The 56,993-nt window shown below is 65.1% G+C and carries 49 protein-coding genes and 1 pseudogene (1 of these 50 running past the window's edge); 30 read left to right on the top strand and 20 right to left on the bottom strand.

Features of this window, described 5'->3' with window-relative positions:
• The 4 genes in view from LG661_RS05190 to LG661_RS05175 are tightly spaced (at most 27 nt apart) and all read left to right on the top strand, a layout consistent with a single transcriptional unit that may run on beyond the window.
• Positions 1-715 carry the 3' portion of an ABC transporter permease gene (locus LG661_RS05190; RefSeq protein ID WP_407666662.1) on the top strand. 458 nt of this gene lie to the left of the window's left edge, so 715 of the gene's 1,173 nt are visible here — the last part of the coding sequence; the start codon falls outside the window, past its left edge; the stop codon is at positions 713-715.
• 4 nt (positions 716-719) lie between these two features.
• Complete coding sequence (locus LG661_RS05185; RefSeq protein WP_230530813.1) at positions 720-1,520, top strand: ABC transporter ATP-binding protein; 801 nt, start codon at positions 720-722, stop codon at positions 1,518-1,520.
• A gap of 8 nt (positions 1,521-1,528) precedes the next feature.
• Entirely contained in the window at positions 1,529-3,097 is a 1,569-nt protein-coding gene (locus LG661_RS05180) for an MlaD family protein (RefSeq protein WP_230530812.1), read from the top strand.
• Positions 3,098-3,124: 27 nt separating this feature from the next.
• A complete protein-coding gene (locus LG661_RS05175) occupies positions 3,125-3,778 on the top strand; it encodes an ABC-type transport auxiliary lipoprotein family protein (protein ID WP_230530811.1) in 654 nt (217 codons plus the stop codon).
• 81 nt (positions 3,779-3,859) lie between these two features.
• On the opposite strand, the gene LG661_RS05170 is transcribed toward LG661_RS05175, so the two are convergent.
• A complete protein-coding gene (locus tag LG661_RS05170; RefSeq protein WP_230530810.1) occupies positions 3,860-8,638 on the bottom strand; it encodes an apolipoprotein A-IV repeat region-like domain-containing protein in 4,779 nt (1,592 codons plus the stop codon).
• A gap of 319 nt (positions 8,639-8,957) precedes the next feature.
• Here LG661_RS05170 and LG661_RS05165 point away from each other — a divergent pair, with 319 nt between their 5' ends.
• Both LG661_RS05165 and LG661_RS05160 read left to right on the top strand, forming a co-directional pair.
• Positions 8,958-9,278, top strand: coding sequence for a 2Fe-2S iron-sulfur cluster-binding protein (locus tag LG661_RS05165; RefSeq protein ID WP_230530809.1), 321 nt, complete (start codon positions 8,958-8,960; stop codon positions 9,276-9,278).
• A gap of 14 nt (positions 9,279-9,292) precedes the next feature.
• Positions 9,293-9,718: a universal stress protein gene (locus LG661_RS05160; RefSeq protein ID WP_230530808.1), complete on the top strand. Its 426-nt coding sequence runs from the start codon at positions 9,293-9,295 to the stop codon at positions 9,716-9,718.
• A 17-nt stretch (positions 9,719-9,735) separates the two neighbouring features.
• Here the strand turns inward: LG661_RS05160 and LG661_RS05155 are convergent, their stop codons facing one another.
• From LG661_RS05155 to LG661_RS05140, 4 genes are all read right to left on the bottom strand, one after another.
• A complete protein-coding gene (locus LG661_RS05155; RefSeq protein WP_230530807.1) occupies positions 9,736-10,305 on the bottom strand; it encodes a hypothetical protein in 570 nt (189 codons plus the stop codon).
• A gap of 4 nt (positions 10,306-10,309) precedes the next feature.
• Positions 10,310-11,485: a vWA domain-containing protein gene (locus tag LG661_RS05150; RefSeq protein ID WP_230530806.1), complete on the bottom strand. Its 1,176-nt coding sequence runs from the start codon at positions 11,483-11,485 to the stop codon at positions 10,310-10,312.
• 53 nt (positions 11,486-11,538) lie between these two features.
• Positions 11,539-13,329, bottom strand: a complete 1,791-nt coding sequence (locus tag LG661_RS05145) for a cation:proton antiporter domain-containing protein (RefSeq protein ID WP_230530805.1) — start codon at positions 13,327-13,329, stop codon at positions 11,539-11,541.
• Between the two features lie 188 nt (positions 13,330-13,517).
• On the bottom strand, positions 13,518-14,804 hold the full coding sequence (locus LG661_RS05140) for a cystathionine gamma-synthase family protein (RefSeq protein WP_230530804.1): 1,287 nt from the start codon (positions 14,802-14,804) through the stop codon (positions 13,518-13,520).
• Between the two features lie 95 nt (positions 14,805-14,899).
• On the opposite strand from LG661_RS05140, the gene LG661_RS05135 reads away from it, so the two are divergent.
• The gene (locus LG661_RS05135) at positions 14,900-15,748 is read left to right on the top strand and encodes an AAA family ATPase (protein WP_230530803.1); all 849 of its coding nucleotides are present in this window, start codon (positions 14,900-14,902) and stop codon (positions 15,746-15,748) included.
• The gene (locus tag LG661_RS05130; protein ID WP_230530802.1) at positions 15,748-16,272 is read left to right on the top strand and encodes a SixA phosphatase family protein; all 525 of its coding nucleotides are present in this window, start codon (positions 15,748-15,750) and stop codon (positions 16,270-16,272) included. The genes LG661_RS05135 and LG661_RS05130 overlap by 1 nt, the downstream gene beginning before the upstream one ends.
• A 17-nt stretch (positions 16,273-16,289) precedes the next feature.
• Here LG661_RS05130 and LG661_RS05125 read toward each other — a convergent pair whose 3' ends face one another.
• Positions 16,290-17,015, bottom strand: a complete 726-nt coding sequence (locus LG661_RS05125; RefSeq protein ID WP_230530801.1) for a Crp/Fnr family transcriptional regulator — start codon at positions 17,013-17,015, stop codon at positions 16,290-16,292.
• A 17-nt stretch (positions 17,016-17,032) separates the two neighbouring features.
• Positions 17,033-17,329, bottom strand: coding sequence for a DUF6894 family protein (locus LG661_RS05120; RefSeq protein ID WP_230530800.1), 297 nt, complete (start codon positions 17,327-17,329; stop codon positions 17,033-17,035).
• A 154-nt stretch (positions 17,330-17,483) separates the two neighbouring features.
• Between LG661_RS05120 and LG661_RS05115 the strand changes: the two genes are divergently transcribed.
• The 5 genes from LG661_RS05115 (at position 17,484) to LG661_RS05095 (ending at position 23,481) form a co-directional block, all read left to right on the top strand.
• Entirely contained in the window at positions 17,484-18,518 is a 1,035-nt protein-coding gene (locus LG661_RS05115) for a hypothetical protein (RefSeq protein WP_230530799.1), read from the top strand.
• A 69-nt stretch (positions 18,519-18,587) separates the two neighbouring features.
• The gene (locus LG661_RS05110) at positions 18,588-20,036 is read left to right on the top strand and encodes a YcjX family GTP-binding protein (RefSeq protein WP_230530798.1); all 1,449 of its coding nucleotides are present in this window, start codon (positions 18,588-18,590) and stop codon (positions 20,034-20,036) included.
• Positions 20,033-21,025 carry a YcjF family protein gene (locus LG661_RS05105; RefSeq protein WP_230530797.1) on the top strand — a complete coding sequence of 331 codons (993 nt, stop codon included), beginning with the start codon at positions 20,033-20,035 and terminating at the stop codon, positions 21,023-21,025. Before LG661_RS05110 ends, LG661_RS05105 begins: the two co-directional genes overlap by 4 nt.
• Before the next feature lie 76 nt (positions 21,026-21,101).
• Complete coding sequence (locus tag LG661_RS05100; protein WP_230530796.1) at positions 21,102-22,475, top strand: MBOAT family O-acyltransferase; 1,374 nt, start codon at positions 21,102-21,104, stop codon at positions 22,473-22,475.
• A gap of 28 nt (positions 22,476-22,503) precedes the next feature.
• Positions 22,504-23,481, top strand: a complete 978-nt coding sequence (locus LG661_RS05095) for a hypothetical protein (RefSeq protein ID WP_230530795.1) — start codon at positions 22,504-22,506, stop codon at positions 23,479-23,481.
• A gap of 3 nt (positions 23,482-23,484) precedes the next feature.
• Here the strand turns inward: LG661_RS05095 and LG661_RS05090 are convergent, their stop codons facing one another.
• The gene (locus LG661_RS05090; RefSeq protein ID WP_230530794.1) at positions 23,485-24,096 is read right to left on the bottom strand and encodes a LysE/ArgO family amino acid transporter; all 612 of its coding nucleotides are present in this window, start codon (positions 24,094-24,096) and stop codon (positions 23,485-23,487) included.
• Between the two features lie 95 nt (positions 24,097-24,191).
• Here LG661_RS05090 and LG661_RS05085 point away from each other — a divergent pair, with 95 nt between their 5' ends.
• Positions 24,192-25,103: a LysR family transcriptional regulator ArgP gene (locus LG661_RS05085; protein ID WP_230530793.1), complete on the top strand. Its 912-nt coding sequence runs from the start codon at positions 24,192-24,194 to the stop codon at positions 25,101-25,103.
• A 212-nt stretch (positions 25,104-25,315) separates the two neighbouring features.
• Complete coding sequence (gene dksA / locus LG661_RS05080) at positions 25,316-25,735, top strand: RNA polymerase-binding protein DksA (RefSeq protein WP_230530792.1); 420 nt, start codon at positions 25,316-25,318, stop codon at positions 25,733-25,735.
• A gap of 93 nt (positions 25,736-25,828) precedes the next feature.
• Here the strand turns inward: dksA and LG661_RS05075 are convergent, their stop codons facing one another.
• Positions 25,829-27,091 (bottom strand): hypothetical protein, encoded by a 1,263-nt coding sequence (locus LG661_RS05075; RefSeq protein ID WP_230530791.1) that lies wholly within the window; start codon positions 27,089-27,091, stop codon positions 25,829-25,831.
• A 400-nt stretch (positions 27,092-27,491) separates the two neighbouring features.
• On the opposite strand from LG661_RS05075, the gene cckA reads away from it, so the two are divergent.
• From cckA to LG661_RS05055, 4 genes are all read left to right on the top strand, one after another.
• Positions 27,492-30,029 carry a cell cycle histidine kinase CckA gene (cckA, locus tag LG661_RS05070; RefSeq protein ID WP_230530790.1) on the top strand — a complete coding sequence of 846 codons (2,538 nt, stop codon included), beginning with the start codon at positions 27,492-27,494 and terminating at the stop codon, positions 30,027-30,029.
• Positions 30,030-30,201: 172 nt separating this feature from the next.
• Positions 30,202-31,296 (top strand): recombinase RecA, encoded by a 1,095-nt coding sequence (recA, locus tag LG661_RS05065; protein ID WP_322098839.1) that lies wholly within the window; start codon positions 30,202-30,204, stop codon positions 31,294-31,296.
• Positions 31,297-32,035: 739 nt separating this feature from the next.
• Complete coding sequence (alaS, locus tag LG661_RS05060) at positions 32,036-34,684, top strand: alanine--tRNA ligase (RefSeq protein ID WP_230530788.1); 2,649 nt, start codon at positions 32,036-32,038, stop codon at positions 34,682-34,684.
• Positions 34,685-34,923: 239 nt separating this feature from the next.
• Entirely contained in the window at positions 34,924-36,891 is a 1,968-nt protein-coding gene (locus tag LG661_RS05055) for a vWA domain-containing protein (protein WP_230530787.1), read from the top strand.
• Positions 36,892-36,894: 3 nt separating this feature from the next.
• Here the strand turns inward: LG661_RS05055 and LG661_RS05050 are convergent, their stop codons facing one another.
• The 3 genes from LG661_RS05050 to LG661_RS05040 form a co-directional block, all read right to left on the bottom strand.
• Entirely contained in the window at positions 36,895-37,362 is a 468-nt protein-coding gene (locus LG661_RS05050; protein ID WP_230530786.1) for a GFA family protein, read from the bottom strand.
• Positions 37,363-37,414: 52 nt separating this feature from the next.
• The gene (locus LG661_RS05045) at positions 37,415-37,606 is read right to left on the bottom strand and encodes a hypothetical protein (RefSeq protein ID WP_230530785.1); all 192 of its coding nucleotides are present in this window, start codon (positions 37,604-37,606) and stop codon (positions 37,415-37,417) included.
• 83 nt (positions 37,607-37,689) lie between these two features.
• The gene (locus LG661_RS05040) at positions 37,690-38,541 is read right to left on the bottom strand and encodes a hypothetical protein (protein WP_230530784.1); all 852 of its coding nucleotides are present in this window, start codon (positions 38,539-38,541) and stop codon (positions 37,690-37,692) included.
• Between the two features lie 198 nt (positions 38,542-38,739).
• On the opposite strand from LG661_RS05040, the gene LG661_RS05035 reads away from it, so the two are divergent.
• From LG661_RS05035 to LG661_RS05025, 3 genes are all read left to right on the top strand, one after another.
• Positions 38,740-38,859, top strand: a complete 120-nt coding sequence (locus LG661_RS05035) for a DUF1963 domain-containing protein (RefSeq protein WP_230530783.1) — start codon at positions 38,740-38,742, stop codon at positions 38,857-38,859.
• Positions 38,860-39,241: 382 nt separating this feature from the next.
• Positions 39,242-39,433, top strand: a complete 192-nt coding sequence (locus LG661_RS05030; RefSeq protein WP_230530782.1) for a hypothetical protein — start codon at positions 39,242-39,244, stop codon at positions 39,431-39,433.
• Positions 39,430-40,503 carry a calcium-binding protein gene (locus tag LG661_RS05025; protein WP_230530781.1) on the top strand — a complete coding sequence of 358 codons (1,074 nt, stop codon included), beginning with the start codon at positions 39,430-39,432 and terminating at the stop codon, positions 40,501-40,503. Before LG661_RS05030 ends, LG661_RS05025 begins: the two co-directional genes overlap by 4 nt.
• A gap of 89 nt (positions 40,504-40,592) precedes the next feature.
• Here LG661_RS05025 and LG661_RS05020 read toward each other — a convergent pair whose 3' ends face one another.
• Complete coding sequence (locus tag LG661_RS05020) at positions 40,593-41,732, bottom strand: phosphoethanolamine transferase (protein WP_230530780.1); 1,140 nt, start codon at positions 41,730-41,732, stop codon at positions 40,593-40,595.
• A gap of 959 nt (positions 41,733-42,691) precedes the next feature.
• Here LG661_RS05020 and LG661_RS05015 point away from each other — a divergent pair.
• Entirely contained in the window at positions 42,692-43,681 is a 990-nt protein-coding gene (locus LG661_RS05015; protein WP_230530779.1) for a diacylglycerol/lipid kinase family protein, read from the top strand.
• A gap of 89 nt (positions 43,682-43,770) precedes the next feature.
• Here the strand turns inward: LG661_RS05015 and LG661_RS05010 are convergent, their stop codons facing one another.
• Positions 43,771-44,985: an NADP-dependent isocitrate dehydrogenase gene (locus tag LG661_RS05010; protein ID WP_230530778.1), complete on the bottom strand. Its 1,215-nt coding sequence runs from the start codon at positions 44,983-44,985 to the stop codon at positions 43,771-43,773.
• Between the two features lie 106 nt (positions 44,986-45,091).
• On the bottom strand, positions 45,092-45,445 hold the full coding sequence (locus LG661_RS05005; protein WP_230530777.1) for a phospholipase A2 family protein: 354 nt from the start codon (positions 45,443-45,445) through the stop codon (positions 45,092-45,094).
• A gap of 267 nt (positions 45,446-45,712) precedes the next feature.
• Between LG661_RS05005 and LG661_RS05000 the strand changes: the two genes are divergently transcribed.
• The 6 genes from LG661_RS05000 to rpsD all read left to right on the top strand — a co-directional run bounded on the left by LG661_RS05000 (position 45,713) and on the right by rpsD (position 50,709).
• Positions 45,713-46,003 (top strand): hypothetical protein, encoded by a 291-nt coding sequence (locus LG661_RS05000; RefSeq protein ID WP_230530776.1) that lies wholly within the window; start codon positions 45,713-45,715, stop codon positions 46,001-46,003.
• A 255-nt stretch (positions 46,004-46,258) separates the two neighbouring features.
• On the top strand, positions 46,259-46,927 hold the full coding sequence (locus tag LG661_RS04995; RefSeq protein ID WP_230530775.1) for a calcium-binding protein: 669 nt from the start codon (positions 46,259-46,261) through the stop codon (positions 46,925-46,927).
• A 105-nt stretch (positions 46,928-47,032) separates the two neighbouring features.
• Entirely contained in the window at positions 47,033-47,767 is a 735-nt protein-coding gene (locus LG661_RS04990; RefSeq protein WP_230530774.1) for an RNA methyltransferase, read from the top strand.
• 67 nt (positions 47,768-47,834) lie between these two features.
• Entirely contained in the window at positions 47,835-49,037 is a 1,203-nt protein-coding gene (locus LG661_RS04985) for a dienelactone hydrolase family protein (protein ID WP_230530773.1), read from the top strand.
• A 9-nt stretch (positions 49,038-49,046) separates the two neighbouring features.
• A complete protein-coding gene (gene murI / locus LG661_RS04980) occupies positions 49,047-49,919 on the top strand; it encodes a glutamate racemase (RefSeq protein ID WP_230530772.1) in 873 nt (290 codons plus the stop codon).
• A gap of 172 nt (positions 49,920-50,091) precedes the next feature.
• Entirely contained in the window at positions 50,092-50,709 is a 618-nt protein-coding gene (gene rpsD / locus LG661_RS04975; RefSeq protein WP_230530771.1) for a 30S ribosomal protein S4, read from the top strand.
• Positions 50,710-50,769: 60 nt separating this feature from the next.
• Here the strand turns inward: rpsD and LG661_RS04970 are convergent, their stop codons facing one another.
• The 5 genes and pseudogenes from LG661_RS04970 to rpe form a co-directional block, all read right to left on the bottom strand.
• On the bottom strand, positions 50,770-51,429 hold the full coding sequence (locus LG661_RS04970) for a Spy/CpxP family protein refolding chaperone (protein ID WP_230530770.1): 660 nt from the start codon (positions 51,427-51,429) through the stop codon (positions 50,770-50,772).
• A 101-nt stretch (positions 51,430-51,530) separates the two neighbouring features.
• The gene (locus LG661_RS04965; protein WP_230530769.1) at positions 51,531-52,082 is read right to left on the bottom strand and encodes an RBBP9/YdeN family alpha/beta hydrolase; all 552 of its coding nucleotides are present in this window, start codon (positions 52,080-52,082) and stop codon (positions 51,531-51,533) included.
• 32 nt (positions 52,083-52,114) lie between these two features.
• Positions 52,115-53,368: pseudogene (locus LG661_RS04960) on the bottom strand (class I SAM-dependent methyltransferase).
• A gap of 92 nt (positions 53,369-53,460) precedes the next feature.
• On the bottom strand, positions 53,461-54,768 hold the full coding sequence (gene purB / locus LG661_RS04955) for an adenylosuccinate lyase (protein WP_230530768.1): 1,308 nt from the start codon (positions 54,766-54,768) through the stop codon (positions 53,461-53,463).
• 58 nt (positions 54,769-54,826) lie between these two features.
• Entirely contained in the window at positions 54,827-55,498 is a 672-nt protein-coding gene (rpe, locus tag LG661_RS04950) for a ribulose-phosphate 3-epimerase (RefSeq protein ID WP_230530767.1), read from the bottom strand.
• Between the two features lie 213 nt (positions 55,499-55,711).
• On the opposite strand from rpe, the gene LG661_RS04945 reads away from it, so the two are divergent.
• Positions 55,712-56,953, top strand: a complete 1,242-nt coding sequence (locus LG661_RS04945; RefSeq protein ID WP_230530766.1) for an NAD(P)/FAD-dependent oxidoreductase — start codon at positions 55,712-55,714, stop codon at positions 56,951-56,953.
• The last annotated feature ends 40 nt before the right edge of the window (positions 56,954-56,993 follow it).

The raw sequence follows: 56,993 nt of genomic DNA, 5'->3' as shown, positions 1-56,993 counted from the left end.
ACTCATCTCGGCGCTTGTGCGGGTCATCCTTCACCCTCGGCGGTTCCGGGGCACTGCGGTCGTCAACCAGCTGGAGCAGATCGCCTATCGGGGCGTGCCGATCATCGTTCTGATCTCGTTCCTGGTCGGCTGCATCATCGCCCAGCAGGGCATCTTTCAGCTCATCCAGTTCGGCGCCACGCCCTTCGTGGTCGACCTCATCGGCATCCTCGTCATGCGCGAACTGGGCGTGCTCCTGACGTCCATCATGGTCGCCGGCCGTTCGGGATCGGCCTTCACGGCCGAAATCGGCTCCATGAAGATGCGGGAGGAGATCGACGCCCTGCGGGTCATGGGGCTCGATCCCATCGAGGTTCTCATCGTTCCCCGCATCCTCGCCCTGATCCTCGCCCTGCCGCTCCTGACCTTCATATCCTCCATCGCGGCCCTGTGCGGGGGGGGAGTGACGGCTTGGTTCTACGGCGACATCAGCCCGGACGTCTTCCTCTCCCGCCTCAGGGGAGCGATCGCCATGAACACGTTCCTGGTCGGCCTCATCAAGGCCCCCTTCATGGCGCTCATCATCGGGATCATCGCGACCCTGGAGGGAATGGCCGTGCAGGGTTCCGCCGAGTCCCTCGGGCGCCACGTGACCTCCTCGGTGGTGAAAGCCATCTTCATGGTCATCGTGCTCGACGGTCTCTTCGCCATGTTCTTCGCGGCCATCAGGTACTGAAGCGATGCTCGACAGGCACCATCCTGCTTCCCCCAAGGACCGCGAGGTCATCATCCGCGTGCGCGGAATCGAGGTCGGATTCGGGGAGAGGACGATCCTCAAGGGCCTCGATCTCGACGTCTACCGGGGTGAGATCCTGGGATTCGTCGGCGCATCGGGCCAGGGCAAGTCCGTCCTGACCCGGGCTATTCTGGGGCTCGTCCCGAAAAGGGCAGGCACCATCGAGGTGCTTGGCCGCAACCTCGACGAGCTATCGCTGTCGGAGCGCCGCGATCTCGAGCGCCGTTGGGGGGTGCTCTTCCAGCAGGGAGCCCTCTTCTCGGCCTTGACCGTGAAGCAGAACGTCCAGGTGCCGATGCGGGAATATCTCGACCTGTCTGAGAAGCTTCTCGACGAGATGGCCATGCTCAAGATCGAGATGGTGGGTCTCAAGCCCGATGCTGCCGACAAGCTTCCTTCGGAGCTCTCCGGTGGCATGATCAAGCGCGCGGCCCTGGCCCGGGCATTGGCCCTCGATCCGGACATCCTGTTCCTGGACGAGCCGACCTCCGGCCTCGACCCCATCGGAGCCGGCGAGTTCGATGAATTGATTGCGACGTTACAACGGACTTTAGGGCTTACCGTATTCATGGTAACCCATGACCTGGATAGCCTTTATACGGTTTGCGATCGGATCGCGGCTCTGGGCGACGGAAAAATCCTGGCGGAAGGGCCGATCGAGGTGCTGCTGGCATCCGATCACCCCTGGCTCCGCTCCTATTTTCACGGGAAACGGGCACGCGCGGCCATGGCCGGCAGTGCATAAGGTTAGCGATGGAAACGCGGGCAAATTACGCTTTGATCGGGCTTTTCACCCTGGCGGTGATCGCCGCGGCCTTCGGGTTCGTCTACTGGTTCGCGGGAGGCGAAAGGGGGCAGGGGCGTGAAACGATCCGCATCGTGTTCTCAGGCTCGGTTGCGGGTTTGAACAAGGGCTCGAGCGTGGCCTTCAACGGCCTGCGCATCGGCGAGGTGACCGATATCAGCCTTCTGCCGGAGGATCCGCGACGTGTTGTCGCCATCGCTCAGGTCGACAGCTCCACCCCGATCCGCACCGACACCCGCGCCCGCCTGGAATACCAGGGACTGACCGGGGTTGCGAATGTCGCGCTGTCGGGCGGCGAACCCACTGCACCGCCGCTCGCGGCAGGGCCGGGCCAGCCCCTGCCGACGATCTTCGCCGACCGTTCCGACTTCCAGGATCTTCTTGAATCAGCGCGCAACATCGCCCGCCGGGCCGATGACGTGCTGGAGCGGGTCGGCCGGGTGATCTCGGACAATGAGGGCTCGATCAATCGCACCGTCCAGAATGTCGAACGCTTCTCCGCTGCCCTCGGCGAGAATGCGGACGGCATCGACCGCTTCCTCGCTCAAGTAGGGCAGGCAGCCGAGAAGGTCGGGCCGCTGGCCGAAAAGCTCGAGACCCTGGCGACCAATGTCGACCAAGTGGTCCGCGCGGTCGAGCCGCAGCGCGTCGCCCGAATCGTCGAGAATGTCGACAGTTTCAGCCAGGCTCTGGGCGAGAACCGGCAGGCCATCGACAATACCGTACGCAATGCGGAGAGCCTTGTGACGCGTCTCAACGAGACGGCGCCCAAGCTTGACGCCGCCATCGGCGATATCGCGAATGTCGCCAGCGCCATCGACCCGGCGAAGGTGGGGCAGACCGTCGACAAGGTTCAGGAAGTCGCCAATTCCGTCGACAGCCAGCGGGTCGCGCGCATCGTCGAGAACACGGAAGCCTTCACGCAGGTGCTGGCTCAGAACCGCGAGGCCATCGATGCGGCCCTTCGCGATGCGGCAAGCCTCATCGGCCGCCTCAACGAGACGGCGCCCAAGCTCGATGCCGCCATCGGAGAGATCGCAAACCTCACCAAGGCCGTCGATCCGACGAAGGTGGGCCGCACGGTCGACAACATCGACACCTTTGCCCAGACGCTCAGCAACCGCAGCCCCGATGTGGACAAGGCGATACAGGAGGCGCGCGCGCTCACCGAGAAGCTCAACAAATCGGCGGATCGCATCGACAACGTACTCGCGAGCGCAGAAGGCTTCCTTGGTTCCGCTTCGGGCGAATCGGGGGAGGGAGCCTTCAACACGATCCGCGAGGCCGCGACCTCCGTCCGCGAGCTTGCGGATAACCTGAACAAGCGGACCGAGGGCATTCTGACCGATGTGGGCCGCTTCACCAACTCGGGCCTGCGCGAGTATGAAGCCCTTGCGGGAGAAGCGAGAAAGACGCTCAACGACATCAGCCGGGCAGTCCGGAGCATCGAGCGCAATCCACAGCAGTTTATTTTTGGTGGCCGCCAGTCTATCCCCGAATACAATGGGCGCCGCTAAGCTTCAGACCGTATGTGTGAGTCATCCGTGTTCCCCCCAAAAACCGATAGGGCAAGGCCGCTCCTGCGCATCGCGCCGGTGCTGGTCCTTGCTGCCGTGACCGCTGCCTGTTCGTCGACGCCTGCGCCGACGACCTACGATCTGTCGGCGACCACGACACGGATCCGGGGGGCAGCCGGCGTCCAGATCGCCGTTGCGGAGCCCACGGCCGTTCAGCCCCTGACCTCCGAACAGATCATCGTGAAGGACGCCAGCGGCGCCATAGCGGCTCTCGGCGGGTCCCAATGGGCGGACGATCTGCCGTCGATGATCCAGGCCCGCCTGGTCACGACCTTCGAGAATTCATCCCAGTCCATCGGCGTGGTTCTCCCGAGCAGCGGGACCGATGTCGACGTGCGGCTCCTGTCCAACCTGCGCAGCTTTCAGATCATGACGCCCAGCAACGAGGCGGAGGTCGAGATTGCGGCGAAGATCGTGAGCGACCAGACCGGCCGGATCATCAACAGCCGGATCTTCCGTGCCCGCCTGCCGGTCGCCGCCATCGATGCCGCCAATGCGACGACAGCCCTCAACGAGGCTCTCCAGGTAGTGATGGCCGATATCGTGCGCTGGGTCGGGGGAAGCAATCTTCCGCGCCGGGACGACCCGGAAGCGCTGGCGATGTCACAGCCGCCGGCCTGAGCGACCATCCTCCTCGCAAAAAAGAAACGCGGCCGAGAAGGCCGCGTTTTCGGTTGTTCGGCTTGGCGGTGCTCAGCCGGTTCAGTCGAACCGGCCGCTCGCATGGGCCAGCATGGTGTAGACCTTGCCGGTTTCCGACGTGAGGTAGGTCTTCGTCAGCATTGAGTCCCTGTCGTCGCGGGAGACTTCGGCGAGCAGGCGCTCGAACTCTTCCACATACCGGTCCACGGTCTGACGGAACTCCTCGTCACGGCGGTACTTGCGACGGATCTCGTCGAAGGTCTGCTGTCCCTGCTGCGTGTAGAGGCGGCGTGTGAACACGTTCTGCTCGCCGCGACGGTAGCGATCCCACAGCTCGACGGCCGCATCGTGGTCGATCATCCGCGCGATATCGACGGAGATCGAATCGAGGGATTCGAGGCTGTTGACCCGGGAGCGGGAGGGAGCGCGGGCCGGCTCCTCATCCTCGCGGGAGGCGCGGTTGAGGAGATCGGACAGCCAGCCGCCTCGGGCGCCGGACTCGCTGCGGGCAGCGGCTTCTTCCCGGCGGGGAGCCGGACGCTCCGCTGCCGGCTGGGCCGGCCGGGCAGGGGCCTGAACCGGTGCGGGCCTGGGCTCAGCCTGGCGCGCAACGGGTTGGGGAGCAGGGGCCGGGTTGCTCGCGATCCGCTGCTCGACGGCGGCGGCAACGGCCGCCATGGTGGCCGCGACCGGGGTCTCGTTCACGGCAGCCTTGCGCGGCTGGGCGGCGGGAGCCGCATCGACCACGCGGTTGGAGCGAGAGACCAGGGCCGAGAGCTCGTTGAGAGCTTTGATCTGGTCGGCGACGACCCGGCGCATATTGGCGGTCGTCTCCTGCGTCTCCTGCGGCAGTTCCACAACGCCGCGGCGCAGCTCAGCCCGGGTCGCGTCCAGCTCGCGCTGGATCTGGGAGGTCATGCCGCGCAGGTCGCCCATGGTGTCGCGGAACTTGGCGGTGGCGTTGCTGAGCGCCTCGGTCATCTCGGCCGCCGCCTGCTCATAGGCGGTGCGTAGAGCGGCCGCGGTGCGCTCGCCTTCCTCGCCGGTCGAGGTGCGGATGCGCTCGAACTGCTCGCCGATGGCGCTCGTCGTCGCCTCCGCCGTGCTGGCCAGCACGGAGCCGATCTGGCGAGCCCTGTTCTCGGCGTTCTGGAGGGAGCCCTCCACGAGAGCGGAGAACGCCCGCGTGACGGATTCCAGCTCCTGCGAGCGCGCGTCGATGCGGCCCAGCAGTTCGTCGAGCGCGGCCTGGCGGGTCGTCAGGGCGTCGCTCATGCGGGCCTCGACGCGCTCCAGGGCGGTCGCAGCCTCTGTGAGGGTCTGCATCTGCTCGTGGGTGGTGGCGGTGAGCGCAAGGCCGCGCTCCTCGAGGGTCGAGGCCAGATCCGCGGCCTGCTGGATCGCGCCGGACGACACGCTGCGCAGGGCTTCCACCTGATCCGCGACCTGATCCGAAGCGCGACCCGTCTGGGAGGCGATCTCCGAGAGCAGGATCTCGATCTGCCGGACGCGGCCGGCAAGGCCGTCCTCGACCGCACCGAGATTGCTGCTGGCGCTCGCTGCGACCTGCTGGAGCATGCGGTTGGCGTCCTGCAGCCGGCCGAGCACGTCGGTGAGTTCGGTGCGCAGGCGCTCGTTGGTGCCGACCAAGGTCTCGACCGTCTGCTCCGCACCTTCGCTGAGAGCGGCGCGCATGGATTCGGTCGACTGGACATAGGAGGAGGTGAGCTCCATCGTCCGGTCCTGGAAGCTGCCGATGACGGCGTTGCTGCGCTCCTCCAGAGCCCGCAGGGTGGTCTCGCTGATGGCGGCGACCTCGCGGCCGATCTCCTCGCTGCGACCGTTCAGGCTCTCGACAAGGGAGGCGCCCTGCGTGTCGAAGATGGAGCGGATCTCGCCGATCCGGCTGCTCAGGGACACGACCACGGCCTGGCTCTTGTCGTCGATGGTCTCGACGATGCCGTTGAGCCGGTTCACGACCCGGTTCTCGAACAGGGACACGCGCTGGTCGAGCGTCGAGGCGAGCTCCTCCGTGCGGCTGCCGAGGGTCAGGTTCATCTCATCGACGCGCGAGCCCAGGGTCTGGCTAATCTCTTCGGCACGGCTGCCGAGGGTCTGGTTGATCTCGAAGGCGCGGGCGCCCAGGGACGTGGCGATCTCGTCGGCCCTGTCGCCGAGGATCTGGTTGATCGTGGAGGCGCGGGTCTCGAGAGCCTCGCCGATCTGCTCGGCCTTGGAGGAGAGCGTCTCGGCGATGGCGCTGGTCTTGGCCGTGATGGCCTGGCTGATCTCGTCCACGCGGGTCTGGAGCGCGTTCGCGACATCGCGGCCGCCTTCGGCCATGACGCGGGCCATCTCGCCCGTCCGGACCACGAGGGCCTCGTTGAGAGCGGACGAGCGGGCGCTGAGCACGCTGTCCACGCGCTCGACGATGGTGTCGAAGTTGACCGTGATCTCCGTGGTGCGGCGGCTGGCATGCTCTTCCAGAGCCGTGAGCTGGCCCTCGATGGCGCTGGTCGCCTCGCGGGCACGTTCAGCGAAGGCTTCCGCCATGGCGCTGCCCTGAACGGTAATCAGGCGGTCCATCTCTGCGAAGCGGCCGCTGATCGTTTCGGTCAGGCTGCCCACGTCGCGGGAGATGCGCTCGGCCAGTTCGCCGCCGCGGCCCATGACGTCCTCGAAGGCCGTCAGGCGAGAGCCGAGGGTCTCTTCCATTTCGCGGGTGCGGGTATCGACCGTCGTCGATAGGTCCGTTGCCGTGCGGTTGAGGACCTCGTTGACGCGTGCGCCCTGTGTGGTGATCGCGACGACGATATCCTTGCCGGTGGTGGCCAGGCGTCCCTGGACCTCGTCGGCGTGGCGGGTGAGGGTCTCGGAAAACTCCTGGCCGCGGGTCTCGAAGACGTTCTGGAATTCCTCGACACGGGAGCCCATGAGGAAGGAGATCCGCTCGCCGACCTGGGACAGGCTGGTCTCCAGGGCCTCGCCCTGGGTCGTAACGGATTCGCTGACCCGCTGGCTCGCCGTCTCGAGACGCTGGGCTAGGTCCTCGACCCGGGTGCCGATCGACTCGTCGGCGAGGCGCACGGCGCTCTCCAGCTGCTCGCGCACATCGCTGCCGCGCTGCATGATTTCGGTGATCACGGCTGCGGCCGTCGTGGCCAGCCGCTCGCGGAACTCGTTGCCGCGCACCACGATCTCGTCGACCACTTCGGTGCCGGTATTGGCAAGCTGCTCGCGCAGGTTTCCGCCGCGGCTCGCCAGCTCCTCGAGGAGGGTGTTGGCCGTGGACGCGAACTCCTCGCGCAGGGCGCCGCCATTGACCTTCAGCTCCTCGACGACCGAGGTGCCCGTCGTGGTCAGCTGCTCGCGGACGAGGGTGCCGCTGGCGAGGATCTCCTCACTCACGGTCGACCCGGCTGCCGCGATCTGCTCGCGCATCTCCGCCGTGCGGGCGGTGATGTCGTCGGCGATCACGCCGCCGGTGGCCGCGAGCTTCTCGGTAATCTCGCTGCCGCGCTGTGCGAAGCTCTCCTCCAGGGAGCGGGCCGTCTGCTCGAAGGCCTCCCGCACGTCGCTGCCCTGCTTGGCGAGGGCATCGATGACGCCGCGGCCGGTCTCGGCGAGGGTCCGTGTGACCTGGCTTGCGCCTTCCTGGAGATGGCGGGTCAGAACGTCGCCGGTCCGCTCGAAGGCGCCCGTGATGTCCTGCGCCTTGCTCTCGAGGGCGCCCGTGATGGTGGTGCCGACCTCGGCGATCCCGGTCTTGATCTCTTCGCTGGTGCCGGAGAGGCGCTCGACCAGCTCGACGCCGCGGCTGGCCATTTCCTCCACGACCCGCTCGCCGGCCCGGCCGAGGGCCTGGGTGATCTGGTCGCCGCGCTGTTCGAGCGAGTTCATCACCCGGTCGCCTGCGCTGCTGAAGGACGACACGACGCGCTCGCCGGCGACGTCGAGATCCTGGATCAGGGTTTGGTGCGCGCCGGTGATGGCGCCGCGCACACGCTCGGAATTGGTGACGATGGCCTCACGCTGCGTGACGAGCTCGTCGATCAGCGAGCGGATGCGGATCTCGTTGTCGGAATAGGCGCGCTCCAGGGTGGAGATCTCGCTGCGGACGAGGGTCTCCAGCTCACCGGCGCGGGCCAGGGCGCGCTCGACGCCGTCGCCCACGGCCGCCACCTCGCGACGCACCGCCTGGGATACGGAGAGCACCGCATCGGTCGAGAAGTTCTCGGGCTGGGCCAGGCGCACGGCGACTTCGCCGACGGCCCGGGCGACCATCTTCATCTCCTGCGAGCGGACGGTCAGCATCGCCACGATGAAGAAGAGGATGACCGGAGCGACCAGGACCATGGCTCCAAGCGCCAGCTGGGCCGTGGAGAAGGTGGCGAGCAGCTGCTCGGGAGTGGCGATGCCCTGGGCGTAGGCGAGGGCACCGACGCCGCCGAGCCAGAGCAGGGAGGCCAGGGCCGCGATGACATAGGGACGGCGGGACGGGCGAACCTGGAGCGCCTGCAGCATGACGCCGACATTCTGGCGGTCGTCGTTGGCGACGGCCGCCCGGTCGGGCGCAAGGAAGCCGGTGCGGGACATGTCGTCCAGCTGGTCGTCCTGAAGGTCGTCGCGCTCGGGCAGCGAGCCGGATCCGAGACCGAAGGGGCCCTTGGTGAAGTCATGGTCCTCGATGTCGGGAAGCCTGGGCTCTTCGGCGGACGACTGGCCGTCCGCCCGGTCCGGCGTCTGGATCACGAATGTCTCGTCAAGGTTGAGCGCCTGCTCGACGGCTGTCAGAGCCGCCTCCGCCGGGTCTCTCATCTTCTTTTTCTCGCTCGCCATGATCCGCCCTCGTGACGCCAACTACTAAGGGGTTGAAGCCGCTCGCTCCGCTAAAGACGACGTGGATGCGTGGCTGCAGCCCTGTGCGAAAGAACCGGATGCGGTTCTTCCGTACGGTAACCTGTCATTTACCAAGCGAGTTTAGCGGCCGGTCCGAAGTAAGGAAACCCGATCTGCCCCGCCTCTTACGAACGTCGTTAACGGCTCAGTAACCTGCACTACCGGGTAAATTGAGGCGAAAAAACGGCAGCGTCCGCCCCTGTCTCTCGTCTTTCGGCGTTCCCTGTCTTAAATATCCGCCGACAATGAAAGGCCTGCAATGATCAGCATCACATTCATCGATTCCGAGGGCACGGCCCGGACGGTCGAAGCCGAGGAGGGCGCCACCGTCATGGAGACCGCCATTCGCAACGGCGTTCCCGGGATAGAGGCCGAATGCGGCGGAGCCTGCTCGTGCGCGACCTGTCATGTCTATGTCGCGGAGGAATGGGAAGCCGCTACCGGACAGCCTCAGCCTATGGAGGAGGACATGCTCGATTTCGCCTTCGACGTCCGCCCGAACTCGCGCCTGTCATGCCAGATCCGCGTCCGTCCGGAGCTCGACGGGCTCGTCGTCCACACGCCCGCCCGCCAGGGCTGAGCCGGAGACCTTTCATGTTCAAGACGATCCTGGTTCCCGTCGATCTCGGTGAGGTCGAGGCGGCGCAGCCGGCTCTCGACAAGGCGGTCGCGCTCGCGAACGGATCCGACAGCACGCTGCGCCTGATCTATGTACGCTCCATCGTGCCGGTCACCTACATGGAGTTCATGCCGCCGACCTTCGATGCGGAGCAGCAGGCGGATGCGGAGAAGAAGCTGGCCGAGCTGGCGGCCAAGGTGGCGCTTCCGGCAGAGCGCGTCTCGGCGGTTGTCCGCCTCGGGTCCGTCTACAACGAGGTCCTGGACGAGGCGGAGAAGACCGGCGCGGACCTCATCGTCATCGGCTCCCACCGGCCGACCATGGCGACCTATCTGCTTGGCTCCAACGCCTCCACCATCGTGCGCCACGCCAGGTGCTCGGTGCTAGTGGTGAGGACTTAGGAGCTTTCGGCCAATGCTCAGGAAACCCTCGGCATGAGTTCTGCCGGGGGCAGGTCAGGCCGGAAAGGGCGCGGCTTGTTGAGCCGCACCATAGGCTCGATCTGCCAGATCCCGACCAGGGCGAACAGGGCTCCCATGAGGGCAACACCCGTCGATCCCATCTGAAGCGCCCGCCCGATCAGCACGGCCATGACCAGCAGCGAGGCGAAGGCGAGGGCGGTCGTCGAGGCCCAGAGCCACCAGGGCTTTCCGGCAACGAAGCGCGCCTCGGGATTCGCGCGGGCGATGGCATCGCAGAGCGCCTGCGCAAAGGCGCGGTACTCGCCCGTCATCTCCTGAGCCTCCACAAGGCTCTTCCAGTTGAGAGAGGTGAAGGTAAAGGACTTGCCGTCCTTCAGGGTCACCTTGGTCCGGAAGGCTTTCTGGGACAGCCGGCCCGGCTCGTAGGTCATACGTACGGTCTCGACCGCGCCAAGCGCGACCTCCTGGACCTTGCGGCCCGAATCGACGGTAAGCCTGTCGCCCTTGAGCGCGAAGCTGATCGGTCCGCCAACCGGGCGGGGGCTGTGGGTGTAGGTCGAGGTCATCGGATCAACGCACCAGTGCACGCATCGCCTGATCGATGCCTTCCAGGTTGAGCGGGTACATGCGGTCGGCGAAGAGCTGGCGCATGAGGGTGATGGATTGGGCGTAGCCCCAGTGCGATTGCGGCACCGGGTTCAGCCAGACCGCCTTCGGGAAATGGTCGAGGATGCGCTGCAGCCAGGCCCGGCCGGGCTCCTCGTTCCAATGCTCGACGGAGCCGCCGGGCGTCATGATCTCATAAGGACTCATGGAGGCGTCGCCCACGAAGACCACCCGGTAGTCCGACCCATAGGTGCGGATCACGTCCAGGGTGGGGATCTTCTCGTCGAAGCGTCGGCGGTTTTCCTTCCAGAGATTCTCATAGACGCAGTTGTGGAAGTAGAAGTGCTCGAAATGCTTGAATTCGAGCCTTGCGGCCGAAAAGAGCTCCTCCGCGGTCTCGATGTGCCAGTCCATGGAGCCGCCGACATCGAGGAAGAGCAGGACCTTCACCGCATTGCGGCGTTCCGGCCGCAGGCGCACATCGAGATAGCCCCTGTGGGCCGTCTCGTGGATCGTTCCGTCGAGGTCGAGTTCCTCCGGCGCTCCGGTGCGGGCGAAGCGGCGCAAACGGCGCAGCGCAATGCGCATGTTGCGCACGCCGAGCTCCACATTGTCGTCGAAGTCCCTGAACTCGCGCTTGTCCCACACCTTCACGGCGCGGAAGTTGCGGTTCTTGTCCTGGCCGATGCGGATGCCTTCGGGATTGTAGCCATAGGCCCCATAGGGCGATGTGCCGCCAGTCCCGATCCATTTGTTGCCGCCCTGATGGCGGCCCTTCTGCTCGTCGAGGCGCTTCTTCAAGGTTTCCCAGAGCTTGTCCCAGCCCATGGCCTCGATCTGGCGCTTCTCCTCGTCGGTCAGGTAGCGCTCGGTGAGCTTGCGGAGCCACTCTTCGGGGATCTCCGTCTCCCCGAGAGCTTGGCCCGTGCTCTCGAGACCCTTGAAGACATGGGAGAAAACCTGATCGAAACGGTCGAAATGCCGCTCATCCTTCACGAGGCAGGCGCGAGACAGATAGTAGAATTCCTCGACGCTCTTGTCCGCGAGATCCCGGTCGAGCGCCTCCAGCAGAGAGAGATACTCCCTGAGCGATACCGGCACCTTGGCCGCGCGCAACTCGGTGAAGAAGGTGAGAAACATCGCGCCAGTGTCAGGCAAGAGCGGGCGAGGTCAAGGGCGAATGCTCGCGGGGCTCACTTTCCGATGGTCCTCCGCGCCCGGAACTCGGCCGGTTCCGGCTTGCGGTTGTTCTTCTTCAGGATCTCCCTGAACTCGTCGCGGCGCTCGTGGATCGAGGCGATGACGAGGCCCATGGGCACGCCGATATCCGCCAGCACCGCCTCGCTGAGCTGAAGGGAGGCTTCGATCGTTTCCGGCACCGCATCGTCCACGCCGAGATCGTAGAGGAGGGCGGCGTGCCGTGCGTCCCGCGCCCGGGCGACGATGGTGATGTCGGGCCGCTCCTGGCGGGCGGCGGTGACGACCGCCTCGATGGCGCTGGGAACGTCCAGAGTGATGACGAGGGCGCGCGAATATTCGATGCCGCAGGCCCGCAGGAAGTCGGGATAGGACCCGTCGCCGAAGAAGACGGGCTTCCCGGCCTTGCGCTCCTCCGCGACCCTGGCCGGGTCCATGTCGATGGCGAGATAGGGCACCTTGTGACGTTCGAGCATGTCGCCGACGAGCCGGCCGACCCGGCCGTAACCGGCGATGATGACGCGGTTGACCTCGTCCGACGGCGGCGGGACGGAGGCCGCCGGATTGCTCGGGCGCGTTCTTTCGAGCTGCCGGCTCAGTCGGCGCGCAATGCGGGCGAGAACCGGAATGGCGATCATCGTGAGCGTGGTCACGAGCAGGAGGTCCCGGCCGATCCCATCGGGAACGAGTCCCGCAGCCATGGCGCTGCCGAGGATGACGAGGGCGAATTCCCCGCCGGGGCCGAGGAGCAGGCTCGTCTCCGCCGCTTCCGACGCATTGAGGCCGAAGGGGCGGGCGAGCCAGAAGATGATCACGCTCTTGATGGAGATGACGGCGGTCGCCACCGCGAGGATGGCCAGCGGGATCTCATAGAAGCGGAAAAAGTCGAGGCTCATGCCGACCGACACGAAGAAGACGCCGAGCAGGAGGCCCTTGAAGGGCTGGATCGTCGTGTCGATGGCGCGGCGGTACTCGGTTTCGGACAGAAGAATACCCGCGATGAAGGCGCCGAGCGCCATGGAGAGCCCGCTCGCGGCGGCGATCAGGCTCGTCGCGATGACGACGAGCAGGCAGGCCGCCATAAAGGCCTCGGGACTTCTCGTGGCCGAGACGAGCTGGAAGAAGGGGCGCAGGATCACCCTCCCGAGCACCACGATGAGCATCAGGGCAAGGCCTGCCTGCAGGAGCGCAAGGGCAAAGGAGCCCATGGTCGCTCCCGGCACCCTCCTATCGAGCGCGGCGACAGTGAAGAGGATCGGGGCGACCAGGAGATCCTGGAACAGGAGGGCAGAGAAGCTCGCGCGGCCGGCCGTGGTGTTGAGCCGCTTCTGTTCCGCCAGGACCGGCAGGACGATGGCGGTGGAGGACAGGGCGAAGGCTATGCCGATGATGGCGGCCCCCGTGACGGAGCCGGCAAGGCTCATGGCAAGAAGGCCGATGGCCAGCGCACAGGTGAGAACCTGGAGCGATCCGAAGCCGAAGACGAGGCGGCGGAGCGTTCTCAACCTCTGCCAGGACAGCTCGATGCCGATGGTGAAGAGCAGGAAGACCACGCCGAATTCGGCGAGCCTCGACGTTCCCTCCGGGTCGGTGAAGGTCAGCCAGTCGACCCAGGGATGCTCCTGCACCAGACGCCCGAGGCCGTAGGGCCCCAGCAGCGCGCCTGCGCCGAGAAACCCCAGGACCGGGCTGATCTTCAGCCGGTGGAACAGGGGGACGACGATGCCTGCCGTTGCCAGAAAGAGAATAGGTTCCTGATAAGCGTGCAGGTCTATCGAAGCGGCCATCTACTCTTTCATCCGGTTCGGGGCATCTTGGTTGCAGGGGGAGCCGGAGCGCAAGGGCAAACTCTACTCAGGGCGCGGCCGAGAGAGCCCAGGGGACATCCAGGCTGGGCACGCCCCGGGCGGGTATGGCGCTGACAGTTCACTGGCATGCCCTTCACTTCCGCATGCCAGCTTCTGCCATGCGGAGTTTACCCGAGGGTCGCGAGCGCCTGCGCGAGGTCGGCCACCAGGTCGTCCGGGTGCTCGATGCCGATGGAGACGCGGATCGTCGCATCGGACACGCCGAGGCGGTCGCGGGTCGCCTTCGGCACGCCCGAATGGGTGGTGGAAGCCGGATGCGAGATGAGCGACTCGGTGCCGCCCAGGCTCACTGCGAGCTTGAAGACCTGGAGCGCGTTGAGGACCTTGAAGGCCTCCGCCTCGCCGCCCTTCACGTCGAAGGAGAAGGTGGAGCCCGGAGCGTCGCTTTGGGCCTGATAGACCTCCTTCGCCCGGGAGCCTTCCGGCAGGTAGGCGAGGTGGTGGACCTTCACGACGCCCGGATGCTCGTGCAGGAACTGGGCCACGATCTCCGCATTGCGGTTGGCCGCCGACATGCGAAGCGCCAGCGTCTCGAGGGAGCGGCCGAGCATCCAGCAGGAATGCGGGTCGAGCTGGGTGCCGATGGCGGAACGCAGCAGGCGCACGGTCTTCATCAACTCCTTGGAGCCCAGAGCCGCGCCGGCGATCAGGTCGGAATGACCGCCGACATATTTCGTCAGCGAATAGACCGAGATGTCCGCACCGTGCTTCAGGGGCTTCTGGAAGAGGGGCCCGAGTAGGGTGTTGTCGCAAACGATAATGGGGCGGTGCCCCTGCGCGGCGGCGATTTCGTCGGCGACCCGGCGGATGAGGGCGACATCCACCAGGGTGTTGAGCGGGTTGGAGGGCGTCTCGATCATGATGATCGCCACGCGGCCCTTGCCTTGGGCCTCCTTGGCCGCGGCGCGGATGCTCGCCTCATCCACGCCGTCGCCGAAGCCGACGGCTGCGATGTTCATGTTGGCGAGGGTCTTGGCGATCAGCGTCTCCGTGCCGCCGTAAAGGGGCTGGGAGTGGAGAATCACGTCGCCGGGCCGGGCGAAGGCCAGGATCGTCGTGGCGATGGCCGACATGCCGGAGGAGAAGAGAAGGCCCGCCTCCGCCTCCTCGAAGATCGCGAGCCTGTCCTCGACGATCTCGGAATTCGGATGGTTGAAGCGGGAATAGACGAGGCCGGCGGCCTCGCCCTGCGGCGGCTCCCGGCGGCCGGCCACGTAGTCGAAGAATTCCTTGCCGTGCTCGGCGCTGTTGAACACGAAGGTCGAGGTCAGGAAGACCGGGGGCTTCACGGCGCCTTCCGACAGGGTCGGGTCATAGCCGTAGCCCAGCATCAGCGTTTCGGGCTTCAGCTTGTGATTGCCGATGCGGTCCTTGTGGTAACGGTTGTCAGCCATGGTGTTCTCCTTTGTTATGGGGCTTAACCGATGCGGGCGGTTGCCGAAAGGGGGCCGCAGGACATAGGGTCGTGATGATGGAAGGAATGGTGGGAATGGCGCGTTTTGCCGGAACGGAGTCGTATGTCGCAACCGAGGACCTGAAGGTCGCGGTGAATGCGGCGATCGCGCTGGAGCGTCCGCTCCTGGTGAAGGGCGAGCCCGGCACCGGCAAGTCGGTCCTGGCGGAGGAGATCGCCCGGAGCCTGAATGCCCCGCTTCTCACCTGGCACATCAAGTCCACCACCAAGGCCCAGCAGGGGCTCTACGAATACGATGCGGTCTCGCGCCTGCGCGACAGCCAGCTCGGCGATCCGCGGGTGTCGGACATCCGCCACTACATCAAGCGCGGCAAGCTGTGGGAGGCCTTCGCCTCCGATGCGAGGCCCGTACTCCTGATCGACGAAATCGACAAGGCCGACATCGAGTTCCCGAACGACCTGCTGCTCGAGCTCGACCGCATGGAGTTCCACGTTTATGAGACGGGGGAGACGGTTCGGGCCGAGCGGCGGCCCATCGTCATCATCACCTCCAACAACGAGAAGGAGCTGCCGGACGCCTTCCTGCGCCGCTGCTTCTTCCACTACATCAAGTTCCCGGACGCCGAGACCATGGCCCGGATCGTCGAGGTGCACTACCCCGGCATCAAGCACCGCCTCGTCGAGGAGGCGCTCAAGATCTTCTTCGACATCCGCGAGGTGCCGGGACTGAAGAAGAAGCCCTCCACCTCCGAGCTGCTCGACTGGCTCAAGCTGCTGCTCTCGGAGGATATCGGCCCCGAGCAATTGCGGGAGCGCGACACCCGCAAGCTCATTCCGCCGCTCCATGGGGCGCTGTTGAAGAACGAGCAGGATGTGAGCCTGTTCAAAAAACTCGCCTTCATCGCGAGACGAGAGGGGCGCTGATGCTCCGGCTCCTCCTCCTGCGCCATGCCAAGGCCGCCTGGCCCTCCGGTGTTCCCGACGTCGACCGGCCGCTCGCAGGGCGCGGGCGGGACGCGGCAGTCCTGATGGGCGCCTACCTGAAGGAGCAGGGGCTCAAGCCCGATCTGGCCCTCGTCTCGCCGGCCCGGCGGACGCAGGACACCTGGGATCTTGTCCAGCCCATCCTCGGCGAGGTTGAGGCGCAACTCGACGGCCGCATCTACGAGGCCCCGGTCGCGCGGCTCCTGAAGGTGCTGCAGGAGGTCGAGCCCGGCATCCGCACCCTGCTGATGATCGGCCACAATCCCGGCTTCGAGGATCTGGCCGCGCTCCTGATCGCGGGGGGCGACACGGACGGGCTCCTGAGGCTCGGGCGGAAATACCCGACGGCGGGGCTCGCGGTGATCGACTTCCCGCAGGAGAGCTGGGCCGCGATCCAGCGCAAGACCGGGCGGCTGGAGCGCTTCATCACGCCGAAATCATTGGGGAACGGCGAGGACGATTAGGGCTGAGGCGGGTATCCTCAATCCCGTTCTAGCTTCTGATCCTTGTGAAGGTAGCCGGGATCGTACTGCCCCATATGCTTGAGGCGCTCCCAATCCCTAATCACCAGGGTCTTGCCGTGCGAGGCGATGAGCCCCTCCGCCCGGAGCTCCTGGAGAACCCGGTTCACGTGGACGGTGCTCATGCCGAAGGCGTCGCCCAGCTCCTCCTGCGTGATCGGCAGTTCGTAGCTGTCACCCTTCGTCATGCCCACGGTTTCCAGGCGGTCGCGCAGCTCGCAGAAGAAGTGCGCGAGGCGCTCACCGGCCGCCATGCGCCCGAGTGTGGTCATCCACGCCCGGTGCACGGCCCCGTCGACGAGCGTGGTGAACCAGAGCACGCGCGTCAGATACGGATAGCGTTTCGTGATCTCCCTCAAGTCGCCGTGGGCCACCTGGGCGACCCTGCAGGCGGTGAGCGCACCGACGCCGCCGTCCATCCTCTTGAGGAGGAAGCTATGCAGGTCGGCAAAGTCGCCGGGCACGTGAAAGGCCGTGATCTGCCGCTTCCCATCGGCTGAATGGTTGTGGCGGGTGGCGAAGCCCTCGAGGATGAGGCTGCTGTGGGACGGAGTGCTGCCCTCGGCCACGATCTCCTCGCGCGGGCGATAGGCGACGACGCGAGCCGTAATCTGTTGGAGTACCTGTCTTTCCTCGTCGGAGAGCGGGCCATGCCGCTCAAGATTGACGATCAGGGGATGAGACATGCTTGCAGCCTAGAAGCTCAGGAATGACGTGACGGCTTGGAGGCCGAGGAGAGCACGGCAAGCATGGCCTTGTATAGACGCGGCGGCAGCGCCTCGATGAACGGGATCGTCATCAGCTCCCGCCCCGTCTCGTCCGCGATGATGATGGCGTCGTCGAGCCAATCGTCCTTCCCTTGCCGGACGGCCTCGCTAAGAAGGTCGCGGATGCCATGGAGGGCGTCGTCCCGGGCCGCATCGATGTCGGGAAGATCGACCCCTTCGGAGTCCTCGATGATCTGGCCGCCTTGCCGGATGTGGCAGTAATATCGGGGCATGCACCCAAACTAGGATTCAGCTCCCTTGTTCCCCGGCAGGGCATCGGCCTTCGTCCCCTGCTTCATCCTTCCCTTGCCGAACAATTCCTCCACATCATCGTTCTGCCTGAAACGCCATCCCAAATGGATTTGGGTGTAAGGGGGCTGATCCCACATGGTGCCTGAGACGCTGCTTGCGCTCTTCCTTGCCGGGCGCGCCCTGCTGCCCGACGCGCTGGCTTCTCCCGGCGAGGCCGTGAGCGGGACGCAGGTGACTGAGGCCCGCTACGAGGCCGGGGAACGGGCGGTGACCAACTGGCGCTCGCAGGCCGTGGAGGCCCTGGAGCCGAAAGCCGCGATCGCGCTGGTGACGCTGCTCGGGGCCGAGCGGCCGGTGGTGACGCGCTGCGTGAAGCTCAACAACTACTGGTGCATCAAGAGCGCCCGCTGGAACGGGGAGATCGCGACCGACAATGAGGGCCATGTCGGCTTCGTTTCGGCCGATCATGGGGCCGATGCCGCGGCCACCCTGCTGCGGCGCTACTATCTCGATTTCGGCCGCAAATCGGCTCTTGCCATCGTGCGCCGCTGGGCGCCGGCGGAGTGCAACATCGCCACGGGCATCGGCGGCGTGGCGGTCCTGGCGGTCAAGGGCATCGGCGGCACGGTCCGCGCCCGCTATCTCGCCTCGCGCCGCGGGAAGGGGAGGGTGCGCTACACCGCAAAGGCCAGGCCCGGCGGCAAGTCCGGGCGGGTCTCCATGGTGATCCCGATGGCGCCGAAGACACCACGGTACCGCGTGCCCGACATCGCCTCGGGAATGGGGGAGAAGCAGAAGGCCGAGCCTCGACGCCCGCCCCGCGCGGCCGCCCGCCCTCAGCCCGGGCGCGAGCCTGCAGCGACCGCCTCCGTTGCGCCAAAGGCTGCCGTCACCGCCTGCGCCCCCGATGAACAACGCCTGCGCAACTATGCGAGCCGGATGGTCGAGGGGCTGAACCTCGGGCCGGAGGACGACCTCAAGCTCTTTGCCGAAAACGGCACGCCCCAGCCGAACCTCGCCCATGTGATGCTCGCCATGTCGGCCTTCGAGCTGGGTGCGTTGAGGGCCAGCCCCGACCTCGTGGAGCGGGCGATCCTGCGGGCCGGGGCGAAGGCGGAGGCCGCGGCGACCACCGCCAAGGGCGGGCTGCCGCAGGGCTCGGCCCAGTGAGGTCGCCTTGCGAGTCGGGCCCGAGCGCCCCACTTTCAAGCTTGGCTTGAGAGAATTGGGTTTGTCGTCGTGTCCGTGATCACCAGCTTCGCCTCCCGTGCGGGCTCCGCCGCGCAATCGCTCTGGGAAGCCTCCGGACAGCTCGTCCAGCCCTCCCTTCGCCTCGGGGTCACGGGGCTCGCCCGCTCCGGCAAGACCGTCTTCACCACTGCGCTCGTGCACCATCTCGTGCGTGGCACGAATCTTCCCGCCTTCCGCGCCTCTGCCGAAGGCCGCATCCGGCGGGCGCATCTGGCGCACCAGCCGGACGATGCGGTGCCGCGCTTTCCTTACGAGGAGCACATGGCGGCGCTCACGGAAGACCGCCGCTGGCCCCAATCCACCAACCGCATCAGCGAGTTGCGGGTTGAGGTTGAATACGAACGCAAGAGCGGGTGGCGCACGGGGCCGGCCATGCTGGCCCTCGACATCGTGGACTATCCCGGCGAATGGCTGCTCGACCTTGCCCTGCTCGATGCGGGCTTCGCGGAATGGTCCCGCGAGACGGTGGAGGCGAGCCGCAAGCGCGACCGGGCGGCGGTGGCCGGACGCTGGCACGAGATCCTGAAAAGCCTCGATCCGTCAGGTCCCTCCGACGAGATGCTCGCAGCAAAGGCAAGCGAGGCCTTCAAGGATTATCTGACGGCGCTGCGCGCAGGCTCCGAGGCTGTGGCGACCACGCCGCCGGGGCGCTTCCTCATGCCCGGCGACCTTGCGGGCTCGCCCGCGCTCACCTTCGCGCCCCTCGACCTGACGCCGGGCCGGCCCATCGCGCCGGGGAGCTTCGCGGCTCTCATGGAGCGGCGCTTCGAGGCCTACAAGACCCATGTGGTCCGGCCCTTCTTTCGCGACCATTTCCAGCGCATCGACCGGCAGATCGTGCTGGTGGACGTGCTCTCCGCCATCGATGCGGGGCCGCTGGCCCTCGCCGAGCTGGAGGAGGCGCTCGATCAGGTGCTCATGGCCTTCCGCACCGGGCGCAACACGCTTCTCTCCCGCCTGTTCTCGCCCCGCGCCGACCGGGTGTTGTTCGCGGCCACCAAAGCAGACCACATCCATCACACGGACCACGACCGGCTCGATGCGATCCTGCGCCTGCTCGTGAACCGGGCGGCGAAGCGCACGGAGGCGGCGGGCGCGCGGGTCGGGACCGTGGCGCTGGCGTCCGTGCGCGCCACGCGGGAGACCACCATCCGCGAGGGCCGGGAGATGCTCCGCGCGGTGGCCGGGGTGCCGGAGGCGGGCGAGCGGGTGGGGGACGAGATCTTCGACGGGGAGGCGGAGGCTGCGATCTTCCCCGGCGAGCTGCCGGAGACGGCGGAGGCGGTATTCCAGGGGGCGATCACGCCCGGCTCCCTGCGCTTCCCGCGCTTCCGCCCGCCGAAGCTTCCCGTCGATGCGGCGGGACGCATGGCCAAGATGCCCCACATCCGCCTCGACCGCGCCCTTGAATTCCTGCTGGGGGACCGCTTCGCATGAGCCGCCAACCGCGCGCCTATCGTCTCGACGACCCGAACGTGACCGGCGGCTCCGTGACCGTCACGGAGGAGCCTTTCGACGCCATCGAGGCGGCGGACGGGGTTGTCGTGCCCATGGCGGAGAAGCGCCGCGCCCCGTGGGCGGGCCTGCTGATCTCGGCGCTCTCCGGTCTTCTCCTGCTGGGCCTAGGGCTTGCCCTCGAGAACCTTATCATGGACCTCTACGCTGTCCAGCCCTGGCTCGGCTGGGTCGCCCTGGCGCTCGCCTTTCTGGCGGCCATCGCCTTCCTCGCCATCATCGGCCGCGAGGTGCTGGGGATCTGGCGCGAGCAGAAGATCGAGAACCTGCGCGAGGCGGCCATCGACGCGCTGGCGGTCAAGGACCACAAGGGGGCGAAGGGCATCGTATCCGATCTGATTGCGCTCTACGGGCGCCGCAGCAGCGCCGCCCGGGGCAGCGCCAGGCTGAAAGAACTCACCGACGAGATCATCGATGCGGATGACCGCCTCGCGATCGCCGAGCGCGAACTGCTCGCCCCCCTCGACGCGCAGGCCAAGCGCGCCATTGCGGGAGCCGCGAAGCAGGTCTCGCTGGTGACGGCGGTAAGCCCGCGCGCCATCGTGGACGTGGCCTTCGTGATTTTCGCGGCGGTGCGGCTCCTGCGCACGCTCGCGCGCATCTATGGCGGCCGGCCCGGCCTGTTCGGGTTCCTGCGTCTGGCGAAAGCCGCCTTCAACCACCTTGCCGTCACCGGCGGCGTGGCGGTGGGCGACAGCCTGATGCAGCAGGTGCTCGGATTGGGCCTGGCGGCGCGGGTTTCCGCCAAGCTGGGCGAGGGGGTGCTCAACGGGCTGATGACGGCCCGCTTCGGGCTCGCTGCCCTCTCCGTCTGCCGCCCGCTCCCCTTCATCCGCGAGGAGCCGCCGAAGATCGGGGACGTGGCGGGCGAGCTGCTGAGCCGGGCGGAGACAGCCGTCGCCGAGAAGTAGGCGCGGCCACTTCGACGATTGACGGGCCGGGTTCCATCCCCCACAAGGGCGCGCTTTCCGACGTTGCCCGGCTCCGATGCTCTTCAACTCCTTCGTCTTCCTCTTCGCCTTCCTGCCTGTGGCTCTCCTGGGTCACTGGGCGGTCGAGCGCTTGAAGCCGGAATGGCGTCTGCCGCTGCTGCTGATCCTGTCTGTGGCGTTCTACGGTTATTGGGACTGGCGCTTCGTCCCGCTGCTCGTGGTCTCGGTCCTGGCGAACTGGCTCATAGCCCAGATTTTCGTTCAAAGCGGCAGGGACATGCTGATCGCGCTCGCGATTATCACCAACCTGCTGGTGCTGGCCATCTTCAAGTACTGGAACTTTTTCGCCGAGCTTGCGAATACGGTTCCGGGCGTTCACGCGCCGCTCTTCGACATTGCGCTGCCGCTCGGCATCTCGTTCTTCACCTTTCACCACATCATGTACCTGACGGATCTGAAGGCAGGCCGTGCGCCGCGCTACGATCTCGTCCGCTACGGCCTCTACATCGCCTTCTTCCCGCAGGTTCTCGCCGGCCCGCTTGTGCGCTGGAGCGAGATCATGCACCAGTTCGACGAGCGGCCCTACGAGCGCTCCGACGCGGAGGAGCGATTCGCCCGAGGACTGATGCTGCTGATCGCAGGCCTGGCGAAGAAGGTCTTTCTGGGCGATGCGCTGGCGGCCTATGTGAATCCGATCTTCGAAATGGCCGCCGCAGGACAGGCGATCTCCGTAGGCAAAGCCTGGCAGGCGATGCTGGGCTTCACCTTCCAGATCTATTTCGACTTTTCCGGCTATACCGACATGGCTCTGGGCCTCGGCCTCATGCTCGGCATCGTCCTGCCGCAGAATTTCGATGTGCCGTACCGCTCCGTCTCGCTGCAGGATTTCTGGCGGCGCTGGCACATGACCCTGTCGCGGTTCCTGCGCGACTATCTCTACATCGCCATGGGCGGCAACCGGAAAGGGCTCGCGGTCCAGATCGGAGCCCTCTTCGCCACCATGACGCTGGGGGGCCTCTGGCATGGGGCGGGCCTCACCTTCGTGGCCTGGGGCGCACTCCATGGACTCGCGCTCGGCATCGGCGTGCTCTGGCGCAGGGCCGGACTGACGATGCCGAAGCCCGCGGGCTGGGTCCTGACCATGCTCTTCGTCATGCTCACCTGGGTACTGTTCCGCGCGACCTCCTTTGATGCGGCGGTACGCATCTATGAGGGACTGATCGGGCTCGGCGATCCGGAATTCGCGATCAAGTGGCGGACGATCCTCGTCGCTGCGCTCGTGGCGACGGTCGGCCCGACGGCCTGGATGCTCGTTCACCGAATCCCGCCCCGGCGCTGGATCGCGGCGGCCTTCGCCATCCTCTTCGTGGTCGTGCTGTTCAAGATCGGCGATGATGCCAATTATGAATTCATCTACTTCCAGTTCTGATCAAGCCTCCTGGCGGAGCTTTACGGTCGTGCTGCTTGCAGGCGCGGCGCTGGCGCTCGCCTTGCTCATCGGCTTCATCGCCCTGATCGAGCCCTATGACACAGGCCGCTCTCCCTTCTTCGGCGAGGCGGGGCTGCGCCCGCTCGGGCCTGCAAGCGCCAATGCCAGCCGCGGGCGGGACCCTGCCTTCGATTCCATGATCGTCGGCAATTCGCGCATCCAGCTCATCTCGCCCGAACGGCTGAGAAAGGCGACAGGGCTCGACTTCGTTCAACTCTCCGTTCCGGGCTCGGGGCCGAAGGAGCATCTCGCCCTGATCGGCTGGTTCCTCCGGCATCGGGAAACGCCGCCCAAGGCCCTGGTGGTGAGCATCGACGAGACCTGGTGCACCTCCGACCCGGAACTGACCAACGAGCGGCCGTTCCCGTTCTGGCTCTACAGCAACGATCCCCTCGAATACGGCAGGGGCCTGTTGCGCTTCGACGTGCTGGAGGAGGTGCCGCCGCGCCTTGCCTACCTCCTCGGGTTCAAGGACGAACGCATCCGGGCGGACGGCTATTGGGACTACGACGCCGATTACGCCGCCCGTGGCGACAAGCTCGGGCCCGCGGGCCGCCGGGAGCTGCAGCAGAAGCCCTATGCCAATGCCCGGCGATACGAGAGCGATCCGCAGGAGAGCCGATATACCTTCCCCGCAGCGCAGCGGATCGGCGCTGTGGCAGCATCCCTGCCCGAGGAGGCTGTTCTCGTTCTGGTGGCGCCGCCGCTCCATGTGAATTCGCTCCCGCCTGAAGGCACGGAGCAGGCTTTCCGCCTGCAGGCCTGCCGGGACGCCATCACAACTGCAGCGCAGGGCGCCCATGGCCGCACGGCCCTGGTGGACTGGCGGATGAATCGTCCGGAAATCCGCAATCCCGACCTTTTCTTCGACAGGATCCACTACCGCCAGCCCATCGCCCGGGCGATGGAGGCCGATATCGTCGAGGCGATCCGTCGGCAGCGATAGGCTTTAGGCGGATGAGCCGTCGAGAAGCAGTCTTGCGGCCGTGATCCACATCACCAGCGCGATTCCGGCGTCGAGAATCCGCCAGGTGACCGGACTTGCAAAGAAAGGGCGCAGCAGGCGCGCGCCATAGCCGAGGGAAAAGAAGAAGGTGAAGGAGGCCAGCATGGCCCCGAGTGCGAAGGCTCCCCGGTTCCCGGTAAATTGGGTCGAGATTGAGCCGATCAGGACGACGGTGTCGAGATAGACGTGCGGGTTGAGCCAAGTGAAGGCGAGGCAGGTGAGCATTGCGCGGCGCAGGCTTGCCGGCGTGGCCTCCGAGGTCTTGAAGGCCGTTGCCTCGAACGCAGCCATGAGGCTGCGAACGCCGTACACGATGAGAAACCCTGCTCCGAAATAGCGCATGGCGGTTTCCGCCCAAGGCAGGAATGCGCTGATCCGGGCGAAGCCGGCGACTCCCGCCAGGATCAGCACGGCGTCGGAGATTGCGCAGGTGAGGCATACGGCCAGGACATGCTCGCCCCGAAGCCCGAGGCGGAGCACGTAGGCGTTCTGGGCTCCAATGGGAAGGATCAGGCTGAGCCCCAGCAGGAAGCCGGAGATGAAAGCACCCGTCATGTCGATGATCCGAAAGATGTGACGGATCTCCGATAGACGGACCTGCAGAATTAGGACAGTTAAAGATCGTAAGTCCAGATTAGGGTTTCTAACGCATGCTCGACTATGCCCTTCTCTCTGCCCTCGCGGCTGTGGTCCGGACCGGCAGTTTCGAGCGCGCGGCGAAACAGCTCCACGTCACACCGTCGGCGATCTCCCAGAGGGTGAAATTGCTGGAGGAAAGACTTGGCGTTGTGCTCGTGGTGCGCGGCCAGCCCTGCACCGCAACGGCCGCCGGGGAGCGCCTCTGTCAGCATGTGGAGCAGGTTGCGCTTCTGGAGAACTCGCTGCGCTCGAGTCTCCCTGGCCTTCAGCCTGGCACGCGGCCGGTGACCCTTCGGATTGCCGTCAATGCCGACAGTCTCGCTACATGGTTCGTTGCGGCGATGGCAGGGACCGAAGGCTATCTGTTCGATCTCGTCCTGGACGATCAGGATTACAGCGCGGAATGGCTGCGCCGAGGAGATGTCCTGGCCGCTGTGACCTCCCACGGAATGCCGGTCCAGGGCTGCAACTGTCATCCTCTCGGCGCCCTGCGCTACGCCGCGACCGCAAGTCCGGCTTTCATCGAACACTGGTTTGCCGGTGGGCTCGACGAGGCGGCGGCCGCTCGCGCACCGTGCCTGACGTTCAACCAGAAAGACCGGTTGCAGTCGTTATGGCTGCGGCAGGCCCTCGGTGTCGAGATGAACCCGCCGCTCCATTGGCTGCCGTCCTCCCAAGCCTTCGTGGATGCAGCCCTTGCTGGGCTCGGCTGGGGGATGAATCCGGAGCCCCTGGTCGCCGAGCATCTGCGCACCGGAAGGCTCGTTGCCCTGATGCCGGATCAGCTGCTGGAGGTGCCCCTGTTCTGGCAGCAGAGCCGGATCGTCAGGCCGCTGCTGTCCGATGTGACCCGGTCCGTCTTGGAGGCTGCCCGCGCAGTCCTGTCGCCGGTCCGGCCGGGGCTTGACCCGGCGGGCCGGTAGGAGCCGGGAAGCAAGGTGCGGTCCTACCGCGCTTCCGCCGTAGTCCTTAAGGGTGCGGCAAATCGTTCGCCGGGCGTTTCCCTTGGATTCCAGCGCCTTGAAGGGAAGGCTTTTTAGCTTCTTAGACAAATCGGTGACGCTTAATTCCGTTGTCCTGCGCCTCGCTTACGATTATAGGGGCGCCACGGTTCATCGGGGAAGAACGGCCCAACATGACAGACATCGTTATCGATGAAGGTTATCGACCGACAGAAGACGAACCCTTCATGAATGAGCGCCAGAAGGAGTATTTCCGGCGTAAGCTGATCCGGTGGAAGAACGATATTCTCAGGGAAGCTCAGGAAACGCTTGCGACTCTGCAGAGCGAGAACGAGAATCATCCCGATCTCGCGGATCGTGCCTCATCGGAAACCGACCGCGCCATCGAGCTTCGCGCCCGCGACCGCCAGCGCAAGCTCATCGCCAAGATCGACGCCGCCCTCGCGCGGATCGACGACGGCACCTACGGCTATTGCGAGGAAACCGGAGACCCGATTTCCCTCAAGCGCCTGGAGGCACGGCCGATCGCGACCCTCTCGCTCGAAGCGCAGGAACGCCACGAACGCAACGAGCGGGTCTACCGGGACGACTGATCGCTCCCTTCTGTGATTCAAATAAGAAAAGGGCTCCGCTTGCGGAGCCCTTTTCTTATTGAGGCGACGGTTGAGAAAGGCGCTGGAGCGCCTTCAGCCCTTCTTGCCAGAGTCTAGTGGACGGCCGAGCAGGCGGGCGAATTCCGCCTCGATATCCTCCACCGAGAAGGGATCCGGGGCCTTTTCGGGCTCCTTCTTCTCGGCGGCCGGTGCTTCCGCTGCCTTGGCGGGAGCGGGAGCATTTGCGGCAGGCTGGACCGGAGGAGTGACCGGAGCCGGGCGCACCGGCTCCACGGCGGGGCTCGGCGGCTCGGCAGCCCGGATCTGGGCCGGCTGCTCGATGCGAACATCGACCTTAGGAGCCTCCTCGACGGCGGTCTCCGGCTCTTCCCGGCCCGGACCGGGCTCGAGAAGCTCGTCCTCGCCGGCCACTTCCTCCCGCGCCGCCTGCGGCGCGGGAGCCGCGGGAGCGGGAGCCACAGCGGGAGCCGGCGGCGGGGGGACCGGGCTCGCCGGACGCTTCAGCGCCTCCTCGAGCTGCTTGGCCATGTCGGACAGGACCGCGGCATCCGGCGAGCGCCGTTCGGCCGGAGCCGGTTGCGGTGCGCGGACGGGCGGGGGAGGCGCGGGCGGAGCCGGCGGAGGGGCCGGCGGCGTCGGGGTCGACCGCGACTGGAAGGGCGGGGGCGCGAAGGCCGGCCGGGGCTCGGGACGCTCCGCCACGGGCTCCGGCGCGGAACGCGGCGGCGGCGGAGCGGGGCTGCGGGCTTCGGCGCGAAGACCCTGTACGGCGGGAGCGACCGACATATGGACGGAATCGGGCTTCAGCACAGGCTCGGGACGGGCCGGCGCCGGAGCGCTGACCGAGGCGACCGCGGAGAGCTCCTCGTCGATGTCGGACTCCTCGGACGGCCGGCGCGACAGGCTGCCGAGCTGGGCGGCGAGCTGCGCCTCGATGGAGGGGCGGCCCGCCTCGACCTGCGGATGGCGCGCGCCCTGGTCGAAGGCCGGCTCGATGCGCTCGGCGTCGTTCGAGGCGGCGGGAATGCGTGCGCCGGCGACCCGGACGATATTGGTCTCGATCACGACGTCGTTGAGGCCGCCGATGAGAAGCAGGTGCTCCACATTGTCCCGCCGGAGCAGGACAAGCTGGCGCTGCCGGTCGAGCTCGTAGATGTCCACCACGCCGAGGCGCGGCTGGCGGCTGCGGTTGCGGTCGCCGCCGGGCATCATCAGGCGGGCGCCCGTGAGCTTGCGAAGAACGACGCCGAAAAGCACGAGCAGGGCTCCGATGATCAGAAAGGCAATGACGTACTTGACCGGCCCTAGTGCTTCAAAACCAAAAAGAGATGACACGATGAACTCTCAAGCCTTGTGGGGGCCTTTGCAGGCCAGTTCTGTGGTGGTTGTACCACATTGGCTGCCAAAGCGAGCGGCAAGGTTAACAGATGGTTAACGGCGACGCCCTCGCATGTGGCAAAGGAGGAAGGGAGCGGCCCCCGGCGTCCGGCCGGAAAAGACCTTCATCCCCTTCTATAGAAGCAAATGTGGCCGGGAGCGGGCAAAGCTCAAGGGTTTGAGGCTCTTATCCCATGCAAAGCCTGGATTGCGGGGCTCTTGCGCTTTCTCTTGATGCCGCCTTAGAGGTCAATCAATAAATTTCATCTATGCTGGCCGGACGGGTCGAGCGCCCGGCCGCGTCTCTGAAGCCGGAGTCGCAGGGCGCTGGCCGTTTCCTTGGGGATTGTGACGTTTCATGGCTCATGTGGGCGATACGCCAAAGGGCGCGACGATCGATCGTTCAGACCGTCCCGGCCATATCGGGTTTGTCCTGCTGCTGGCGACCCTGCTGGTGGGTGCGGTGCTAAGTCTGCGCTTCCTCGGCGTCGAGCAGGCTCAGCCGCTGATCCTCGGGCTCCTGGCCTTTCTCGCCATGGCGGGCGTCTTCTTTCTCTTCGCCATGGCCATCGGCGTCATCCAGTTCTCCGGCCAGACGGTCCGCAACGACATCACCAAGCTCATGGCCGACACCTCGAGCGAAGGCCTCGTGGTGATCGAGGACGACGGGCGCGTCATCTACGCCAATGAGACCTATCTCGCGATTGCCGGGGCCAATGGGGGCGACGGAGACGTCCGGGCCGTCGAGCGCCTCTTCATGGGGGCGCCGGAAGTCTCCGAGGCCATCTACCGGCTCTCCCAGGCGGCGCGCGAGCAGCGCAACGGAGCGGAGGAGATCCGCCTGTCTCCCTCCCTCGACGGGGCGCAGGAATTCGGCTGGTACCGCGTGCGCGTGCGTCCCGTGCCGCGTCCCGGCGGACGGCAGGCGGCCCTGTGGACGATCGCCGACGTGACCCATGAGCGCGAGCGGCAGGAGAACGTCTTCCAGGAGCTCCAGCACGCCATCGATTACCTCGATCATGCGCCTGCGGGCTTCCTCTCCATCGGGCCGGACGGCTCCATCGTCTACCTCAATGCGACCCTGGCCTCATGGCTCGACTACGACCTCGCCCAGGTAGGGTCCGGGGGCTTGAGCCTGTCGGATATCGTGCCGCGCAACGTGGTGGCGATGATGGCCTCCTTCTCCGGCGAGCCGGGCAGCGTGCGCACCGAGACCTTCGACCTGGATCTTCGCCGCCGCAACGGCCAGTTCCTGCCGGTGCGCCTCTATCACCGCATCGCCTTCGGACAGGACGGCCAGATGGGCGCGTCCCGCACCCTCGTCCTCAACCGCTCCCCCGGCGTCGAGGTGGACGAGGGGCAGCGGGCGGCGGAGGTGCGCTTCGCCCGCTTCTTCAACAACACGCCGATTGCCATTGCGACCGTCAACCGGACCGGCCGGATCGTCCATGCGAACGCGCCCTTCACCAAGCTTTTCGGGGCCCTGCCGCGCACGGGCGATGCCGGAGGGGAGAGGCCTGCCATCCTCGACGCCTTTCGCGACGGCGCGCCCATCGAGGCGGCCCTCAGGGCGGCCGCGGAGAACCGGGGCGACATCCAGCCCCTCGAACTGCAGCTGGCGGGTGAGAATGCGGGCTCCGTCCGGGTCTGGGTGACGCCCGTGGGCGATACCGGCACGGACGACGAGACGGCAATCCTCTACGCCCTCGACACCACGGATTTCCGGAAAGTGGAGGAGCAGCTCGCCCAGTCGCAGAAGATGAACGCGGTGGGCCAGCTCGCCGGCGGCGTGGCGCACGACTTCAACAACGTGCTCCAGGCCATCATCGGCTACAGCGATCTGCTGCTGGGCAGCCACCGGCCGACGGACCCGTCCTTCCAGGACATCATGCAGATCAAGCAGAACGCCAACCGGGCCGCGAGCCTGGTGCGCCAGCTCCTGGCCTTCTCCCGCCGCCAGACCCTGCGGCCGGAGGTGCTGAACCTCAACGACCGGCTCTACGATCTCTCCATGCTCCTGAAGCGCCTTCTCGGCGAGCGCGTGGAGCTCGACCTCAGCCACGGGCGCGACCTGTGGTTCGTGAAGGCCGACGTGAACCAGTTCGAGCAGGTGGTCGTGAACCTCGCCGTCAATGCGCGCGACGCCATGCCGGGCGGCGGCAAGCTCGCGATCCGCACGGCCAATGTTTCGCAGGCCGAGGCCGCCCGCCTGAACGTGAGCGGCATACCCGCCGCCGATTATGTGCTGGTCGAGGTCTCCGACACCGGCACCGGCATGACGCCCGAGGTGCTGGAAAAGATCTTCGAGCCGTTCTTCACCACGAAGGAGATCGGCAAGGGCACGGGGCTCGGCCTGTCGACGGTCTTCGGCATCGTCAAGCAATCCGGCGGCTTCATCGACGTGGACTCGAAGCCCGGGGCGGGCACCACCTTCCGCATTTACCTCCCGCGCCACGTGCCCGAGGTCCAGGAGGTGCCGGAGGAGGTGAAGGCCGACGCGCCCAAGAAGCCTGCCGCCGACATGACCGGGCAGGGCACCATCCTGCTGGTGGAGGACGAGGATCCGGTCCGCGCCGTGAACGCGCGGGCGCTGTCCGCCCGCGGCTACACGGTGCTGGAGGCCGCCTCCGGCATCGAGGCCATGCAGGTCATCGGCGAGCGCGGCGCGGCGGTCGACCTCGTGGTCTCGGACGTGGTGATGCCGGAAATGGACGGCCCCTCGCTGCTGCGCGAGCTGCGCAAGCTCTATCCGGACCTGAAGGTCATCTTCGTCTCCGGCTACGCCGAGGACGCCTTCCGAAAGAACCTGCCCGAAGGAGAGGAGTTCAACTTCCTCCCCAAGCCCTTCAGCCTGCGCCAGCTGGTGGAGACGGTGAAGCAGGTGATGGGGCGGTAGCACGCTGAAATCAGGCAGCTATTTCCCCCGCGGCAATATCGTGGGCGGGGAGCCTGTGAATAAATTGCCGAGAACAAAAAAAGAACTTGCGCGTGTGAACAAAGAGGGTACATATATTGCCTCAACACCGCGTTGAGAATCCCTCCTCCTCCTGCCATAAGGATGTCTGGTCATGTCGCAGTCTTCCCTGAGACTGGTGGAAAGCTCATCAATGGATAAAGATAAATCGAAAGCTCTCGACGCGGCGCTCTCCCAGATCGAGCGCGCCTTCGGCAAGGGCTCGATCATGCGGCTCGGCAAGGGGCAGCAGCCGGTCGAAATCGAAACGATCTCCACGGGGTCGCTGGGCCTCGACATCGCGCTCGGCGTCGGCGGTCTGCCGCGCGGGCGCATCATCGAGATCTACGGGCCGGAATCCTCAGGTAAGACGACCCTGGCGCTGCACACCATCGCCGAAGCCCAGAAGAAGGGCGGCGTCTGCGCCTTCGTGGACGCGGAGCACGCGCTCGATCCGGTCTATGCCCGCAAGCTCGGGGTGAACCTGGACGACCTCCTGATCTCCCAGCCAGACACGGGCGAGCAGGCCCTGGAGATCGCCGACACCCTCGTGCGCTCCGGCGCGGTGGACGTGCTGGTCATCGACTCGGTGGCGGCGCTCACCCCCAAGGCCGAGCTCGACGGCGAGATGGGCGAGGTCCAGCCGGGCCTCCAGGCCCGCCTCATGAGCCAGGCCCTGCGCAAGCTCACCGGTTCGATCTCCCGTTCGAACACGATGGTGATCTTCATCAACCAGATCCGCATGAAGATCGGCGTCATGTACGGAAGCCCCGAGACGACCACGGGCGGCAACGCCCTGAAGTTCTACGCTTCCGTCCGCCTCGACATCCGCCGCGTCTCGACGCTGAAGGATCGCGACGATCCGATCGGCAACTCGGTCCGCGTCAAGGTCGTCAAGAACAAGGTCGCTCCGCCCTTCAAGCAGGTCGAGTTCGACATCATGTTCGGAGAAGGCGTCTCGAAGGTGGGCGAGCTCGTCGATCTCGGCGTCAAGGCCAGCATCGTGGAAAAGTCCGGCGCCTGGTTCTCCTACGACAGCCAGCGCCTCGGTCAGGGCCGCGAGAACGCCAAGCAGTTCCTGCGCGACAACCCGGAGATCGCCAACAAGATCGAATCCCAGATCCGCCAGAACGCCGGTCTCCTGGCCGACCGCATCCTGGAGCAGGCGACCCCGACCGCCGACGATCTGGACGAGGGTTCCGCAGACTAAGGCATGATGAAGATTTTGCTCTCCTTCAAGGGCAAACGAGAGGCCGTCGCGAGAGATCGCGGCGGCCTTTTCTATTCCCACCTGGAGAGTGTTCTTGCTTTGTTCTTGACAGGAGGCTCAAGCTCGGCTATAAAGAGATGTTGTGGCTCACCGAGGGGCGCGCTCGCGAGGCGTCGCTAGCGTGGAGCCCGACACGGTCCTGCGGGAGGGCGAAACGCGCGCCGTCCCGACGGGAGGCCAGTCGCATCCGGCAACGGGTGATGGACCGCCTAAAAAAGCCGTGCGCGAGGGGCCATCCGGCTCTTCCATTACTAACACCATTCGAGCCGGAACGCCCTTCGCGCGACCCCTCGAATCTCTTCAGGCTCGGAGCCAACCGGCTCCGGGCCCGAAGGCGCTGCTGTTTGATATCCCAGCCGCGTGCCTCGCGCGCCGCGGAGGACCGCGAAATGAGCGGCGGCCTGTGCTTTCCCTGCCCGCAGGGCCAAGGCACGGCCGGCACAGGACCCGGCCGGCAGCCGCTCGCACCGCACCCGGCGCGAGCGAGGATCGGAGTGGGATTGCGGCAGATCGCACCCGCATTCTCCACCCCTGTCTCTCCCGATAGGAATTGGGGAGCCGGCCGGTTTCAAATAGACGATGCGCCGCCTCGACAGGGCGTGTGCGGACGGCTAAAACCGGCCTCCGGCAAATCCTTTACGGGCTTCAAAAAGCCCCCTTACCTTAAGTTTGAGAACCCATGAGCGGCGTCAACGAAATCCGGTCGGCCTTCCTCGATTACTTCGCCAAGAACGGCCATGAGGTCGTGGCCTCGAGCCCCCTCGTGCCGCGCAACGATCCGACCCTGATGTTCACCAATGCCGGCATGGTGCAGTTCAAGAACGTCTTCACCGGCGTCGAGAAGCGGCCCTACAGCACGGCGGCGACGGCGCAGAAATGCGTGCGCGCGGGCGGCAAGCACAACGATCTCGACAATGTGGGCTACACGGCGCGCCACCACACCTTCTTCGAGATGCTGGGCAACTTCTCGTTCGGCGACTACTTCAAGGAGCGCGCCATCGAGCTCGCCTGGGGGCTGATCACCAAGGAGTTCGACCTTCCCAAGGACAAGCTCCTCGTCACGGTCTACCACGATGACGACGAGGCGGCGGACCTCTGGAAGAAGATCGCCGGGTTCTCGGATTCCAAGATCATCCGCATCCCGACCTCGGACAATTTCTGGCAGATGGGCGATACCGGTCCCTGCGGTCCGTGCTCGGAAATCTTCATCGACCAGGGCGACAAGCTCTGGGGCGGTCCTCCCGGCAGCCCGGAGGAGGACGGCGACCGGTTCCTCGAGTTCTGGAACCTCGTCTTCATGCAGTACGAGCAGATCGAGCCCGGCAACCGCATCGCGCTGCCCAGGCCGTCCATCGACACCGGCATGGGCCTGGAGCGCATCTCCGCCATCATGCAGGGCGTACACTCGAATTACGACACGGACCTCTTCCGCACGCTCATCGATGCGGTGGCCCACGCCACCGGCGTCGCGCCCGAGGGCGACCGCAAGGCCTCGCACCGGGTGATCGCCGATCACCTGCGCACATCGTGCTTCCTGGTCGCCGACGGCGTGCTGCCCTCCAACGAGGGCCGCGGCTACGTGCTTCGCCGCATCATGCGCCGCGCCATGCGCCATGCGCAGCTGCTCGGCGCCAAGGAGCCGCTCATGTTCCGCCTCGTTCCTGCGCTCGTGCGCGAGATGGGGCAGGCCTATCCGGAACTCATCCGCGCCGAGTCGCTGATCGCCGAGACCCTGCGGCTGGAGGAAACCCGCTTTCGCAAGACCCTGGAGCGCGGCCTGTCCATCCTGGACGAGGAGACCCGCTCCCTTTCGGAGGGACAGAAGCTCTCCGGCGAGACCGCCTTCACCCTCTACGACACCTACGGCTTCCCCCTGGACCTGACGCAGGATGCGCTCAAGCCCCGCGGCATCGGCGTCGATACGGATGCCTTCAAAGCCGCCATGGAGCGCCAGCGCGAAAAGGCCCGCGCGGCCTGGTCGGGCTCCGGCGAGGCGGCGACGGAGACCGTATGGTTCGGCGTCCGCGAGCGCACCGGCGCGACCGAGTTCCTCGGCTACGACACCGAGACCGCCGAGGGCGTCACGCTTGCCCTGCTCAAAGACGGCGAGGAAGTGCAAGAACTCAAGGCGGGCGAGACCGGACTCGTGGTGCTCAACCAGACTCCGTTCTACGGCGAGTCCGGCGGCCAGGTCGGAGATACCGGCATCATGCAGGGGGAGGGCGCGCGCGTTCGCGTGACCAATACCGAGAAGAAGCTCGGCGACCTCTTCGTGCACCATGTTCTGGTCGAACACGGCGCGTTGAAGCTCAATCAGCCGCTGGAGCTGATGGTGGATCACGAGCGCCGCTCGGCGGTGCGCGCGAACCATTCCGCCACCCACCTCCTGCACGAGGCCCTGCGCCAGGTCCTGGGCGACCACGTGGCCCAGAAGGGCTCGCTCGTCGCGCCCGACCGTCTGCGCTTCGACTTCAGCCATCCGAAGCCCATCGAGGATGCGGAACTGACGGAAGTGGAGGAGATCGCAAACCGCGTGCTGCTCCAGAACGAGCCGGTCGTCACCAAGCTCATGGCCGTGGACGAGGCCATCGAATCCGGCGCCCGCGCGCTCTTCGGCGAGAAATACGGCGATGAGGTCCGCGTCGTCTCCATGGGCAAGGACGTGGGCAACAGAACCTTCTCGGTCGAACTCTGCGGCGGCACGCACGTCAACCGCACGGGTGATATCGGCGTCGTCGCCATCGTCTCCGAGGGCGCGGTGGCCGCGGGCGTGCGCCGCGTCGAGGCCATGACGGGCGATGCCGCCCGCCGTCACCTCGCCGAGGAAAGCCGGAAGCTGCGCGAGGTCGCAAACCTTCTGAAAACCCCGGTCGACGAGGTGCCCTCGCGCCTTGCCACCCTGCTGGAGGACCGGCGCAAGCTGGAGCGCGAACTGGCCGAGGCCCGCCGCAAGCTCGCCATGGGCGGCGGTGCTGCGGGCGGCGATGAGCCGATCCGCGATGTGAATGGCGTGAAGCTCATGGCCCGCGCGGTCTCCGGCGTCGAGATGAAGGATCTCAAGAGCCTCGCCGACGAGGGCAAGAAGCGCCTCGGCTCCGGCATCGTCGCCATCGTCGGCGTGGCGGAGGACGGCAAGGCCGGCATCGTCGTCGGCGTCACGGAGGACCTGACGGAGAAGTACGACGCCGTGTCCCTCGTGCGCGTCGGCTCTGAGAAGCTCGGCGGCAAGGGTGGCGGCGGACGCCGCGACATGGCCCAGGCCGGCGGCCCCGACGGGGTGCAGGCCGAAGCGGCTCTCTCGGCCATCGAGGCAGCGCTTTCCGCCTGAGGCATCGGTCGAGGAGGGCTCGCCCTCCGCAATGGAAAATCGCGCCGTGAGCGAAGCCCTTCGCTCACGGCGCTTTCCTTTCTGCCCGGCCGGCTATGAGTCGAACAGCGTGCTCCAGCGCACGAAACGGAAAGAACATTCCTGATTTCACCTGCAAAAGCGCCTGCATTCGACTGTCGTTGACTTGACGGAAGGCATGATCTTTCCGATGCCCCGAACAGCATTCGGAACATCAGATCATGAAATCGTCTCTCGCCGTTTCCATCCTTGTCCTCGGCAGCATCTTCGGTATGGCGCAAGCAGTGGCGCAGGAACGCAGTTCAGCCCCGACCGTGCTCGTAATCGATGCTTCCAACAGCATGTGGGGCAGGATCGACGGGCAGCCCAAGATGGCGATTGCGCGGGATGCGGTAACCGCACTGGTCGAGGCGCTCCCCAAGGGCACGCGGCTCGGCGTCGTCGCCTATGGCCACCGCCGCTCGGGCGATTGTGAGGACATCGAGGTCGCGCTGCCCGTTGGTCCCGTCGACAGCTCCAAGGTGCAGGCCGTCGCCGGTCGCCTGACCCCGCGCGGCAAGACGCCGATCACAGCCTCCCTGAAGGAGGCGGCAAACCTGCTCGAGGCCGGAAAGCCCGGCAGCATCATCATTCTCACCGACGGAGTCGAGACGTGCAAAGGCGATCCCTGCGCTCTCGCCGAGGAGCTGAAGCGCAAGAATGCAGGCCTCGTTGCCCATGTGATCGGGTTCGATGTCTCTGCGGTGGAGCGCCCGAAGCTCGCCTGCATTGCGGAGCGCACCGGCGGCACCTTCCTGGCGGCTGCGAATGCGGGTGAACTCGGGGAGGCGCTGAAAGCCACAACGAAGGCCAAGCCCAAGCCGGCGGTGAGGACCCGTTCCATCGCTCTCGAAGCAACGGAGGCAGGACGTCCTGTGCCGCAGGCCCTCTTCACCATCGCCCGCAGCGGTGAGACCGGCGCGGTGGCCGAGCAAGTCTCCGGCGCGATCACCCTGCAGCCGGGGCGCTACCGGGTATCCGCCATGGCGGGATCCAGGACCGGCCGGAGCGAGGTCGAGGTTACGAAGGACAAGCCTGCGAAGATCGTCGTCGCGCTCGCCGGTGAACTTCCCGAGGCGAGCCTTCAGCCGGCGAAGACAAGCGTCCCGGCGACCGGCCTGCTCGATGTGCAATGGAGCGGCCCTGACGGGAAGGGCGACTACATTGCGCTGGGTCGCGCCAGCGGCGATCCGCTCGAAACCCGGCAGTACACCTATACGAGCGAGGGCAACCCGCTCAGCATTCGCATCCCGGGCGAGCCGGGCGAGTACGAACTGCGCTATGTCTCCGAGGAACTGGGCGCGGTCCTGGCCAGAGCGAAGATTGCGGTAACGCCGGTGGCGGCGACGCTCGACGCACCGGCCCAGGCCTCCGCCGGTTCCGCCGTGACGGTGAAAGTTGCCGGTCCCGGCGCGCGCGAGGACTGGGTGGGGCTCTCCAAGGTCGGAGCCGATCCGCTGGGGCAGCCCTTCGACTTCGCCTATGTGGAGGGGGAGGAAGCCGTGACCCTCACCCTTCCGCCGGAACCGGGCGCCTATGAGATCAGCTATGTCTCCGGGCTCGATCCCCGCGTGCTGGCGAAGCGTTCTATCACGGCGACCGCGGCGAGCGCTGCAATCCGTGCGCCGGAGCGCGGCATGGCGGGTTCGCCGATCAAGGTCGCCTATACGGGCAAGGGCAGCGGCAATTCCTTCGTCGGAATCGCCAAGCGCGGAGCTCCCGCCGCGGATGCCCTGGACTGGCGCACGCCCGACGAGACGCAGGAGGCGGAGCTGCGCCTTCCGGGGGTGCCGGGCGCCTACGAGATCCGCTTCGTGCTGGAGGCCCATGGGGTCAGCAAGGTGCTGGCCGCGAGCCCATTGATTGTCGATCCTCCTGTCGCGACTCTCACCGCCCCGGACCGGGCGGAACGCGGCGGCAGCGTGCCCGTCACCTTTACGGGTCCCGGCAGCGCGACGGACTACGTCACCATCGTGCCGGTCGGGTCGGCTCCCGATGCCTACGAGACCTTCCGCTACACCGAGGCCGAGGAGATGCCGCTGGCGCTTCAGGCCCCCGAGGAGCCGGGGGATTACGAGCTGCGCTACGTGATGGTGACCGACGATGCCGGCCATGTGGTCCTGGCGAAGCAGCCGATCCGGGTCGACTAAGCCTCACTCCCGGTCGGGGTGCTGGCGCGAGGCCATCTTCGCCAGCTCTTCCGGCGTCGCGTAATCCTCCGTCCGCTGCTCCGGTAGAGTGTGCAGCAACGTGAAGGCCGGGAGCCTGCTTTCGACCCCGTACTGGATCTCCGGCGTCACCCGGCCGGGATCGTCGAGGCTGCCGATGGAGACGGTGATGCGGTCGTTCTCCAGGTAGGAATAGGTCAGCGGCGTGCCGCAATCCCGGCAGAAGCCCCGCTCTGCGGCTTCCGAGCTTCTGAAAATCCCGGGCTCGCCCTTGGTCCAGACGAGATCCGCCCGCGGCACGCCGGTCAGCGGAGCAAAGTAATTGCCGAAGGCCTTCTGGCACATGCGGCAATGGCAGATGCTGGCATGAGTCGGTTCCGACATCAGCGCGTAGCGCACCGCGCCGCATTGGCAGCCGCCGGTCATGACAGGTTCGGACGAAGGGGCAGGCATGCGCGGCTCTCCCTGACGGAGTCGGTCAGTCGGCCGATCTTGGCTGAAAGGGCTACCGTGCGGAAGTCGGTTTGACCGCTTCGCGGAGTTCCTCGACCGTCACGTGGGTCTTCATGGCCAGCGCCCGCAAGGTGGCGTCTTCATCCCAGGGGCGCTGCCCGGCCCGGGCTTCTTCGTAGAGACGCCGATACTCTCGCACCGCATAGGCCAGGGGGCCCTCGCCGGAACGCTCTTGGTCGCTCATGTCCCAAAATCCTCCTCAGGGAAATCTTGTCCGTTCGTGGAACGAACCCCCGTCGGGACCAGGATGTTCCTTGGACGTGAGCCTCAGAGGTCGGGCGGGCCGCCGGCGCAGAAGGGGAAGGTCTTAGGGGCGAGGGCAGGTTTGCCAACTTTGAGGGCTGCGACGGTCTTCTCCGTGGTGCGTGCGCTTTTCGGAGCGCCTGCGGGCCAGGAGACCTGGTGCCAAGTGGCGGTCCAGTCATAGAGACGCGCGCCGGAGGAGGGCTTGTAGGTCAGCGTCAGGAAGCCCTTGTTCTCCGCGTGGCAGTGTGGGGAGGTCTTGTACTCCTGCGGCGTGAAGCAGGCGCGTACGATTTTGGAGCAGCTGAAGGGCACCGCCCCGAACAGAACCTGGTCGTCGCCGATCTCCGTCACCTGCGGGTCGAGCGCTACGAAATCGGCGGTCACGAACTGCGCGCCGCCGCCTGCATAGCCTTCCGTCTCCTCCTTCAGCACGGCGACGGCCCAGAGGTTCGGGCCGGCCGGGTAGAGGGCGGGGTGGATCTTGAGCCCATCGACCTGATCCTCCTGGCCCGAGACGAAGGGATGCTCCGCAAAGCTCCAGCGGTTCAGAAGCTCCCATTGCGCCGGAGCCTCCATGCGCAGATGGGCGAGCGTCCCTCCCACCATCACGGCGTAATACTCGGATCCCTGAGCGGTCTTGCGCTCGAAGAGGCGGGGCGCCTCCACCTTATTGCAGGTGAGGCCGGGCAGGTTGCAGATCCCCATGATCCAGTCGGGATCGAGGGAATCGAGATCCTTGACCTCCGTCAGGCGCACAGCCTGAGGCTGGGTCTGCGCATAGGCATCACCAGCGACAAGAAAGGACGCAGCGATCAGGGCAAGCCAGATGGCTTGGCGGCTTTGGCGCGACGCTGGAATAACAGGGCGATACATCTGTTTTTGACCTCTGGAAGGCTCCTCACATTCCGATAGCACGGATTGACGGAACAAGTCCGTCCAACCCCATCGACAGACAGAGAGAATGCTCGAGGTTGTGACACTCAAAGAATTAGAAATAGAGTTGCGTTTAGTTCGCGGTTCTGGAGGCGGAAATGGTCGAGACCGTACGGGAGATCGAGGAAGGCCTCATCGATGCGGGGTGACATCGGCATGATGTGGGCCGATTCCGGGATACTCTCCCTGTGGATCCGCCGGGACGACCTGCGCGCCCGCCGCTTCGAAAGGGCTCACCTGATCCTGCAGAGCCACTGAAAGGGCCGCACATAAGCTGCGGAAACATAGGCCTGCACTCTGGCTCGGAGGCGCTCTTAGACTGCCCTGCACAGCAATGAGCCAGTCCCGGATTGTAAAATTTACGAAATATTATAAATTTACAGCTATCCTGCACAAGGGCCTAAACGATGGCAACTTACGATCCTGTATCTAAGATCAGAATTAACTATCTTGATGGTGACCGGCTTCATGTGGCAGTCGGCGGGACCGTCAGTATAGATGCCGGTTATAGGGCGACTTACACGAACTCTTACCTTGAGCCCATCGAGGGGGGCAAGGTACGGTTCATAAGTTTGGCCCGGAGACAGAACTGGACTTCCTTCAGATCCGGGTCGAGGGGGCGAACGACTTCGATCATCTGGTGGCTCAGGCTTCTGATAAGGTCTCGTTCTCGAACGGCCTCGCAGTCGGCAGCAAGATTTCGGTATTCCTAGCGGGCTATGGATTGACCGAAGTCGGCGAGGTCGATGCTGCTTCTACACAGAACAACGTCATCATCAAATTCGCTCCCTCGGCTTCCATTCATGGTGTCGGAGAGATCGTCGGCGCTTGAAATACAGGAACTCAGCCGACGATCAGTCCTATTCGGCTGAGCGTGACATCGTCGTGTCTCTTCAGACGAAGGAGGGCGCAAAAATCGAGGCTACTGTCGATCTGACGGTTCCAACCGGAAAGACGATAACCTTCCTCGATAAGTACGACGAGAATATCGTCGGCAGTGAAGGCAATGATGTTTTCGTCCTTAACGCCCTTGACGGCGGAGATCTGACGAACTTCGACACTGTCGATGGGCGCGGTGGTTACGACGTCCTGAACGTCAACACGAGCATAGCCAATCTCACTGGTATTCGGAATATCGAGCAGGTCAATGGCGTCGCAGGCCTCGAGCATTTCGATATTGCCGTAGAGGAGTTTCGTAGTCTGCAGGTTATAGACCTGAAGGATGTGGGCAGTTTCACAATCCATGGCAGTGAAATCGACCTCCGTAACAAATCTCTGCAAGGCGTCAGCGAGATCGGTGTGTACTCCTTTGAGAATGGAGGTTCATGCACGGTCACCGTGGATAGCGGTACGGTCGCAACTATGCTCTCTGGCAACTCGTACAATGACAAAGTCATTCTGACTCAAGGCAGGTTATCAGCTGAAATGCGTGCCAAGATGTACAGCAACGGCATTGAGGACATCGACACGCCGGTGGCTTTCGCCGATAAGATCGGGACAAGCACAAAAGACACCCTTAAGGGCAGCCGCGGCGACAACGTTCTAAGTGGCGGCGCTGGATCCGATACCCTGCTTGGAAAAGGCGGGCGTGACTTTTTCCTCTTCGATGCCGATCTGGGGAAAAAGAATGTCGACGTGATCAAGGACTTCAAGCGTAAGTTCGATAAGATCATGCTTGATCGTGATGTCTTTCTTGCGCTTGAGAAGGATGGAAAGCTGACAAAGGCGTCCTTCCACCAGGGTTCCAAGGCTCACGATAAGACTGACCGGATCATCTATGACAACAAGACAGGAGCCCTCTATTACGATGAGGATGGGCGCGGCGGTGATGCTGCAGTGAAATTTGCGACACTGTGGAATAAGCCTAAAGCTTTGAGCCACCACGACTTCTTCATCGCTTAATCCTACCGCGAGAGAGGAGCCGGTCCTCATTGCAGCCGGCTCTTCTCTTCACGCTGATCGAGAGTCAATCGCTGTGAACCCTGGCAACGCTATTGGAGCGTGTCGCAGAATCTCGGCTTCGGCTGGTGGGCTGCGCTCAGAAGGCTTCGGTCCGAGCGCTTGAGAGGGTGCTGAATGCCGTAGAGGTCGAGCAAGGAGTGGATGAGTTCGTCCGACTGCACCGGCTGCCCGAGGTTGGACCGCAGTGCATCCACCTTGCCAGCCTGTTCCTGCCTCCAGGCCGAGCCAAGATAGAACAGCAGCGGGATCTCGTACATCTGGCGTGGACCCCGGTCGTCCAGGTGACCGAACATGCTGGTTCCTTCGCCAACCACCTCGCCATGATCCGAGAGGTACGTGACCGTGACGCGATCGATCTTCTTGGCCTCTCGGATGATCTCGCTGACGATGTGATCGTTGTAGAGATTCGCATTATCGTAGGCGTTGTAGACGCCGATCCGCCATTCGTTGTGGCCGTAGGCCACAAACCGCGCATCCATGCCTGCAAGATCGTTGAAGACCTGGTATTCGGCCGGGTAGCGCAGATCGTACCCCTCATGCGTTCCGAGCAGGTGAACAACGATGAAACGACGCTGGGTCGAGTCGTCGGACAGGATCGTCTTCAGGATCGGCAGAAGCTGTCCGTCGTAGCTCACGCCATCCGCCCAGCCGCGCATGTTGGTATAGTGCTGCTCGTCGGCATGCAGGGAGAAGATGCCGGCCCACCTGTCTTGCTTGCCGACGATCTGTTGGTTGGACAGCCAGTACACCTTGAAGCTGCCGGCCTTCATGATCTGGGTCAGGCTGGGGCCCTCCGTGAGAAGGCTCGGATCCTCGCGAGTCGCGAAGGTGAAGAGCTCTTTCACCTGCGGGGCCGTTTGGCCCCGCGAGGAACAGGCATCCGTCGCGACCTCGAGCTCCGGCGAAAGCCGGTCCAGCTCCGGCGTGGTCTTGCGGCCGTAGCCATAAAGCGACATGTGCCTTCTGGTCGTCGACTCCCCGAGAACGAGAATATGCGTCGCGGGCCTGCCGTCCTCGATTGCCACGTTCGAGGGCAGGTTGTCCGCCGTGTTCGCGAGAAGCCTTTTCACTTCGTACGTTTCGTATAGTGCCTGCGCACTCGTCCCGATCATCAGCATGAGCTGGTTGTTCTGCCAGAGATATCCTCTGGTCGTGCCGACATAGGTCATGCAGGCCATCGTTGCGGTCCCAAGAGCGACTGCGGTGAACCTGATCCAGGCAGAATAGGGCCAGGCCGGTGGGGACGGGTACCGGAAGAGGGCAAGCGCCAGGGGAGCGGTTGCCAGAACACCAGCCAGGTAGGTCGTGGATGAAGCAACCTGACCGGTCGCCAGGAGGTATTCTTGCGCCTCTTGCCACGTCGTGTCGATGACGGCGTAGAATGACGAGAGCCCAATTAGCTGATGATAACGTGCGAAATGAAAAAACGATATGAAGGTAAACAGTATGGATATCAGAATCGAAAATTTGATGATGATGTGCGCTAAAATTCGCGGCGTGAATCCAAGTACGATGATGAACGCAGAAAATGTTGCTGCATTGTAGAAGATCGATACAGGCATTCTGTACCACATCTTGCCGCCTTCAGGTCCGGTCAGGACAAGAAGCGATATTGCAACCGAGGGATAGACTAGCAAGGCCAGAAGCAGCAGACAGGCTCTGCTCTGCTCGTAATATGGCGTCAGAAAGCGCTGATAGGACGACCATCCGCTGTGTCTGATGGGAGCCGACGTATCGAAAATCCAAGACATTGAAAATCCTGCGGCAACGTAGCTGGCAAATGAAGATTGAAATTACAATCTTAGGTTACGTTAACAATGCCTCTGAGGACGTACTACGCTCGTTCGGGCGGCTTGAGCGGCCGTCAAGATGAGAATTCGAGCCCGGGTAGGCGGTCGTTAGCCGCCGAAAGTCGGCGTTGGACTTATAAGGGCGGATCTAAAGAGGTATTCGCAGTGCACGGAACTGCGGCACTTGGTAATCCCGATATCCATCGCAAGGACGCGGCTCGCCAGAACCTGTAGGCTCTTTTGGCGACGAGCATTATCCTTTCGAGTGTTTCTCGGTTGATGCCCAGCTGTTACCCTGATTTCTTCCGGATTTTACAGCCGAGCGTCCGGTGCGGCCCATGGCTTCATTTGCTAGATCCTGGGGGGACATTCACGCAGTGCTTGCAGGCAGCGAATTCGCTTCGGGTCGTGCTCAAGCTCCAACATTTAGCGGGCAGGGCACCAAGGGACGCCGTCTCCTGATCGTCTACAATCCCCATGCCGGAAGGGGGCGGCGGAAGTACCTGTCGGCCGTGTTGAGAGCGCTCAGGGGCGAGGGGAGCCGGATCCGCCTTCGCAGGACGGACTGCGCCGGAGCCGCGGAGGTGATCGCACGCGCAAGCGGACCTGACGTCGACGCCCTGGTGGTGGCGGGTGGCGATGGTACCATCAATGAAGCCATCAATGGCCTTTTGAACTGCGAGAAGAGTGTGGCACTGCCGACATTGGGACTGATCCCGATCGGCACTACGAACGTGCTGGCCCGGGATCTCGGCCTTCCGAGGAATGCGAAGGCCCTAGCGCGGCTTCTCGCTCATGGCCCCGTCTGCGACATTTATCTCGGGCGGTCCAACGGGCGGTTCTTTGCTCTCATGTGCGGGGTCGGGCTGGATGCACGCGTGGTCGACCGCATAAGCCTTCGCCTGAAGCGCAGGCTCGGCAAGCTCGCCTATGTCCTGCACGGTCTGCGTGAGCTCGCCCTCCATGCGCCTCGCCGCTACCGGGTTCTCGTCGACGACTCCCAGATGTTCGAGGCCAGCTCGGTCGTGGTGGCGAGGAGCCGCTTCTATGCCGGGGAGTTCCAGCTCGCTCCTGAGGCCTGTCTGCACAAATCCGAACTCCAGGTCTGTCTGTTCCAGCGCGACGGCCGGTGGAGCGCATTGCTCTACATCCTCGGCATGGCCACAGGGCTTCTCACGCGAACACCGGGCTATCGGACGCTACCGGCGTCCAAGGTCCTCATTACGGGATATGACGGTGATCCGGTTCAACTGGATGGCGATTCCCGTGGGACGCTCCCTCTCAATATCGGCCTGTGCGAGCGCCCGATCTCCGTCATCGCACCCTGAGGCTGGTCGGCCTCCCGATGAAGGGGCCGCTAAAAACAAATGGCCGGGACATGCCCGGCCATTTGCAATCAGCGGAAGGGAAAGCTCTTTTACGCTGCCATTGCCTTCTTGAGGTTCTCGTCGATCTTGTCGAGGAAGCCGGTGGTGGAGAGCCACTTCTGCTCGGCGCCCACCAGCAGGGCGAGGTCCTTGGTCATGTACCCGGACTCGACCGTGTCGACGCAGACCGTCTCGAGGGTCGCCGCGAACTTGGCGAGATCGGCATTGTTGTCGAGCTTGGCGCGGTGCGCGAGGCCACGGGTCCAGGCGAAGATCGAGGCGATGGAGTTGGTGGAGGTCTCCTTGCCCTTCTGATGCTCCCGGAAGTGGCGGGTCACGGTGCCGTGGGCGGCCTCCGCTTCGACGGTCTGGCCATCCGGCGTCATCAGCACGGAGGTCATGAGGCCGAGTGAGCCGAAGCCCTGAGCGACCGTGTCGGACTGCACGTCACCGTCGTAGTTCTTACAGGCCCACACATAGCCGCCCGACCACTTGAGGGCCGAGGCCACCATGTCGTCGATGAGGCGGTGCTCGTAATGGATGCCGGCGGCGTCGAACTTCGCCTTGAACTCGTTCTGGTAAATCTCCTCGAAGATGTCCTTGAAGCGGCCGTCATAGGCCTTGAGGATCGTGTTCTTCGTGGAGAGATAGACCGGATACTTGCGGTTCAGGCCGTAGTTCAGGGAGGCGCGAGCGAAGTCGCGGATCGACTCGTCCAGGTTGTACATCGCCATGGCGACGCCGGCGTCCGGGAACTTGAAGACTTCCTTCTCGATGACCGTGCCGTCCTCACCCTCGAACTTGATCGACAGGCGGCCCTTGCCAGGCACCTTAAAATCCGTGGCGCGGTACTGGTCGCCGAAAGCATGACGGCCGACGATGATCGGCTGGGTCCAGCCGGGAACGAGACGCGGAACGTTCTTGCAGATGATGGGCTCGCGGAAGATCACGCCGCCGAGGATGTTGCGGATCGTGCCGTTGGGCGACTTCCACATCTCCTTCAGGTTGAACTCCTTCACGCGGGCCTCGTCCGGCGTGATCGTGGCGCATTTCACGCCGACGCCGTACTTCTTGATGGCCTCGGCCGCCTCGACCGTGACCTTGTCGTTGGTGGCGTCGCGGTGCTCGATCCCGAGGTCGTAGTACTTCAGGTCGATATCGAGGTAGGGGTGGATCAGCTTGTCCTTGATGAACTGCCAAATGATGCGGGTCATCTCGTCGCCGTCGAGTTCGACGACCGGATTGGCAACCTTGATCTTCGCCATGATCTCACCTTGCGCTTAAGGGCTGGAACGATCCTGCCATGGGGCAGGATGGTTGCCGGGGGCTATAGCGCGGTTGAGGCCAGTGGGGAAGGGCGGGGCGCGGAATTCACCGTCGCCTGGAACTGCCGGTTCTTTCCTCAGGATCCACGCAGGGTGCGGTGCTGAAAAGGGAGTTGGCGGCGGCGGCCTTGTTCCGCAGCGTCTCCTCGGTCCTGGGATTTCTGACGATGGCCGCAGTCGCCTTGAGAAATTCGTTGTTGCAGGGGCAGGCGTTCCTTCCCATCCGCTCGTAGCAGATGTCATGCGCCCGGCAGGCGGCATCGAGAGCATCCTCAGGCGCAGCCCGGCCTGCATCGCCTACTCCGCACCAGTTTCCATGGAACAGGGCGGATTGCGGTTGGACAGGCCAGGCGGCAGACTCGGCCGCTGCGGGCAGAGCCAGGAACAGGGCGATGGTCATGCAACGCAACCAGAACGCAATGAGGCTCCGTTCTTCAGCGCAATCTCCCGGGCGACGGCAAAAGCGACGGGGATAGGCCGAAGTTCCTCCCTGCGGCAGGAATTCACGCCCGGTGCGCTGCCACACGGTGAGGTAAGCTTGGCCGTGCTGAAACCTGTGTATTCCGACGCGATTGCCCCAACGTCAGGTACAAATCCGTTGACTCGGGGCATGTTATTCCATTCATCTCGTCGGACTGTTTACCTATTTATCCACTGGGGAGCTGAAATGCGTCTTGCCATCGTTCTCGGAGCTGCCGCTCTGGTCCTTGCCGGTTGCCAAACGGCCGAACAATCCATGCAGAATGCCGAATCCGTCTGCCTTGAGGCCGGCTTGAAGCCCGGCACCGCCACCTATGCCCGCTGCGTGAATGCAGGCTATCGCAACAACGTTGCGCAGTCGAACGCGGCCGCCAATCAGGCTGCCGTCGGTGCGGCTGCCGGCGTTGTTGGCGGTGCCGTCCTCGGCGCGGCCGTGGCTCGGCCGAGCTATTACTGCGGTTGGGGCGGTTGCTGGTAAGCGCAGTCGAAAGACCCGTCAGGAAGGCCCCCCGATTCGGGGGGCTTTTTGTTGGATAGGCGAAGGGCGATAAAGCCTCCATTCGCGGGCCTCGCACCTTTACGGCCGATGAACGGCCCGCCCGGCCACCGTTAAGCCTGATTGTTGCATCGTGATGCTGAAACGAGAGCTTAACGACCCTGTGGCACAACCGGCGCAACATGGTCGGCAGCCCTCGGCGAGGGCGGCCAGGAACGTGGTTCAGCGGAGGCTATGATGGCAAGGATCTACGGGGACGACTGGGACAACGACATCGACGGCTCCGACTACTCGGACATCATCTACGGGTATGACGGCGACGACCTGATCTATGGCTATTACGGCCATGACGACATCTACGGCGGGGCCGGCGACGACTACCTGAACGGCAGCGCAGGTTCGGACGATCTCTATGGCGGCTCCGGCTATGACGATCTCCTCGGCGGCTCCGGTCATGACGACCTCTTTGGCGGATCGGGGCTCGACGACCTGTCGGGCGGCACGGGCGACGACCTGCTCTCGGGCGGTACCGGACGCGATACGCTGAAAGGCGGCAGCGGTGAGGACATCTTCGTCTTCACGAAGGGCACCTCCGGGATCACCACCAGCAAGGCCGATGTCATCTCCGACTGGAACCGCTCCGATGACTGGATCGACCTGTCGGTCAAGGGAACGCGCTCCAATTACCGCGAGAAGGCGACGACTGCGACGTCCATAACGTCGGCTGCCGACATCGCCGATTACTATTACGGCGACACGGGCGTGACTCACGTCTTCCTGTACAATTCCAGGAAGGACACTGGTTACCTGTTCTCCGACCTCAATGGCGATGGGCTCTTCGAGACGGGCGTGACACTCAAGAACGCGGGCTACTCGTCCGACATGAGCTATCTCTACATCATCTGAGATCGGAACTCCTTCGGATCGATCAACGATGCGGCCCTAGCGGCCGCATCGCTTTTGGCGCTATGGGAGGGCGCAAGCCATCCCACCGCCACATCGTTCAACGCCATGCCCCGCCCGATCATCATCCTCGTGGAACCGCAACTCGCCGAAAACATCGGCATGGTGGCGCGGGCCATGGCCAATTTCGGGCTGTCGGAGCTGCGCCTCGTCTCACCGCGCAACGGCTGGCCGAAGAAGGGGGCGCATTCGGCGGCCTCGGGGGCGACGCATATCCTCGAGGGCGCAAGGCTCTTCGACGATGTCCGCGGGGCGATTGCGGACCTGAACTATGTCTTCGCCACCACGGCCCGGGAGCGGGGGCAGATGAAGCGGGTCTTCGCGCCGGAGGCCGCCATGACGGAGGCACGGACCCGGATCGGAGCAGGGCAGGGCGTCGGCATCCTCTTCGGGCGCGAACGCACGGGGCTGGAGAACGACGAGGTATCGCTGGCGGACGCCATCGTCACCTTCCCGGTCGACCCGAAGTTCTCCTCGCTCAATCTGGCGCAGGCGGTCCTGCTCGTATCCTATGAATGGTACAAGCTCGAGACCGGTGGCGCGTTGCCCTTCGCAGGGGAGCGGCTCTCGCCGCCTGCACCACGGGAGATGGTCCTGTCCTTCTTCGACTATATCGAGACCGAGCTCGATGCGGTGAATTTCTATCCCGAAGACAAGAAGCCGACGATGACCCGGAATATGCGGGACATCTTCCACCGCCTCGAGTTGACCGAGCAGGACGTGCGGACACTCCGCGGGGCGATTCGCGCGCTTGCGGAAGGGCGCCGGTTGAGAAAGCCTTAAAGATCTTCTGCTTAGATGAGGAAAATAGGACGCATGATGCGTCCGTTCCTTCGACCAGAGATCGCCGATGCGCCGCTCACTGATCCTGCTCCTCCTCCTCGGCTCGTGCCTTGCCGCGCCGGCCGCTCAGGCGACAACGCCTCCGAGGCAGCCTGAGAAGGGGCCGGGCGGAGCGGATTACAAGGTGCCCGAGGTGTCGAAGCGTGCGGTAGGAACCGCCAGCGCCGCCACTTACGTCTTCCACAGCACGGGCGCTCCGTCCCAGCCCCGGCCCGTGGTGGTCTTCATCCATTCCTGGGGCGCAGCCAACCCATCCTTCTATGGCGGCTGGATCGAGCATCTCGCCCGCAAGGGCAATCTTGTCCTCTTCCCACGTTTCCAGGAAGTGAACCGCACGAAGCCTGCGGATGCAGCGAAGTACGCAGCCGACTTGATCCGCAAGGCGCTCGCCGCCCTGGCGGACGATCCCGAGGCCAAGCCTGATCTCAGCCGCGTCGCCTATATCGGCCATCTCGCCGGCGTGCCTCTCTCGCTCAATCTCGCGGCCGGAGGCGGGCAGGAGGGGCTGCCGACCCCGAAGTTGATCTTCGGCCTTATGCCCGGCGGCATCGCCTCCAACGAGAAGGAGCGGGGAATCCTGCTCGACGATCTCTCAACAGTCGACGGCTCGACCATGCTCATCCTCATGAGCGGAGACCGGGAGCATCTTCCTGCCGACCGGGCGTCCCGGCGGCTCCTGCAGGAGACCACGGCGATCCCGGCGACCCGTAAGCTCTTCATGCGGGTGGGGTCGGACGATCACGGCTTCCCGGCTCTCACCGCGACCCTGGCCTCGCCCGGCTCGCCCAAACCCGAATACGATGCGGCCTCGATCAAGCTCCCGCCCGATCCGCCCCGCGATCCCAAGCAGAAGAACACCTGGCGCTGGAGCGCCGACATGGCGCTGACTGGACCCCAGACCATCCTCACCCAGCAACTCGGCAACAACGTCACCGACGCGCTGGACTACCTGGCCTTCTGGAAGACTTTCGACATGGCCGCCGACGCCGCCTTCGCCGGCAGGGATGCGGCCTCTCTCGTCCGAACCCCCAAATTCGTCGACATGGGCGTTTGGGACGACGGCTGGCCCGTGCGCCGCCTCTCGGCCCAGATGCCCAAGGTGGAGGGGCAACAGGAGAAGCAGGAGCGCGGTCCCCGGCGCAAGCTGAACATGACGCCTCCGGAAACCAAGCAGGGACTGTCCGACTTCATCAACAGCTTGCGTTCGTAAGGTGGCGTCATGCGTGTCGATCTTCTGGCCGGAGCGACCTATCTTCCAGCCGTCATGCCCTCACCGGTCCCCACGATCCTCGTCTTCGATTCGGGCCTTGGCGGCCTCACGGTCTTTTCGGAGATCCTGAAGGCCCGGCCCGACGCCCGCTATGTCTATGCGGCGGACGATGCCGGCTTCCCCTATGGCCACCTGAGCGAGGCGGTGCTGGCGGAACGGGCCGTGGCTGTGATGGAGCGGCTGATCGGCCTCTACGATCCGACCCTCGTGGTGGTGGCCTGCAACACGGCCTCGACCATCGTACTGCCGCCCCTGCGGGCGCGTTTCTCTGTGCCCTTCGTCGGCACCGTTCCCGCGATCAAGCCGGCGGCGCAGACGACCCGGACCGGATATGTTTCGGTGCTGGCCACCCCCGGCACGGTTGCGCGGGATTATACCCGCGACCTGATCGAGACCTATGCGGCAGGCTGCAGGGTCAATCTCGTCGGGTCCCGTCGCCTGGCGGGTTTCGCGGAGGCGGAGCTTGCCGGGAGCCCTGCTCCGGATGAGGAGCTTCTGGCTGAACTCGGGCCCTGTTTCGTGGAGGATGAGGGCGGACGGACCGACGTGGTGGCGCTGGGCTGCACGCACTACCCGCTGCTCCTGCCGCGCCTTGAGGCCCTGGCCCCCTGGCCCGTCACCTGGATCGACCCGGCCCCGGCCATCGCCCGCCGCGTCACCCAGCTGATCGGTGCGCCGGTTCCGGGCCATGAAGCCGACGAGGACGAGGCCATTGCCGTCTTCACCGGTGGAGCCGGCATCAGCACGCCGCTGCGCGAGGCCCTGCGCGCCAAGGGGCTGCCTCTCGTGACCGTCGAGGACATGCCGCTCCTCCTGGGTTGAAGCGTTCGATTGACTTTCCCTCGCTTTTCTCATAAGTCCCAACCGTTCGCGCGGTCCTGACGGGCCGCGTAACTTTTTACGCACCCGTGGCCCGGCTCCGGCCGGCCTGTCGTCCCTTCGGGGAAGAGGAGGGCGCGTTCCTCGAAACCGTTCGACAACAAGAGGAACCGCGATGTCGAAGCGCATTCAGGCCAAGCACAAGCTTGACCGCCGCATGGGCCAGAATATCTGGGGCCGCCCGAAGAGCCCCGTGAACCGCCGCGAATACGGCCCCGGCCAGCACGGCCAGCGCCGCAAGGGCAAGATGTCCGACTTCGGCACGCAGTTGCGCGCGAAGCAGAAGCTCAAGGGCTACTACGCCAACATCACCGAGAAGCAGTTCCGCCGGTACTACGCCGAGGCGATCCGCCAGAAGGGCGACTCCGGTGAGAACCTGATCGGTCTGCTCGAGCGCCGTCTCGACGCGGTCGTGTACCGCGCGAAGTTCGTCGCGACCCCCTTCGCCGCCCGCCAGTTCGTCAATCACGGCCACGTGAAGGTGAACGGCCGCCGCGTCAACATCCCGAGCTATCTCGTGAAGGCCGGCGACGTGATCGAGGTGAAGGACAAGTCGAAGCAGCTCGAGGTTGTCGTCGTTGCGAGCCAGCTCGCCGAGCGCGACGTGCCGGACTACATCGAGGTCGACCACTCCAAGATGACGGCCCGCGTGACGCGCATCCCGACCCTGTCGGAAGTGCCGTACCCGGTCCAGATGGAGCCGAACCTCGTGATCGAGTTCTATTCGCGCTAATCGCCGCGAACTCGGAATCGAAAAGGCCGCCCACCGGGCGGCCTTTTTGCTTGTCTGAGCTTACTGTTGCTGGGCAGGAGCCTGCGGGCCGCCCGGACCCATTCCTCCGGGTCCCATACCACCAGGACCCATGCCGCCTTGGCCCATCATGCCCCGGCCATGGTGCATGCCGCCCCTGCGGCCGTGATGCTCGCCGCCGCGGCGTCCGCCACGCTCACGCCAGCCCATGCCGCCGACAGCGGTCTGCAGGAGGCGCGGGGCGATGCGCTTCTGGTCCTCGCTAAGGGTGTTCCAGAGCGGGCGCAGGGCGGTTGCCAGGGAGCTCGCCCGCTGGGCATTCTCGGTCATCATCGTGCCGCGCCGCTCAAGGCGCTGCATGAAGTCGAGGTCCTGGCGCTGCTCGCGGTTCGCCCGGAACTGCTGCATGCGGTCGAAGCGCTCGTTGGCGTTCTCGCGGATCGCGACCTCGACCGGCTGCCAGAGATTTTCCTGCTCGGGCGTCAGCTTCAGCCCGGCCTTGATGGCTGCGACTCGGGCGTCAAGGAGGCGGCTGAAGTCGTCCTGCGACAGGCCACGCGGACCCCGACGGTCGGTCTGCTCCTGCTGCTGCCCGGCTGCCGGAGCCTGAGGCGTACCTTGCGCCGGCTGCTGCTGCGCGATGGCAAAGGTGCTCGTGGCTGCCACGAGGGCTGCGGTTGCGAGGATCGTTATCTTCTTCATGGGATCTGCTCCTTGATGAGTAAGGATAAGCTGATCCCAGTCTGCTCTCGCCCACGTGACCGGCGCATGAACTTTTCGTCATGTGGGAGAGGGGGCTCCCCTTACAACCGTTTCAGGAACCCCGCAAAGCGCATCAGCCCCTCAGGCCAGGGGCCGTAGCCGCTGGCCGTATTGAGGTGTCCGGCATCGCCCGCATCCACGAAGGCGGAGCCCCAGGCATAGGCGATGTCCTCCGCCTTGCCGTAGTCGCAGAAGGGGTCCGTCCGGCTGGCAACGAGGACCGAGGGAAAGGGCAGGGGATCGCGCGGGATCGGCGCGAAGGCGCGGTCGATGGCAGGCACGAACTCGGGCCGCTCCGCATCCGGCAGTCCGACCAGGAAGGCGCCCTGGACCTTGCCGGGTTCGAGCCGCGGAGCCGCGTGGGCGATGGCCAGCACCCCGAGGCTGTGGCCGACCAGAACGATGGGCTTTCTGGCGCGCTTCACATCCTGGGCGATGCGTTCCACCCAGGCGTCCTTATCGGGAGCGTCCCAGTTTTCCTGCTCGACCCGCCAGGCGCTGGAGAGCTGGCGCTCCCACCGGCTCTGCCAGTGGTCGGGACCGGAATTTTCATAGCCGGGAACGATGAGGATGTCGCAATCGGAGGTTTTCATGCCTCGGGAGGTAAACGTCCGCCGATCCGCATTCAAGCGCTCCGCTTCATTTCCAGGGATTCCTCCGCCTGCCTCAAGATCGCTTCCCGTTCGGCGATGTAGTCGCGGGTCAGGGGCACCACGTCGTTGCGCCTTGCGAGCTGCACCTGGAACACCACCGCATCCTGCCAGCGGAAGGCGGATTCCGACATGGCGAGGTAGCACTCCCACATCCGGCAAAAGCTCTCGTCATAGAGGCGCTTGACCTCCTCGCGATGGGCTATGAAGCGCTTGCGCCAGGCTTGAAGCGTATAAGCGTAGTGGAGGTGCAGGATCTCGATGTCGGTCACGACGAGCCCTGCGCGCTCGATGGACGGCATCATCTCCGACAGGGTGGGCAGGTGCCCGCCGGGGAAGATGTACTTGGTGATCCAGGGATTGGTGGGGGAGGGTGCTCCGGTGCGCCCGATCGTGTGGAGGAGCATGACGCCGTCCTCCTTCAGGAGCTTCCGGCAGGTCCGGAAGTAATCGTCGTAGGACGGCACGCCCACATGCTCGAACATGCCGACCGACACGATACGGTCGAAGGTGCCGGCGGTCGAGCGGTAGTCCTCCAATTCGAAGCGGACGCGGTTGAGGATGCCCGCTGCAGCCGCGCGCTTGCGTGAGACATCAAGCTGTTCCTCGGAGAGCGTCACGCCCCTGACGGAACCCGCCTCGGCAACCTGCGCAAGATAGAGCCCGAGCCCGCCCCAGCCGGAGCCGATATCGAGGACGCTATGGCCTTCATCCACCAGGAGCTTGGCCGCGATATGCCGCTTCTTCGCCAGCTGCGCCTCTTCGAGGCTCGCATCGGGGTGGTCGAAATAGGCGCAGGAATACTGTTTGTCGCTGTCGAGAAAGAGGGAATAGAGCCGCCCGTCGAGATCGTAATGGTGGGCGACGTTACGCTTCGAGCGGGAGGCGTCGTTCTCGTTCCGCCGGATCATCCAGGCGCGGACCTTGCGCAGGCGGCGGAGGGGAAGCTCGTCGAGCTCCCCGCGCGTGTCCTGGAGCAGGAGCTGGAGAAGGTCCAGGATCGTGCCCTTCTAGATGATCAGCCGGCCGTCCGTGAAGAGTTCCCCGAGTTTGAGTTCGGGGTGGAGGCAAAGAGCCATCTGGGCCGCGGCATCCGTAAGCCGAATCGCCACCTTCGGCTCCTGCCCGTCGCCGAAGGTCATGGCCTTCCCCCCGGCTGTCGTCAGCTCAAGGGTGCCGTGCCGGACGGCCCGCGAGAACGCCTCGCTGAGAAGTTTCTCCGACAGCATGGTGCAAATCCCCGTGTCGTGATCTCCAGACCGGGGATTGTTGCGCACTAGGCAAAAATGTCCAGCCCCAGCGGGGCCGAAAGCTTGGCCTTTTAGCGGCTCCCGAAGACCCGGGTGAAGATCGTGTCCACGTGCTTGAAGTGGTACCCGAGATCGAAGCAGGCCTCGATTTCCTCGGGCTTCAGGTACTTCGTCACGTCCGCGTCGGCCTTCAGCAGGGTCAAGAAGTCGCCTTCGCCGCGCCAGACCGGCATGGCGTTGCGCTGGACGAGCCTGTAAGCGTCCTCGCGGGAGGCTCCCTTTTGCGTCAGCGCCAGCAGGACCCGCTGGGAGTGAACGAGGCCGCCGAGGCGGTCCAGGTTCTTCTGCATGTTCTCGGGGTACACCACCAGCTTGTCGATGACGCTGGTGAGGCGCGCGAGCGCGAAGTCGAGGGTCACCGTGGCGTCGGGACCGATCATGCGCTCGACCGAGGAGTGGGAAATGTCCCGCTCGTGCCAGAGCGCCACGTTCTCCATGGCCGGAAGCGCATAGGCGCGCACCATGCGGGCGAGACCCGTCAGGTTCTCGGTGAGCACCGGGTTGCGCTTGTGCGGCATGGCGGACGAGCCCTTCTGTCCGGCGGAGAAGAACTCCTCCGCCTCCAGCACCTCGCTGCGCTGCAGGTGGCGCACTTCCGTCGCCAGCCGCTCGATGGAGGAGGCGATCACGGCCAGGGTCGCGAAGAACATGGCGTGCCGGTCGCGGGGGATGACCTGGGTCGAGACGGGCTCGATCTGGAGACCCATCTGCTCGGCCACGTACTCCTCGACCACCGGGTCGATATTGGCGAAGGTGCCGACCGCGCCGGAAATGGCGCAGGTCGCGATCTCGCGCCTTGCCTCGGTCAGGCGCAGCTTGCAGCGCTCGAACTCGGCATAGGCCTGGGCGAGCTTGAGCCCGAAGGTGGTGGGCTCCGCATGGATGCCGTGGGAGCGGCCAATGGTCGGCGTCATCCTGTGCTCGAAGGCGCGACGCTTGAGGGCCGCGAGCAACTCCTCGATGTCGCGCAGGAGCAGGTCGGAGGCGCGGGCGAGCTGCACGTTGAACGTGGTATCGAGCACATCCGACGAGGTCATGCCCTGGTGGACGAACCGCGCCTCGGGGCCGACGATCTCCGCCAGATGCGTGAGGAAGGCGATGACGTCGTGCTTGACCTCACGCTCGATAGAGTCGATGCGCTCCACGTCGAAGAGGGCCGTGGAGCCCTTCTCCCAGACCTTTTCCGCTGCCTCCCGTGGCACGACGCCAAGATTGGCGAGCGCCGTCGTGGCATGGGCCTCGATCTCGAACCAGATGCGGAACTTGGTTTCCGGCGACCAGATGGCCACCATCTCGGGACGGCTGTAACGGGGGATCATGGCTTCACACTTCCACGCGGGTGATATGCCCGCGCGGTAGCACGATCGCCCTATGATCTCAACGCGCCTTCTCGGCCGCCGCGCGGATGGCGGCCATGTTGGCGGCGTAGGCGTCCGGGCCGCCCTTGAAGGTGGCGGAGCCGGCGACCAGCACGTTGGCGCCGGCGGCGGCCACGAGAGGAGCGGTTTCCGCGGTCACGCCGCCGTCGATTTCGATGTCGATGTCGCGGCTGCCGATCATGGCCTTCACCCGGCGGGTTTTCTCGCAGACCGATCCGATGAAGGCCTGACCGCCGAAGCCGGGATTGACCGTCATGAGCAGGACGAGGTCCAGCATGTCGAGCACGGGCTCGATGGCGGATTCATGGGTGCCGGGGTTCAGCACCACGCCGGCCTTCTTGCCCAGTGCCCGGATGGTCTGGAGAGAGCGGTGCAGGTGCGGGCCCGCCTCCGCATGGATGCTGATGACGTCTGCCCCCGCCTTGGCGAAGGCTTCGAGATAAGGGTCGACCGGCGCAATCATCAGATGCACGTCGAAGACCTTCTTCGTATGCGGACGAAGCGCCTTCACGATATCGGGCCCCAGCGTGATGTTCGGTACGAAATGCCCGTCCATGACGTCGATGTGGATCCAGTCGGCACCGGCGGCGTCGATGGCGCGAACCTCCTCTCCGAGTTTGGAGAAATCGGAGGCGAGGATCGAGGGGGCGATGAGGAGCGGGCGTGTCATGAGCGCGCCGGTAGCACGAGCCTGTCCCGACGGCAACGGGACATCGCACCGTTGGCATAAACCATTCTAAGACCACTCCCCTGGGGAGAGGCCGTTTTGGCTCCCGAAAGGCATGGACGGCTCTCGGTGATCGGGAGTAAACAGGCAGCTTAACAGGATGCATAGCGGTCTTTCCTCCCGCACCGGAGGAGGCCGGAACGGGGCAAGGGTCTCATGCGTAAGGATGTGGTTGTTCTTGGCGCCGGCATCGTCGGCGTGTCGATTGCCTTGCACTTGCAGAAGCGCGGGCGCTCCGTCCTGCTGGTGGACAAGCGCAAGCCCGGCGAGGAGACCTCCTTCGGCAATGCGGGCCTGATCCAGCGCGAGGGCGTCTATCCTTACGGCTTCCCGCACGATTTCGGCGCGCTCCTGCGCTATGCGCTCAACAATACCATCGACGCCCATTACCACTGGTCCGCCATCCCGAAGCTGGCGCCCTTCCTGTGGCAGTACTGGATGCATTCCCGTCCGGCGCAGCACAAGGCGATTGCGCGGATGTACGCGCCGCTCATCGAGCGCAGCGTGACCGAGCACATGGTTTTGGCGGAAGAGGCCAAGGCCACGAACCTGATCCGTCACACCGGCTGGATGAAGGTCTTCCGCGACGAGAAGAGCCGGGACGAGCAGTTCCGCGACGCCGAGCAGGTGAAGCGCGATTTCGGGGTCAATTTCGATGCCCTCGACACTAGGTCCGTCGCCGAGCGCGAGCCGCACCTGAAGGTCGAGACCAAGGGCGGCATCCACTGGACGGATCCGGCCTCCGTATCCGATCCCCATGCGCTCACCATGGCCTATGTGGGCCTGTTCGAGCGTCATGGGGGCGAACTCGCGGCGGGCGACGCCAGGCCTCTGGAGGAGACCGCGACCGGCTGGCGCGTGCAGACCGAGAACGGGCCGGTCGAGGCCGGCTCCGTCGTCGTGGCGCTGGGCGCCTGGGCCGATGTGGTGACGAAGCGGCTCGGCTATAGCCTGCCGCTGGCGGTCAAGCGCGGCTACCACATGCATTACAAGCCGCAGGGCAACGCGGTGCTTAACCGGCCGACCCTCGATTTCGACCGCGGCTATTTCCTCGCTCCCATGGCGAAGGGCGTCCGCCTGACTACGGGTGCGGAATTCGCCGACCGCGATGCGCCGAAGTCGCCGGTTCAGCTCGGCCGGGCCGAGCCCATCGCACGGGAGTTCTTCCCCCTCGGCGAGCGGCTCGATCCGGAGCCCTGGATGGGTATGCGCCCCTGCACGCCTGATATGATGCCTGTCATCGGCGCTGCACCCCGGCACAAAAATCTCTGGTTCGGCTTCGGTCACGCCCATCACGGCCTGACGCTAGGTCCCGTGACGGGACGCCTGCTGGCAGAAATGATCACGGGCGAGACACCGGTGGTCGATCCGAAGCCGTACCGAGTGGACCGGTTCTAGCACTACAGTTGCAGGTTTAGAGTTCTAATTACCTCCTGAT

It is taken from the genome of Microvirga roseola, from assembly GCF_020866965.1.
Taxonomy (GTDB): Bacteria; Pseudomonadota; Alphaproteobacteria; order Rhizobiales; family Beijerinckiaceae; genus Microvirga; species Microvirga roseola.
Note: the sequence above shows the minus strand (reverse complement) of the source record. Positions and strands in the feature narration are given on the sequence as shown.

Bases quoted from the DNA above. Each gene is read 5' to 3' on its own strand.
- LG661_RS05140 (WP_230530804.1), bottom strand. From the start codon at position 14,804: ATGGCTGACAACCGTTACCACAAGGACCGCATCGGCAATCACAAGCTG.
- LG661_RS05035 (WP_230530783.1), top strand. From the start codon at position 38,740: ATGCGGGGTGACATCGGCATGATGTGGGCCGATTCCGGGATACTCTCC.
- LG661_RS05115 (WP_230530799.1), top strand. From the start codon at position 17,484: ATGGTGCCTGAGACGCTGCTTGCGCTCTTCCTTGCCGGGCGCGCCCTG.
- purB (WP_230530768.1), bottom strand. From the start codon at position 54,768: ATGATCCCCCGTTACAGCCGTCCCGAGATGGTGGCCATCTGGTCGCCG.
- LG661_RS04970 (WP_230530770.1), bottom strand. From the start codon at position 51,429: ATGAAGAAGATAACGATCCTCGCAACCGCAGCCCTCGTGGCAGCCACG.
- LG661_RS05125 (WP_230530801.1), bottom strand. From the start codon at position 17,015: ATGTCTCATCCCCTGATCGTCAATCTTGAGCGGCATGGCCCGCTCTCC.
- LG661_RS05120 (WP_230530800.1), bottom strand. From the start codon at position 17,329: ATGCCCCGATATTACTGCCACATCCGGCAAGGCGGCCAGATCATCGAG.
- LG661_RS05160 (WP_230530808.1), top strand. From the start codon at position 9,293: ATGTTCAAGACGATCCTGGTTCCCGTCGATCTCGGTGAGGTCGAGGCG.
- alaS (WP_230530788.1), top strand. From the start codon at position 32,036: ATGAGCGGCGTCAACGAAATCCGGTCGGCCTTCCTCGATTACTTCGCC.
- LG661_RS04990 (WP_230530774.1), top strand. From the start codon at position 47,033: ATGCCCCGCCCGATCATCATCCTCGTGGAACCGCAACTCGCCGAAAAC.
- LG661_RS05185 (WP_230530813.1), top strand. From the start codon at position 720: ATGCTCGACAGGCACCATCCTGCTTCCCCCAAGGACCGCGAGGTCATC.
- LG661_RS05020 (WP_230530780.1), bottom strand. From the start codon at position 41,732: ATGACCTATGTCGGCACGACCAGAGGATATCTCTGGCAGAACAACCAG.
- LG661_RS05055 (WP_230530787.1), top strand. From the start codon at position 34,924: ATGAAATCGTCTCTCGCCGTTTCCATCCTTGTCCTCGGCAGCATCTTC.
- rpsD (WP_230530771.1), top strand. From the start codon at position 50,092: ATGTCGAAGCGCATTCAGGCCAAGCACAAGCTTGACCGCCGCATGGGC.
- LG661_RS05040 (WP_230530784.1), bottom strand. From the start codon at position 38,541: ATGTATCGCCCTGTTATTCCAGCGTCGCGCCAAAGCCGCCAAGCCATC.
- LG661_RS05145 (WP_230530805.1), bottom strand. From the start codon at position 13,329: ATGGCCGCTTCGATAGACCTGCACGCTTATCAGGAACCTATTCTCTTT.
- LG661_RS05180 (WP_230530812.1), top strand. From the start codon at position 1,529: ATGGAAACGCGGGCAAATTACGCTTTGATCGGGCTTTTCACCCTGGCG.
- LG661_RS05165 (WP_230530809.1), top strand. From the start codon at position 8,958: ATGATCAGCATCACATTCATCGATTCCGAGGGCACGGCCCGGACGGTC.
- LG661_RS05005 (WP_230530777.1), bottom strand. From the start codon at position 45,445: ATGACCATCGCCCTGTTCCTGGCTCTGCCCGCAGCGGCCGAGTCTGCC.
- LG661_RS04945 (WP_230530766.1), top strand. From the start codon at position 55,712: ATGCGTAAGGATGTGGTTGTTCTTGGCGCCGGCATCGTCGGCGTGTCG.
- LG661_RS05130 (WP_230530802.1), top strand. From the start codon at position 15,748: ATGCTCCGGCTCCTCCTCCTGCGCCATGCCAAGGCCGCCTGGCCCTCC.
- LG661_RS05150 (WP_230530806.1), bottom strand. From the start codon at position 11,485: ATGTTTCTCACCTTCTTCACCGAGTTGCGCGCGGCCAAGGTGCCGGTA.
- LG661_RS05010 (WP_230530778.1), bottom strand. From the start codon at position 44,985: ATGGCGAAGATCAAGGTTGCCAATCCGGTCGTCGAACTCGACGGCGAC.
- recA (WP_322098839.1), top strand. From the start codon at position 30,202: ATGTCGCAGTCTTCCCTGAGACTGGTGGAAAGCTCATCAATGGATAAA.
- LG661_RS05100 (WP_230530796.1), top strand. From the start codon at position 21,102: ATGCTCTTCAACTCCTTCGTCTTCCTCTTCGCCTTCCTGCCTGTGGCT.
- murI (WP_230530772.1), top strand. From the start codon at position 49,047: ATGCGTGTCGATCTTCTGGCCGGAGCGACCTATCTTCCAGCCGTCATG.
- LG661_RS05105 (WP_230530797.1), top strand. From the start codon at position 20,033: ATGAGCCGCCAACCGCGCGCCTATCGTCTCGACGACCCGAACGTGACC.
- LG661_RS05170 (WP_230530810.1), bottom strand. From the start codon at position 8,638: ATGGCGAGCGAGAAAAAGAAGATGAGAGACCCGGCGGAGGCGGCTCTG.
- dksA (WP_230530792.1), top strand. From the start codon at position 25,316: ATGACAGACATCGTTATCGATGAAGGTTATCGACCGACAGAAGACGAA.
- LG661_RS04995 (WP_230530775.1), top strand. From the start codon at position 46,259: ATGGCAAGGATCTACGGGGACGACTGGGACAACGACATCGACGGCTCC.
- LG661_RS04985 (WP_230530773.1), top strand. From the start codon at position 47,835: ATGCGCCGCTCACTGATCCTGCTCCTCCTCCTCGGCTCGTGCCTTGCC.
- LG661_RS05085 (WP_230530793.1), top strand. From the start codon at position 24,192: ATGCTCGACTATGCCCTTCTCTCTGCCCTCGCGGCTGTGGTCCGGACC.
- LG661_RS05090 (WP_230530794.1), bottom strand. From the start codon at position 24,096: ATGACGGGTGCTTTCATCTCCGGCTTCCTGCTGGGGCTCAGCCTGATC.
- LG661_RS05015 (WP_230530779.1), top strand. From the start codon at position 42,692: ATGGCTTCATTTGCTAGATCCTGGGGGGACATTCACGCAGTGCTTGCA.
- LG661_RS05050 (WP_230530786.1), bottom strand. From the start codon at position 37,362: ATGCCTGCCCCTTCGTCCGAACCTGTCATGACCGGCGGCTGCCAATGC.
- LG661_RS05045 (WP_230530785.1), bottom strand. From the start codon at position 37,606: ATGAGCGACCAAGAGCGTTCCGGCGAGGGCCCCCTGGCCTATGCGGTG.
- LG661_RS05000 (WP_230530776.1), top strand. From the start codon at position 45,713: ATGCGTCTTGCCATCGTTCTCGGAGCTGCCGCTCTGGTCCTTGCCGGT.
- rpe (WP_230530767.1), bottom strand. From the start codon at position 55,498: ATGACACGCCCGCTCCTCATCGCCCCCTCGATCCTCGCCTCCGATTTC.
- LG661_RS04965 (WP_230530769.1), bottom strand. From the start codon at position 52,082: ATGAAAACCTCCGATTGCGACATCCTCATCGTTCCCGGCTATGAAAAT.
- cckA (WP_230530790.1), top strand. From the start codon at position 27,492: ATGGCTCATGTGGGCGATACGCCAAAGGGCGCGACGATCGATCGTTCA.
- LG661_RS05155 (WP_230530807.1), bottom strand. From the start codon at position 10,305: ATGACCTCGACCTACACCCACAGCCCCCGCCCGGTTGGCGGACCGATC.
- LG661_RS05135 (WP_230530803.1), top strand. From the start codon at position 14,900: ATGGCGCGTTTTGCCGGAACGGAGTCGTATGTCGCAACCGAGGACCTG.